Here is a 57,671-nt window from a genome sequence, read left to right as displayed (position 1 = left end):
ACCACCCATTGCAGACCAGTAATCGTAGCATCCATTTCGTGGCTCAGGGTCGGCAGAGCCACATTGACCACCACGGCATCCAGGGTGATAACAAAAAATCCCAGCAGAGCCGCAAGCAAAGTCGCTCTCGCTGTACTTTCCGGCACAGATTGGACGGGCGGGGTGGCAATCAAGAGTATCAGTCTCCCCGGTACTGTTCATCGGTGACCGGCTCCAGCCAGTCTACGTTCTTTCCATCCAGCATTTCGGTCACGGCGATATGGCTCATAGCTGTATCACTGGTGGCACCGTGCCAGTGCTTGTGGCCTGGCGGGCACCAGATAGTGTCACCGGCGCAGACCTCCACTCGCTCACCATGTTCACACTGAGTCCATCCTTTACCTGCAGTTACGATCAGCAACTGCCCCAGTGGATGGGTATGCCAGTTGGTACGAGCACCTGGCTCAAAAGTCACCAGTCCGGCAGTGACCCGTGATGGCTCTTCCGCCTGCAGATGGATAGGGTCAATACGGACACGTCCGGTAAACCATTCTGTTGGTCCTGCTATAGAAGAACGAGAACCGTTCTTGTGATGAATCATGCTAGTTCTCCTTAGTTAAAGGTCATTACAACATTGATGCCAGTAAAGATTTCATACATGAGCCTGGCTGCCACGGCCCTGGTGCGCTTGTCCACGATGGCAGCATTTCGAGTCAATTCAGTTTTTCTCGGCGCGTGCAGTCATAAATACCAGTATTGCGGATACCAGTAGCAGGCAAGCACTGGCGGTAAAGGTCGTTTGATAACCTGATACATCAAACAAAACACCTCCCAGGGTAGAACCTAAGGCAATGGCGAGCTGAATCACCGCCACCATTAATCCTCCACCGGCTTCTGCTTCCATAGGAAAGGTGCGCGGTATCCAGGCCCACCAACCAACAGGCGCGGCAGTAGCAACCAGCCCCCAAAGAGCCAGCAGCACCACTACCGCGGTAACCCAGCTACCAAAAGATATCAGCGCCACAGCGATAATTGCCATCAGCACAGGAATGACAAGCAGGGTCTGGTAGAACCCAAACGCCAATGCTCTGTTAATCAGCAGAGTGCCGATACAGCCCGTCACGCCAATGAGCAACAGTGTCAGTGAAAGGGTGGCTACCTCCACTCGGGTCACGCTTTCCAGAAATGGGCGCACATAGGTATAAAGTGTGAATTGCCCCATGAAGAAGGTCGCAATTGCCAGCATGCCGATCAGCACTACTGGCCTGCGCAAGGGCATGAATACCTTGAAAGCTCGGGCAAAACCGCTATCACTCTTTTCTGTCGACGTTTCTACCGGCAGCGATGGTAAGCTGCCCCATTGCCAGATAAACGTGATGGCAGCCACTGGTACCAGGCAGAAAAAAGCACCACGCCAGCCGATGATAGAGCCCAGATACGCTCCCAGTGGCGCGGCCAGCACCATGGCTAGTGCATTCCCGGCATTCAGGATCGCCAACGCTTTGGGCACTTGTACCAGTGGCACCAGACGCATGGTCACGGCGGCAGACAGTGACCAGAAACCTCCAATTACCACCCCGATCAGTCCACGGCCAATCATGTAGGTGAAGTAATCCTGTGCTAACGCCACTACAGCACCAGAAAGCCCCATCACCACCGTTAGCCCAAGCAGTAAAGTCTTGCGGTTCATATTCCCGGCCAGCACTGAGATGAACAGGCTGGTCAACACCGCAGAAGCCCCGGATATAGCAATACCTTGCCCTGCTATGCCTTCACTCACACGTAAGGCATTGGCTATAGGTGTCAGTAAGCTGACCGGCATGAACTCCGATGCAATCAGCGTGAAGACACACAGGGTCATGGCAAAGACACCACTCCAGTGCTCCTGCTCGCCCTGGGGAAGGACATGATCTGCATGCTCTACTGGCAAGCCAGTGGTTGTGCTTTCACTCATAGGAACTACCGTTTATGGGCTTAATGTCTGTTTCAGAGCCACACGAGTACGTTCAGCTTCTTCCGGGCCGACCTGTTTTTCCAGCACGCTTATGAGTTGTTGCAGGTGCGTAGCGCTAATACCTGTGTTCATAGCGATCCCGATATGGGCTTTTAATTGTGGCTCGGCTCCGGGCAGAGCCGATAGCATGGCCAGAGTAGCAAGTTCCCGGTTTTGCCAGCTGAGATTGTCCCGTGCAAAAATATCGCCGAACAAGTGGGTTTTCAGGTATTCATCTGCTGCTGGAGCGAAGTCAAATAGCGGGCCTTTCACGGGCCTTCCCACCAGTTTTGTCTGGTTGGCGGTTCCTTGCTCCAGTAGTGCTTCGCCTTTGGGGATGGGCGCACTGGGCGTTTTTCCTTCCTTATCCTTAATACCCTGTGCGCGGCGCTCTTCTACCACTGTCATCAGGGTGTTCAGAGCATTAAGGCTGCGAGGAAAGCCTGCATAGGCATAAAGCTGTACCAGTACTTCCTTACCATCATTAATGGTCAAACCGGCATCAAGTCCTTTGTTCAGCGCTGCTTTTAATGCGGTCAGGTCACCGGCAGCCGCCAATGCGGCAATGGGGACGATTGCTTCCTGGCGAAGACTGAGTATCTGTTCCTGATTCACATTACTGGTGACTGGTGTACCCGTTTCAATAGCCTGCCCCCATGCCTGAGACAGGGTGCTACTGAGGGTGAGAGCCAGTAGTGAAGAGACAAGATGTTTTGACTTCATGTTCGTATCCTGTTGTTGGGTTATGTGACTCGATTAGTGGCTGTGATACTGCTCATCGCTCACTTTTTCCATCCAGCTGACATTCTTGCCTTCTTCATCCTGTCCGGTTACCACCAGATGAGTCATTGCCGTTTTTTTGGCGGCACCGTGCCAATGCTTAACGCCTGGCGGACACCAAACCACATCACCGGCTTTGATTTGCTGGATGGGTTTACCCCATTCCTGGGTCAGGCCTACCCCCTGGGTCACGATGATGTGCTGACCTCTGGGATGAGTATGCCAGGCCGAGCGAGCACCCGGCTCAAAGGTGACATAAGCACCCGATGCATTGATGGCATTGGTGCCAGGGAACAAGGGATCAATACGCGCAGCACCAGTAAAGAGCTGTTCCGGACCCGCTATGGAAGCCTGGGAGCCAGCCACAGAAATTCTCTGTTCCGGGGAAGGATTTTCTTCACTGGCAAACGCAAAGGGCGTAATAAAGACTGTCACGGCACACAGCAATGTTTTCAGAGAAGGGACGCTCATTATGTTCTCCTTGTTATCCGTCTATAGCACGATGAACCACTGATGCTTTATTCATCGGTGACGATCTCAGTAGTCGTGCTCTGATGATTCATGGTCACACAATAAGCCTGAGAACCACTATCAACAACCGGTCTGAATTCATTGAGTTCATGAACAAAATTAATGGATAATAAGAGATGAGCAGCCATTAGCTGATATTAACCAGTGATTGATCTTAAAAATTCATTAATCTAATCAGTGAGAGCCTGCTATATTTTTAGCAGCCACGGTATCTGAACACAGAGGGTGAGGATGTTTGAGTATGCGAGAAGAGCTAAGCGATCTGGCCCTGTTTATGACTGTTGCTGAGGAAAAAAGCTTTACCCAGGCAGCGACACAGCTGGGCTTGTCGCAATCTGCTGTCAGCCATGCGATACGACGACTGGAAGCTAGTGTGGGCATCAAATTGCTCAACCGCACATCACGGCGGGTATCCACGACCGATGCAGGAGAAAAATTGCTGGCCGCTTTACGACCGGGGCTGGGGATGATCAACACACGAATTGAAGAGCTGCGCTTATTAGGTGATACGCCGCGGGGTCTGGTCAGAATCGCGACGAGTAAACCCGCGCTGCGTACCATTCTCTGGCCCAAATTGTCCCGGATTATTAGTGACTATCCGGAAATCCAGATCGAGTTGAACCTGGAGAGCAGGCTCACTGATCTGGCAGAAGATCGCTTTGATGCAGGCGTAAGACTCAGGGAATTCGTCAGCCCGGACATGATAGCCGTCAAAATTGGCCCCCCTATTCGTCTGGCTGCAGTGGCCTCTCCCCAATACTTCCAGCAGCACGGTATTCCTGAACATCCCGATGATCTGGACAACCACGCCTGTTTAGCATTACGTTTCCATGCCCATGCCTCTATTTATGACTGGGAGTTTGAAAAAGACGGTGAAGAACTCGTCAAAAAAGTCTCCGGCCCCTTTATTTTCAGTGAAAGTGATATTGCGATTGAAGCGGCTAAAGCAGGCCACGGCATTGCCTTTGTCACTGAAACGGAAGTAATAGATAACATCGAAAACGGCTCCCTGAGACGGGTGTTATCCGATTGGTGTCCACCCTTTGATGGCTACTATCTCTGCTATTCAGGCCGACGAAACCTTAGCTCCGCCTTTAGATTAGTGATTGATCGACTCAGGTACGAGCAGGCATAACAAAATAGTTCTTAAAAGAATACGTACCAGAGACGATGTTCATTATATTGAGCCATAAAAGCCCCCTGACGCAATGGATTAAAAGCTTTCAGGGGGATTGTCAGCGCGTTAAATATTACAGATGTTGACGGAAGAAACCGGTCATCTTATCAAACGGAATGATATCCACCTGATCATACAGATCGGTATGATTGGCTCCTTCAATAATCATCAGCTCTTTCGGCTCACTGGCTTCAGCATAAGCGGTTTCACTGAAGTAACGAGAGTGCGCTTTTTCACCGTGCACCAACAGAATAGGGCGTGGAGCAATATCACTGATATAACTCAGTAACGGCATATTCATAAACGACAGGGGATTGGTTACGGTCCAGGCGCTATTGGAGTTAATTGCCCGAGGGTGGAAACCCCGAGCTTTCGATTTATAGTAATCCGCATACTCAACCACAAACTGAGGTTCCCCACCTTGCAGCTCCAGAGAAACCGGACCTGAAGCGGGTTTGCCTTGCTCTGCATCAAGCCAGCGTTGCTGGTTCAGTTGCTCCAGTCCCTGCTGGCGCTGTTCTTTGGTCGTGCTGTCATTGTAACCTTTCGCCATCACGCGACTCATGTCGTACATGGTGCTGGCAACCACCGCTTTAATACGGGTATCAACTGCGGCAGCATTCAGTGCCATTCCGCCCCAGCCGCAAATACCGATGATACCTATACGGTCACGATCTACCTCCGGCAGCAGCCCCAGGCAATCAACGGCTGCGCTGAAGTCTTCAGTATTGATATCCGGTGAGGATACATGGCGGGGTTCACCACCACTTTCACCTGTATAAGATGGATCAAAGGCCAGTGCTACAAAGCCCTGTTCGGCCATAGTCTGAGCATACAAACCGGAGACCTGTTCCTTAACAGCACCATAAGGGCCGCTCAGAGCGATAGCCGGTGACTTATCAGCCCTGTCTTTTGGCAGATACAGATCCGCGACCAGGGTAATGCCGTAGCGGTTGTTAAAAGTGACTTTTCGATGATCCACTTTATCGCTTTTGGCAAAGGTTTTATCCCACTCATTATTGGGTTGCGACTGGGTTTGGGCTAAAGCGGAAGAGGGTAGACTGGATCCGATACTCATAACGGCGATTCCTGCTCCTGTAATTTTAAGTAGGTTGCGGCGCTCAATATCAGGACTGTCCTGATATTGCTGATCCTGGTTTTGATGATGTGGATTGGCGTGCTGTGTCATAGGGACTCCCGAGGGGATAAGTCAGTAAAAGTCGATGGCGAAAAATACAGGTATGAGCTGTCGGATAACCGATCTGTTATTTAATCTGCTCAATGCGGGCATGTTTGTTACCGGAGAAGCTCAAATGCTCTGCCCCTTGAGTGATTTTTCCCAGGTTGATCAGTCCCCGAGAATAGCTGAAATCCCGGTAGAAAATAGCCAGGTTGCCCCAGGGGGCGTAGTAGGTGATATCACCTGGGCCAGGATCGAATCCGTTTGGAGCACCTGCTGTAGACAGTTTTACAGGTAGATCCGTTACTTTTTCTGTTAAGGCATAGTCGCTTAACTCGATGTCCAAAGGTAACAGTGCAATAAAGTCACGACTGGTCGCATTATTCTCCAGTTGAGCCAGTATGATCTGATCACCCAACGCTATTTGAATGTGGTACATGGAATTAATCTCCTGAGCCTTAATATCTGAAGATGCGGCATATGTAGCCTGTGAATAAACAGAAAGCAGCAGGATCAGCAAGATGCCCTGCAGAGCAGGAAAAGTATTGAAGATTGACAGCAGCATTCTGACTTCCTCTGGAAAGTAACAACCATCCTGAACTGATACAGGGGCTGAATCACATACTGCAAGCATCCCCAGAATCAGGATGAATATTAAGGGCTGGAATTGAGGGCAACAATCAGATCAGGTTCATTGCAACCATGAATCAAATTAATCAATAATCACACAACAAGATTTATAATCACTAAAACATTGATTATTATGAATAATAATTCATTGATAAACTATAACTGGAAGGTTGCTTTACACCACACAGGCTGGGATACATGAAATGGCGAGCGAGAAAACATCGGGTTGCTAACAGGATTCAAGCCAGCTGACGTTGTAGATAGCCTGAATCCAGTATGATCTGAAGTCTGTTATTCAGGCGTATTCTGATACGCCGGTGGCTCATCCTGCAAAAAATCATTCACGGCATCAAGGAATTCAGCCAGCAGAGTCTGACTGACGACAAAAATATGGCCGATATTTTTCTCAATCGTCCGGTTCAATCCTCCCCGGCTCATCTGCTGGTTATCGGCTTTACGCCCCCAGCGCTCACTGCTTTTACACGAACCGACCGGTGCGATAGGATCTCGTTGCCCACGATAGTCAAACAGCGCCAGATCCGCACTGTTTAACACATCCATATTCACTGGCTGTCCATCAAGCTCTGGACAACTGGATGACAAACAGTAACGCCCTCGCCAGATCTCATTATCCAGAAAGACCCGCTGAATCCATTCCTGATGGGCACGAGCAGGGAAACGCGTACCATTATGCAGCCAGTGCAGAAAAGGTGCTGCCTCCTGTACCGCTCCCGGATAATGAGCCCGTCCATAAAAACCTTCCGCCACACTCTGGCTGACACCAGGCTGAATAGCATGCATACCCAGCTCCAGCGTTTGCGGGGGCACATTGGAGTGACCAAAGAAACGTTGCATCACATCGGCATCATACTGCTGTCTGATCACATCACGCATCGGCTTGTGGCCGCTGTCATCATCATCAAACAATACCGGAGTGGTCATCAGCACCACCTGACGAATACGCACATCTCTGCCTGTCAGTCGGGCTTCTTCAATACGACGGGCCAGATAAGGCATAAACAGAGTACCACCCATGCAGTAGGCCATCACATTAATGTCCTGCTCAGGATGACGCTGTAAAATCAGATCCAGGTAAGTGTCGTGCACCTGTTTGCCATAAAAATCCAGCCCCAGCTTACTCTGGTCTGGACCAGGGTTACCATAATCCACCAGATAGAGGTCATATCCCTGCTTCAGCATACCCTCTATCACAGATTTTCCCGGTGCCAGATCAAAGATTTCACAACGGTTAATCATAGGACTGGCCAGGTAAAGCGTTTTACCGTTAGCCGCCACACCATCCGGCCCTGGATAGTATCGTAACCTCACAGAATGCAATTCCGAACCCGGCACGGTTTGCCATTGACAGGCACCCAGTCTGGCATGAGGTGAGGTGAGCGCATAACGAGGCACATCAAAGGCATCATATTCCAGTAAAGTCAGCAGACGATCGGCACAGGCTTGCAGATAATCCTCATCACTTTCCCGCCATTGTCCATCAGGCAGAGCTTTACGATAAGGCAAACGTCTGGTGTCACTGAACGTTTTACCAGCAATCACCTGCAGCAAGGAGCGCAACAGGTTTTTCATCGCGCCTAAGCGAGTCTGCCCCTTACTGTGATACTGCCACTCCAGTTGTTGAAAACCCTGCAACTGTGCCAGCAACCATAACCGACCGGGTAACTGCTCGCAGGCCCAGCGACACATCGCCGGATTAAAAGCCATATTCTGAGAGACTGCGCCCTCTGAAAAGGTTTTATCCAACTCCTGAGCCTGCAAAACACAACTGAAGCGCTCTCCCCCAGGCACAGAGTAACGGGATACCGGGGGCGGCTGAGTTAAACGCGCGACCAGATCCTTCAGCCGCTGGGCATAACGCGTTTCAATTCTCTGATTATCCTGTGCTATCAGGTCAGGATTTCGTCCCTCTGCAACCGCTTGCTCACTCATCTCTGTCAGAGGCTTTAACCAGGCAGTAAACAGCTCATCCGTAACACCAAAGGGACGAAAGAACTGCCCCTGAAGCCGGGACCAGGCAATCGCCTGTTTTAAGCAGAGGCCATTAAAGTCGCTGAGCCAGTTATGGGTATCTCTGCGCTGAGAAGGGTTATCCGCACTGCTTACCCCTGATACCATTTCCAGAAAATCAGCATCAAACTCAGGCCAGGCAAAAACAGCCTGCGAATTAAATGACATCATAGGGTTAAGCGTATTAAAGGGAGTCAACATAGTCCTTCTCCTGACCTCTTATTCTGACAAATAGACGTCGATATCTGATGCCTGTTTTAATGTCCGCTACACCAGCAAAAATCAGTGATCAAAGGCCTTAGCGGCCGCTTCCAGTTTGTCATGGTGCTGTTTGTGGGGCACTTTATCCGTTAACAGCTGCTGGTAGACTTGCTCCAGATGATGTTTTTTGTCGCTGTCATCACCGGACAACGCATTAATCTGATCATTGATGGCCCAGACACGAATTTTCTTCATCAGGAACAGGTGAAAGACAATTCCACTGATCGACACGATAAAGATAATCACCAGTTGTAACCATAAAGGCATAACACTTCTCTCCTGAAAGACTCTATTCCAGAAGCTATTTTATATCAGCTTACTGCTAACAGCATCGGCTAATACTGCGCTACAGCAAACACCGGAGAATGCAGCTGAAAATATTCATACACATATCCAGCATACTGTACGGATGTGACGCTTTGATATTTACACTTTGTCACACAAAGGGTCGCTTTTCGCACCGGGCTGAAATATTAGTGCAAACAGAGTCTCCGATAATTTTTTATTTTGGTATATACCACTGAGGATTTTATCGTGGGGCGTTCAATTAAAACCCGGCTTATTCTCTGGATCGGTGTGCTGATGCTACTGGTACTGGCCGTTCAGCTGATCATTGGCCTGCACTATGCAGATCAGTCCCGTCAGCTGGTGGCTGAGCAGGCCAGTGACCTGATCACTCAGGAAGTCCGGGAAAGCCTTCAGCAGAGGGCAGGCATGGAAGCCGGTAAAATTCATAAAATACTGAATGAAGCCTTGCAGGTCAGTCACGGCCTGGCAACGACAGCCGCCCAGATTAAGCCTGAACGAGCCTGGGAAGATCCTGTACTTGAACTGGACCGCCTTCAGTTTATTGGCATGCTCAGAGGAGCCTTACAGAGCCATTCCGGTTTTCTGTCGGTTTACTCCGGCTGGGAGAGCAATGCATTTGATGATGCAGATGATGACAATCTGCTCAACCGTGTCACAGGCTCTGCAGAAGATGGCCGCTTTGTGCCTTTCTGGAGCCGAAGCGCCAAAGGTCATATGGAGATGACGCCGATGCGCTCTCACACCAGCACCGAACGCTTTGCCGACGGAACCCGAAAAGCAGAGTTTTATCTGTGCCCGAAAGAACAGAAACAAAGCTGTTTGCTGGAACCTCAGACCTTCCAGGTTCAGGGCAGGGATCAACTGCTGTCATCGGTCGTCACGCCGGTAATGCATAAAGATGAGTTTCTGGGCATGACAGGGGTCGATCTGTCTCTGAACTTTATCCAACAGCAGGCAGAAGCCATCAGCCAGAGCCTGTACAACGGCCAGGCTGAAGTCAGAATTTTCAGCCAGAAAGGCATTACTCTTGGCGACAGTCATCGACCAGAGAGTGCAGGAAAAAAACGGACTGCAGACGGTATTCCTGCCAGCTATCTGGCCGTCAGCGTACCTATTCACCTTCAAGGCCTGAGTAACCAGTGGACATTGCAGATACAGGTACCAGAAGCTCTGGTACTGAATGATCTGGTCCGGTTACAGAATAATCTGGCAGACATTCAGGAAGAATCCCGTATCAGCCAGCTGATTATTGGCCCGGTACTGGCCCTGATTACACTACTTATTGCCGCCTGGGTAATTCATCGTCGCCTGATGCCTCTGAATCAGATTCAGAGCATGCTGCAGGAAGTGGCTCAGGGGGGAGGCAATCTGACTCACCGGCTGGATATCGCCAGCCATGATGAAATTGGTCAGGTCGCGGGCTTCTTTAATCAGTTTGTGGAACAACTGCAAACCCTGGTCAGCAGCGTACAGCGTTCCGGGGTACGGGTGCAGGATTCTGCTCAGCAGGGTGCCAGTCTGTCCAGCCAGATGAACCAGCAGCTGGCTGTACAACAGCAGGAAATCAGCCAGATATCCGCCTCAATTGAACAGCTGTCTCAGTCTTCTCATCTGATTGCGGATAATATGAAACAGCTGACCGAAAGTGCAGGTCAAGCGAATACTCAGGTCGCTCAGGCACAGAAGGTGATGCTGCAAGTGGACATCGAATTAAACAGCATGGCCAGCGAAATTGCTCTGGCTTGCGATAAATCGGAACAACTGGCTCAGCATGGTCAGGAGATCCACCAGATTCTGGACACGATACGGGCTATTGCGGAACAGACCAATCTGCTGGCGTTGAATGCTGCCATTGAAGCCGCGCGGGCCGGAGAGCAAGGACGAGGTTTTGCTGTAGTAGCGGATGAAGTCCGGGGGCTGGCACAAAAAACGCAGTCCGCTACCGGAGAGATCGATCAGGTGATTGAACAACTGCTCAGTAGCATCCAGCAGATTGCTACCGCAAATCGCCAGAGCGGAGAACAAACGCAAACCGTCGTGCACAATGCCGAACAGACCCGACAGGCACTGGATCTGGCAGCAGATCAGATCAATCGGATGGATCAGCGCTGTCAGCAGGTATTCCTGGCCGTCGACGAGCAACAGCAGGCATCGGATCACCTGGTGCGTTCGGTAAACAGTGTTAACGAAGTGGCTTCAGAGCTACTGGAAGGGGCTGATATCAGTCAGCAGCAAAGTCAGGATCTGACTGATCTGGCACTGGAGCTGAATCGCAAAACCTGTCGTTTTGTCGTATAAGCCGTACAAAAATGGCTAAATAACAGGGACAGAAACCAAAAGCCTGAACGAAAAATGGCGGCCAAAGCCGCCATTTTCTGCAGTAAAAGCATTTCAGAAATTAACTGAAGATACCTTTCAGCATAAAGAAGAAGAAGATCGACAGTGCCGCACCGGCTGGCAGAGTGATAATCCAGGACATAAAGATTGTTTTCACAATATTCATGTTCAGTGCTGCAATACCACGTGCCAGACCAACACCCAGAACAGCACCCACCAGAGTGTGAGTGGTAGAAATCGGCAGACCTGTTCCTGAAGCAATAACAACCGTTGTCGCTGCAGCCAGAGTCGCGGCAAAACCACGGCTTGGCGTCAGCTCAGTAATGTTAGTACCGACAGTCGCAATCACTTTGTGTCCATACATCACCAGACCAGCAACAATACCACCGGCACCCAGTAGCAACACCCAGCCAGGCATCACAGACTTGCTGGCAATTTCGCCACCAGACTGAACAACCCCCACAACCGCAGCCAGAGGACCTACGGCATTCGCTACATCGTTAGAACCGTGAGCAAACGCCATTGCACAGGCGGTAAACATCATAAGTACGCCGAACACTTTCTCAACACTGGAGAAGTGAAATTCTTTATCGGCCTGCTCATCACGCTTAATGTTCTTCAGCAGCATGACACCAATGGCCATGACCACAGCGCCCAGCACCAGAGACCACAGGGTTGCCTGAACATAGCTCAGGTGCAGCCCCACGTGTTTCAGACCTTTCAGCAGAGTCACCATGGCGATCACAAAGCCCACCATGAACATATAGTAGGGCACATAACGCTTGGCATTGGCAAACGGATCATCTTTCTCAAGGATCAGGCTCTGCACACTGCGGAACAGGATAAAGGCGATGGTGCCAGCTAAGAGAGGGGATACTACCCAACTGGCAGCAATTTTACCCACCTTCCCCCAGGCCACAGCATCAACCGAAATACCTACGGCAGCAAAACCGACAATCGCGCCAACAATCGAATGCGTGGTCGATACCGGCCAGCCAAAATGCGTTGCGACCAACAACCAGATACCCGCTGCCAGCAAAGAAGCCAGCATACCGTACACCAGAAGTTCCGGCGTACCGGACATCAGCGCCGGATCAATAATACCTTTACGGATAGTCGCCGTTACTTCACCACCGGCCAGATAAGCTCCGGCAAATTCAAACAGGATGGCAATAACAATCGCCTGCTTGATGGTAATCGCTTTAGAACCAACCGAGGTTCCCATCGCATTGGCTACGTCGTTTGCACCCACACCCCATGCCATAAAAAAGCCGAAGACACAGGCCAGAATAATAAAGACGTTGGCGTACTCAAGAATAATTTCCATAAATGAACCACTACAGTATTACGTTATATCGCTAGTTATCAGGAAGTTCTTATTTCGCCAGCAGGATCTGCAGACGACTACCCACGCGCTCCGCGCGGTCTGACAGATCACCAATCCAATCGATGATTTTATACATGAACATCACATCTACCGGAGGCAACTCACTCTCCAGTCGGAACAATTTGGCGCGAATCTGAACCTGCAGCTTATCGGCTTCATGCTCAGACTGATCAATCTTCTGAATAAGGCCTTTTACCAGATCAGATTCATGGCGGCCAAACCCGGTCTCAATCAGTTCATCAATTTCACTCATGGCTGTTTTGGCCTGTTCAGACGCAGAGACTGCCTTCTGTACATAAGCCACCATATCTTCAGCCAGCTCAGAGGGAATTTTCATTTGACGCCCCAGCATAATGCCAGCGATATCTTTGGTCTTGTTAGCGATTTTGTCCTGAACGGTCAGAAGTTCCAGCAGATCGGAACGAGGCACCGGCATGAACAGGCTTTCAGGCAAGTTAGCGCGAATTTTGGCTTTAATATCATCCGCTTCATTTTCGAGCCCGGATATTTTCTGTTGCAGTTTTTCGGCTTCCTGCCAATCTTCTGCCAGTACGGCTGAAAAGAAAGGAATCAATTGCTCAGCACAGTCATATGATTTAGACATATGTTCCTGCATCGGGCCGAACGGCGAGCGCCCGAAAAGCTTGGAGAAAGCATTACTCATGGTTTTCACCCTGGGGTCTTAAATATGGTGCGAAAGTATAAAAGCAGAGACTTTCATTGTCATAAAAACTTCCGCGTTTTGTCATATTTTATTGATCTGCATGTCACGAAAAGTTGATAGTGCAGTTTATATGACAGAAAGGTTTCACTTTTATGACAAAAGTGTCTTTTTTATCTGCTTTTTGGAATCTGGCAGGCACAGTAAAATAGCCTGAATCGACTTTTTAACTTACTGACTACTGAGGATGTCATGGCGAAGGAAATAGAACTGAAACTGGCTATTCCAGCTCAGGCCGGAGAACTGCTGAAGCAACACAAAGTACTGCAGCAGGCACATAGCTATGACAGCAAAAATCTGAGGAACATCTATTTTGATACCGATGATCTGGCGCTGAATAAGGCAAAGATCGCACTGCGGGTGCGTAAGGCAGGTGATCGCTATATACAGACACTGAAAACCAGTGGCAGCGGATCAGGCGGCCTGCATCAGAGAGGAGAGTGGGAGTGGCCAGTCAAAGGCCCTCGCCTTGAACTGGACAAAATTGATCCGGCATTATGGCCAGAGCAACTGGACACCCATAATCTGGCTGAGCGCATCAAACCAGTTTTCGAGACGAATTTTACTCGTAAAAAATGGCTGCTGAGTGTCAGCCATGAGCACCTTAGCGCCGAGATTGAACTGGTGCAGGATCTGGGAGCGGCTATCGCAGGCCAGCAGCAGGATCCGATCAGTGAAATCGAACTGGAACTGATCTCCGGCGATACCGATCTGTTATTTAAAGTGGCCCATGATCTGAGCAATGAGCTGCCTCTGGTCATCAGTAATATCAGCAAAGCCGTACGGGGCTTTCGTCTGATACAACCAGAGAAAAACTACACTCGTCAGCCTCCCATCGCCGGTTTCGATGATATAAAAGGTCTGATCAAAGCTGCTCAGCATGAACTGGATCATTTCGTACTGGTACGGGATCAGCTGGCCTTTGATCGTAACTGGGCGCACCTGGAAAGCCTGTATGAATCTCTCAGGCAGCTGCGCTGGTGTTGCTATCATCTGAAAAGACAACGTTTACCACAATCAATGTATCTGCCTTCGGTGCTGACCTATAAGCTCAGAATGCTGAACTATGCTCTGGAGCATATGGTTAACGCCTATCGCCAGTATCAGACCTGGCAACGCCTGGAACAGTGCCCGAATGAAGTCCGTCAGCAGGCTGATTTTGCGGTACTGAATACCAGCTATCACAACCTGATGATGGAGCCATGGGCCGGGCAGACATTACTGGAAATTATGCAGTGGCTCTATATGCTGGACACAGAATTAGCAGAACAAGCCCCACAACTGAATCACTTCTACGATACCGAAGACTTGTTCCAGAATCTGTTATCCAGAGTCAACCTGCCACAGCATCCAACAAATAAAGTTCAGTGGCTGAACCAGTTTGGCCCTCTGTTACATCTGGTTCGCTGGATCAATTATCAGCCGGATATGTCTTCATTAGGCGTGCGCCACCTGGTACATGAATCCAACGATCTGCTGAATACTATTACCGAGCTGGGAGGACTGATGTCTGAAGAATTATCACTAAGATACCTGCATGAAGAAGGGCGTTTGACCCGCCCAGAACTACTAAAACGCAATGAAGAAGATCAGTATATGAAAGTTCTCGATTTAGGGCGTCAGGCATTAAGCTTCAATAGCCTGCAACAGAACCTGCTGACCATCTGAAGATAAAGGGGATTCAGGTACTGAGTTATGGCAACCTCTGATTCTGTTGAACGCTCAGGCCATAAGGCCTGGCTGTATCACATTATTTTTGAAGCTAACACGCCGCTGGCAAAAGCATTCGATATTGCACTGATTCTGAGCATTCTGGCCAGTGTTACTCTGGTCATGCTGGATAGCGTGCAATCGGTACATGAGCAGTGGCATCGAGAGCTCTATATTGCAGAATGGATATTCACTATCTTCTTTACTATTGAATATCTGCTAAGACTTTACTGTATCGGTAAACCTGTGCGCTATGCGACCAGTTTCTTTGGCATTATTGATCTGCTCTGCATCATTCCGACCTACCTGAGTCTGTTTGTAGCGGGGACCCAGGTGATGCTGGTCGTCCGTCTGATACGCGTATTAAGAATCTTCAGAATTCTTAAGTTATTTCACTACGTCGGAGAAGCGACAGCTCTGGCCAGAGCTCTGCAGGCCAGCCGCAGAAAAATTACTGTTTTTCTGATCACGGTACTGACAATGGTTACTGTCTTCGGCTCTCTGATGTATGTCATCGAAGGTCCGGAACATGGCTTTACCAGTATCCCGCGCAGTATCTACTGGGCTGTTGTCACACTGACAACCGTCGGATACGGCGATATCACCCCACAGACCAATATCGGTCAGATGTTATCGGCCATGGTGATGATCATGGGATACGCCGTTATTGCAGTACCTACCGGAATTGTAACGGTTGAATTATCTCAGACCATGAAGCGACATATGACGCTGACCTGTGTCGGCTGTGGGCAAGAAGATCATGATGCCGATGCCGATTACTGCAAATACTGTGGTACTCAATTGTCACGCCGGGATGGTAAAAGGCGCCAGGTGATACCCAGACCTCTGCCAGACTTACAGCACTCAACCGTCCAGAAGGATGAAGAGCCACCATCGGGTAAAAGTGGATAAAGAAGCTATATGAACCTGCTCCGAAGCTGTTTTACCGGATGGGAACAGCTTCGGGCAACGCTTCGTCAAATGTTTATTTGCCTGCCAGTTTCGCAGTACTTTCAATCAATTCCGGCTGCATATCCGGTAACGACTGTGTCTTTATATGCTCTGGAACAGATGCCAGAAAACTGTCCTGCTCTTGTTCCAGTTCCTTATAGCCGTATTCATTGCTTTCCAGATGATATACCTGTAGCAGTCCCTGATAATAAAAGCGCAAAATAATCCAGGCCGTCTCATGCTCTTCTTGAGACAGCTGCTTGATATGATGCATGCGGTTAGTAATACGTGCCAGCATTCTTTTCAGACGAAAGACGTACAACAAATCGGTTAATCTGGGATCATTACGAAAAAAGGAGAAAACCAGGCTGGTAACCAGTATACCGACAATAACACCGGCCAGATTCAGATAAAAATTGCCCCCTTCCGGGTTCCCCATAGTGTGCACCAGCACCTGTCCGCTGATCATAGCACTGGATGCAAAACAGATAATCAGCACAATGCTGACCATACGGCTTAATTTCAGGTACTGATCCTTATTAACGTCTTGTAATTGCATATCCACCTCATTGTTTGCAGAGCATCGTATTTTAGCGACTCAGACAGATAACAGGTACGGAAATTCCCACTTTGTTTTATCTGTCTCAACAGGAAGTTTCTGGCGGATCTATGAGCGTCATTAAGTGTCTGGATATCTGGAATCCAGCTAAAGCCAGACACGAAAATTGTCTTATTTTTCAGACAAACTTGTTTTATCAGTATAACAGACCAAATATAACTCTTTGTTTTACATTGATTAATAACCAATGGCCCGGAATTTGTTTAATGACTGCCATACTGATAAACAGATATATCTGTTAACGATAAGTGATTTTCCGATCCGAATAATAACAGGCAGACATATGACTCTGCCCTGTAATCCGATCAGAATAACAACAATGAGAGTACTGTTATGGATAAACTGATCACTGCAGAGCAGGCGGCCAGTCTGATTGATGATAACTGCACCCTGGCCACAGGAGGGTTTATCGGCATAGGCTTTGCCGAACAGCTGGCATGCGCCATTGAACAACGATTTCTGGATACTGGACATCCTGCAGGGATATCACTGGTCTATGCTGCAGGTCAGGGGGATGCCTGTGAGCGGGGACTGAATCACTTTGCCCACCGGGGCATGATCCGCAAAGTGCTGGGAGGCCACTGGGGACTGGCTCCTCGCCTTGGGCAGATGGCTCTGAATAATGAAATTGAAGGCTACAATCTGCCCCAGGGCATTATCTGTCATCTGTTCAGGGAAATTGCTGCGGGACGTCCGGGTGTACTCTCACAGGTTGGCCTGCACACCTTTGTTGATCCACGACAGGAAGGCGGCCGCATTAACGATATTAGCCAGGAAGATCATGTACGCCTGATGCCTTTCAATGGCGAAGACCATCTGTTTTACAAAAGCTTCCCGATTGATGTTGCGCTGCTGAGAGGCACAACGGCAGACAGAGATGGCAATATATCGATGGAGCGGGAAGCTCTGCCTCTGGAAGTTCTGGCCATTGCCCAGGCAGTCAGAAACAGCGGAGGAAAAGTGCTGGTTCAGGTTGAACGCCTGACCGACCAGCACCAGCTGACTCCTGATCGGGTACGTATTCCGGGTATTCTGGTCGATCATGTGATTCTGGCGGATCAGAGTCAGCACCCACAAACCTTTGCGGAACAATACAACCCGTCCTACACAGGGGAAATCAGGCAACCCAGAGCGCAGGTTCAGAGTAGCGAGCTGAATATCCGCAAAGTGATCGGTCGTCGGGCATTGATGGAACTGAAAAAAAATGGTGTGGTTAATCTGGGTATCGGCATGCCGGAGATGGTCGCTCAGGTAGCAGCTGAAGAAGGCTTACTGGATAGTTTTACTTTGAGCGTTGAACCCGGAGGCATTGGAGGCCAGCCAGCCAGCGGTCTGAGCTTCGGGGCCGTCAGTAATGCCGATGCTATTATAGATCAGCCTTCTCAGTTCGACTTCTATGATGGCGGCGGATTGGATCAGGCTTTCCTGGGACTGGCAGAAACCTGCCCTGAAGGTCATGTCAATGTCAGCCGCTTTGGCACTAAACTGGCCGGAGCAGGTGGTTTTATTAATATCACCCAGAGTACCCGTGAAGTCTTCTTCCTGGGAACCTTTACTTCGGGCAAACAACAACTGAACATCTGTGACGGCATGCTAAAAGTTGAGCAGAATGGCGCACAAAAAAAATTCTGCAATCAGGTTCAGCAAATTACATTTAATGGCCAATATGCCGTTACCAGACAACAGAAAGTAACCTTTATCACTGAACGTGCAGTATTTCGCTTAACAGAGCAAGGCCTCTGCCTGACAGAAATTGCTCCGGGAGTGGACCTGGAACGGGATATTCTACAGCAGATGGACTTCCGGCCAGACATTTCACCGGATCTGTGTGAAATGGATAGCAGAATTTTTCAGAGCGGACCGATGAATATTCGTTATCCGGGCAGTACACCGGTAAAGCAACTGCGCTCGATGCTGAAACAGGTGACCCGGCATCGAGCACCATCAAGTGCGATTGAAGCAGAGACACAAGCCCCTATCGCCAGTTAGATGATCTCTGGCAACAAAGAGAATGACGACTGCCCCTGAATCCGGTTACATGCACCGGGTTCAGACAACAGGATCAGTGGCGGGTATCACTTTTCTCTGGCTGCGTCGTCATCAGCTGTGTTACATATTCGGCACGGCTGCTGCTATTGATTCCTCTTTCCCTTTCGTTGCACCAGATAATCAGAGATTCCACATCTACAGGCACTTTATTAACGACAATACCTTTTTCTGCAAAAGTAATGATCATCTCTTCCGTTTTTTCAGCCCATTCCTGCCAGCTGTTTTCCAGCATATCCGCATCGTCTGCGACATCAATAAAACGCTGCCATTGCTCTTCTTTAATCCAGCAGATACCAGCCTGGTGTTGTAAAGCCATCTTTATCTATCCTGTTATATCATTTATAGCTCATACGAATATAACTCACACTAACATATCGTTACCTGATTTGCAGTCAATCAGAGTATGGTACAGCGTCAGAAATGTGAGCTTGTTCAGGATAACATGCTGAAACAATCTGTTTTTTGCGGATACAATAGTGCCAGCCTTCTGGATGGACCTAATATGAAATTTACTGATTCAGATCAGCAGGAACTGCGACAGCTCCTGCTGCAATGCACAGAAAAAGATGCCCGTGCGCTGAAGAAGCTGTATCAGCGCACGTCGTCGCATCTGTATGCCGTTGTGCTGCGTATCTTAAAAAATGAGAGCCATGCTGAGGATTGCCTTCAGCAGGTATTTATTAAGATATGGAATAATGCGGGACAGTATAATGCTGATATTGCCCGCCCCATGACATGGTTAAGTACTATCGCACGCAATCAGTCTCTGGACTGGTTACGCCGTTACAAGAATGACCAGTTAAATGATGGAGATGAGGTACTGACCGAGATGTCAGATACCCGTCAGGATACCGATAGTATCGCTCAGCAATGGCAGGCATCCGGTGAAGTACATCGCTGTCTGGCCACTCTGAATAAAGATCAGCGCCAGTGTATTGAGCTGGCTTATTTTGACGGATACAGTCATCAGGAATTATCTGACCGGCTGATGGAACCGCTTGGCACGGTAAAAACATGGATTCGTCGTGGGCTTGAGAGGTTAAAGTCATGCATGAATCAATCGATCTGACCGATCCGGAACAGCGCAACCAGGCTGCGGCTGAGTATGTGCTGGGCACGTTATCAACCAGAGATAAAGCGGCTTTTGAGGCCCTGCTGGCTTTTAGTCCTGATTTACAGCAGGAAGTCAGTCAGTGGCGAGAACATCTGCAGACACTCAATGACAGTCTGCCCCCGATCTCGCCCCCCAGGCGAATCTGGCAAGCTATTGAACAGGAGATTCATCCCAGGCGATGGTTCGAAAGCCTGAAACTCTGGCAGCTGACGACCGCAGTATCGTTCTCATTTATGCTGGCTCTGGGCAGTGCTCTGGTTCTGCAGAAGCCGGCAATGGAAAACAGTAGTGCTGATTATGTCTACGTGGTAAACAGCAGTGAGCAAAAACCTGCCTGGCTGGTGAATACCAGTATGGATCGCAGTAATGTGATGGTACAAACCGTTCAACCACCAGAGCTGGATTCAGGCCTGGTGTGTAAACTCTGGCTTAAAGTGAACGGCGAGTACGTTATGTTGGGTACCCTGCCTCACGAAGGGCTGGGTAAATACACGGTACCATCCCGGTATCGCCAGAAACTGGTTCAGGCTGAAGTGCTTGTATCCATTGAACCTATGCGTGGCAAAGATGACCCGGACAACATGGGACCTGTAGTTGACCGGGGTAACTTTATGCCAATGGAAGGTTCAACACGCCGCTTCTGATCTGCTAATGATCTGTCCCCAACATCAAGATGATGACGTCGGGAGGTGTCTGCCACAGACACCTCCTGTCAGAATTGGTTTTACAACGCCCTGCGTTGGCGCATTAACAGAAGCATGAAACCTGATCTCTGTCAGCAGATTGTCATCTCTCCCCGGTAAAACCTGTAACCTGATACCTTAATTACCAGACAGTTCGTGTATTCACTGATACACTATCTCATCTGGCAATGATGGAGTGCCATTATGATATAAGGGATTATCAGACCTTCGAATCTCCCTGTATCCGGCATCAATGTTCTGGTTTATCTTGCTGAGGGAGAGTTATGAATCTGCAGGATTTTACCGTAAAGGCACGCCTTTACTTTCTTATCGCCCTGGCCGTCATAGCGATGGCTATACTCGAAATTTTCTCTTTACAGTCCCATAAAAATGCCCTGTATGAAGACTCCAGAGAAAAAGTCAAAGTGCTGGTTGAAGCCGCACAAACGATGGTTCAGGGAATAGCACAGCAAGTCAGGGATGGCGAATTGACAGAGGCTGAAGGGAAACAACAGGCTATCCGATCTCTGCAGGCAATGCGCTACTCTGATGGCGAATACTTTTTTGTTCTGGATTACAACACCGTCACAATTGCTCATGGCGCTAATCCGGCTCTGGCAGGTAAAGACCTTTCTGATAAAACCACAGAAGATGGTGTACCGGTTTTCCGCCAGATGGCCCAGATGGGCAAGCAGGGTAAATCAGGTGGTTTTTTCACTTACAAATGGCCTAAAGCGGGTTATAAAGACCCCAAAGAAAAAATTTCATACGTTCAGGTCTTTTCTGAATGGGGCTGGGTGATTGGCTCCGGGGACTATGTGTTTGAGATTGAAGAAACCTTCTGGGAAGGCGTAACGACAACCCTGGTAAAACTGGCCGTTGTGCTGATCATTATGGTGCTGGTTGCACTTACCATTGCACGTTCTATCCTGACGCCACTGGAAAAAGTCGCACGAGTCATGGATCAGGCCTCAAACGGTGATCTCAGAGTCAGAGTAGACATGAAAGGCAAGGATGAACTGAGCCAGATGTCCCACTCTGTAGATCATACTCTGCAGGTATTTCAGGATCTGGTTTTCCTGTTAACCAGTTCAGCCAACCAGTTGCAAGGCGCTGCAGAAGAGCTGGCTGCTACAGCCGAGCAAACCAGTAACGGTATTCGAAGGCAGTCAGAGGAAACGGATCTGTTATCAGCCGCCATGAACGAAATGTCAGCAACGGTTCAGGAAGTCGCCAGAAATGCCAGCGCCAGTGCGGAGGCAACCCAGGCTGCAGATGCTGAAGCAGACGAAGGCAACCATGAAGTAGAAGATACGGTCCATAAAATCGCTCAGCTGAGTGATGAAGTGGAAGAGGCTTCCAGAGTTATTCAGACCCTGGAAAAAGATACCGATGAAATTGGCAGTGTGTTAGAAGTCATTCAGGGTATTTCAGAACAGACTAATCTTCTGGCTCTGAATGCTGCGATTGAAGCGGCCAGGGCTGGTGAAAGCGGACGAGGATTTGCAGTCGTCGCAGATGAAGTCCGTCAACTGGCACAACGTACTCAGGACTCCACAATGGAGATCCGCAGTATGAACGAGCGCTTGCAAACCGGCGCCCGTAATGCTGTTGAAGTAATGGAACGCAGTCGCAAACGGGCAGAAGAATCGGTGCAGGCTGCCACTAATGCGGGTCGCGAGCTGAGTATGATTGTACAGCAGATGGATCAGATCCGGGATATGACAGACCAGGTCGCTACAGCCACAGAGGAACAAAGTGCGGTAGCGGAAGAGATGAACCGCAACCTGATTAATATTGTCAATGTATCCGAAGAAACCGCAGCAGGCTCGGATCAGGTCGCAGCCAGCAGTGAAGAGCTCGCTCAGTTGGCCATTCAGTTACAACAGAATATTGCTCGCTTTAAATGCTGATATTCTGATCATTTTCTGTAAATAATGATATCTGACCGATAAAAGAAAACCGCTCCTTAAAGAGCGGTTTTCGGTCAGTAGCAACAGAGGTTTCCGGTCAGATACGGAACTGTCCAACCAGATTATGCAGGCTGTCAGCCTGTCCTGCCAGCTCATCACTGGATTGATTAACCTGCTGGATTGCCTGTGCTGAAGTCTGGGACAGATCCACAATATTCACCACATTGCGGTTAATCTCTTCAGCCACCAGAGACTGCTCTTCTGCTGCACTGGCAATCATATCGTTCATCCCCCGAATAGATTCTACGGCTTGCAGGATAGAGTCCAGAGAAACACCGGCCTGCTGTGCAATCTCAATCGTTTCCTGAGTCGATTTCATACTGGCATCCATAGAACGTACTGCATCCTGCGCAGCACTCTGCAGCTTTTCAATCATCGCCTGAATCTCATCCGTACTTTCCTGAGTACGCTGGGCCAGAGTACGGACTTCGTCAGCAACAACAGCAAATCCTCTGCCCTGCTCACCAGCGCGGGCTGCTTCAATGGCCGCATTCAGAGCCAGCAGATTGGTCTGCTCCGCCACCCCCCGAATCACTTCCAGTACAGAACCAATATTTTCACTATCGGAATGCAGACGCTGGATTACCTGAGCAGAACCGGACACCTGATCACTGAGCTTGTTAATCGCTGTGATAGTTTTTTCAACCTGTGCTTTACCCTGCTTTGCTTCCTGGTCGGCCTGAGTCGCACCCTCCGCTGCTCTTCCAGCGTTCTGTGCCACCTCGTGTACCGTCGCTGACATCTGTTGGACAGCCGTGGCTACCTGATCTGTCTCTTTAGCCTGAAGCTCTGTACTTCTGTGCCCTTCTTCAGTGATGGCTGACAAGCGTTCTGCAGAACCAGATACTGAAGACGATGCCGTGTTAACCTGACCGATCACACCATGCACTTTTTCTACAAAGCCATTGAAATAGCGGGTCAGGCGGGTAATTTCATCTTCTCCTGCGACAGGAAGGCGTTTGGTCAGATCACCATTACCTTCACTGATATCTTTCAGGGCCGAGACTGTTTCTTCCAGAGGACGGGTAATACTACGAGCCAGTACCCAGGCAATGCTCAGCATAACCAGGATGATTACTGCAGCAAATGTCAGATTAGTAATCACTTTGTTCCAGAAGACCATCTCAATATCATCAATATAGAAGCCAGATCCAATCGCCCAGTTCCAGTTTTTATAAGCGATGATCATGCCCATTTTTTCAACGGGAACATCACTACCAGGCCTTGGCCAGTAAAATTCAGCATAGGTTTTACCATGACTACGAAGATCACCGGGCAGATCATCAAAAATCCGATTGCCCAGTTTGTCGTTAAAAACTGAACCGTTTTTACCTGCCAGAGAGGCTTTAATCGGATGCATAAGATAAATACCAGAGGTATCCATCACCCAGAAATAATCCTGATTATCCTGACCATAACGCATATGACGAATAACATTCAGCGCTTGCTGTTTAGCCTGCTCCACCGTCATCCGGCCATCCTGAACTTCCTGATCCAGTCCATCCAGCATCTCAATGACAGTATGAATAATGTTATTCAGCTCATTCTTCTTCTGCTCCCTGAAACTGTCCTTCTCCTGCGTCATCATGATAAACATGAGTACAGCCATACAGATAAAGGCTATTACCTGCATAAACCAGATACGGTACTGTATTCTGAATTGACGAAATAAAGCTTCCATCCGCTAATCACCTGCTATTGTCGTTTCCGGGAAGAAATAAAGCTCAATAAGAATAAGCTTATTACCAGGCTGCGCATAATTCATTAGCATAAACAAATAATCAAGCAAAAACAGCGTCATGACATACCGGGAAAAGTATTTCGAGTTTTTATATTCCTGCACGTTGCTGTGCCTCATCTGTCTATACTGAAAAAACCATGAGCTTTCAGAGACTTCTGATCAAAAAGAAAAACCCATTAAATCGGGAAAACCTTATGCGGATATTCATAGCAGACCTGATCACAGCCACATTACAGTCCGGCAGATTACTGGCTGTATGTATAGCACTCTTATTGCTGAGCGCCTGCGATCAGTCAAAAGAAACATTAAAAGTCGGCTCAAATATCTGGCCAGGTTATGAGTCCCTGTATCTGGCCAGGGAAAGTGGATTTTTGGAGGGCCAGCCGATTGAACTGGTCGAACTGCCCAATGCAACTCGTGTCCTGCAGGCGTTTCAGTCTGGAGACCTGGATGTTGCAGGGTTAACACTGGATGAGTATCTGACTTTACTGGCCAGAGGGTACAAGGCAAGAGTTATCGCTATTATGGATTATTCAGAAGGTGCAGATGTACTCATCGCGAGGCCAGAAATACAATCACTGCAACAGCTTGAAGGCGCTGTTATTGTACTGGAAAAAACCGCTGTCGGAGCGATCCTGCTTCAGGGAGCGCTGGACTCAGCCAATCTGACCGTCAGCCAGGTGACGCTGAAAAATGCACCGGTCAATCAGCATGATCATCGCTGGAAAAACCCGGAAGTGGACGCCATTGTCACATTCGAGCCTGTTCGTTCCAGACTGCTTGAAGCCGGAGGAAAAGTGTTATTTGATAGTCGTCAGATTCCTGGGCGTATTGTCGACGTACTGGTCGCATCAGAAAAGAGTCTGAACAACAAATCCGGGCAAATCCGCCATCTGCTGAATGGGCATTTCCGTGCTCTGACGATGATGATGTCTGCCCCGGATAAAGCAGCAGAGATTATGTCGGTCAGACTGAAGATATCACAGGATAAGGTCTGGCAACTTTTTGACGGCCTGCATATTCCTGGATTACAGGAAAACCGTTACCTGCTTGAAAGTAATTTGCCTGACACTCTCAAGCGTACAGAAGCACTCAAACGGTTGATGCTGGAATCTGATCTGTTGAACAGAAATATTAGCCTTGATGCCAGCCTGTTTGACGCGAACTATCTTCCGGATAAGGGATAATACTTATGACCGGACATATAAAGAGTATTCCTTTATATCCCTGGCTTCCTCTGATTATCAGCCTGTTACTGGTACTGATGGTGCTGACAGATCGCTGGTTATCTTACCAGCAGGTCATGATACCCAGAGAAAAAGAGCGTCAGACCGAAATGCTGCAGCAAACCAGTAACCGCATGTGGTTACAGATCTCATCTCTGATGATGGAAGGTAATCTCGGTGCGACAGAAAACTATCTGACCAGTTTTATCGCTAATCCAGGTTTTAAAACTCTGGCGCTGATCAGTCAGGACACAATCATACAGGCAAACCGTTTTGCCCTGAAAGGCCAGAAAGTGATCAGCCTGAAGTGTTATATGGCAGACCGGATTCTTTCAATGCAGCAAGCCGATAAAGTATCCCTCTATCCTTTGTCTGATACCGAACTCTGTGTATTTATTCCAGTGTACTCATCAGATTCAGACTCGACTATCCGGCCACAGCGGGAAAACAGCTTTCTGCTGATTCGATACAGCATGCAGCCGGCCATTAATCAGCTACGAGAGGAAATCTTTCATATCAGTCACTTCTCTCGCGGTCTGTTATTTGCGCTGATTACCGGTATGCTGCTGACCTTTCTGATCAGCTATATCGTCTTGCGTCCCTTAAAAGCAGTGCGTTTGACAATGCAGCAATTCTGCCAGGGCAAACGCTACAGCCGCATTAAACTGACAGGTCGCGGGGAGTTTTCTGATCTGGGCGACAACTTCAATCAACTGCTTGATCAGCTAAGTACGGCTGAGCAGATGCTGAAAGATAGTGAACAGCGCTGGATTTATGCTTTAGATGCGGCAGGCGATGGGGTATGGGACTGGGATATCCGTACAGATAAGTTTTTTTTCTCCGCTCAGTGGAAAAAGATGCTGGGCTTTGACGACAACGAAATCGGCGATCATCCAGAAGAATGGTCTGAGCGAGTTCATCCTGACGATCTGCCTGCTGCGATGGCCGCTCTGGAAGCTCATTTACAGGGCATAACCCCGGTCTATCGAAACGAACATCGTCTGCGTTGCAAAAATGGTGAGTATAAATGGCTACTGAACAGAGGCATGGTATTTGAACGGGATGCCCAGGGCACAGCTATTCGGGTCATCGGTACTCACTCGGATATTACTGATCAGAAAAAAACTCAGAAGCAGCTACAGGAAAGTCAGCAACGTTTCGAACTGGCTATGCAGGGAGCAACTGACGGTCTGTGGGACTGGCAGATCGATCTTCATCAGGTGTATTTTTCACCTCGCTGGAAACAGATGCTGGGTTATCAGGATCACGAGCTGCAAAACGAGTTTACAACCTGGGAACATCTGGTACACAAAGAAGATATCGCTATTGCACGAAAAGAACTGCAGGACTGTATTACCGGTAAAAAAGATCATTATGAAGTTGAGTTTCGTATGCAGCACAAACAGGGAGAGTGGCTGCATATTCTGTCTCGCGCCATTGTAATCACCGGAAACAATAGCCGGGTTGAGCGTCTGGTTGGTACTCACATGGATATGACAGAAATACGCCGTGTTCAGACCCAGCTGGAACAAAGTCAGGCGCAGCTGGAAAAACTGGCATTTTATGATGCCCTGACCGGACTGCCCAACCGCAGGCTGCTGGAAGACAGATTGCAACAACAGCTGGCTTCAGTCAGAAGAAATGGTGAATTGATGGCCGTTGCCATGATGGATCTGGATGGATTTAAGCAGGTTAATGACACTCAGGGTCATGATACCGGTGATGAATTACTGAAAGAAATTGCAGAACGTCTGAATCTCTGTATCAGAGAAGTCGATACTGTGGCTCGTCTGGGTGGTGATGAATTTGTACTTATTCTGAGTAAACTACAGCACAGAGAAGATGCCGTCCCTATTCTTGAAAGAGTCCTGAACAGCGTGTCCTTACCCTGTATTCTGAAAAAAGGCTCTGCAAAAGTCAGTGCCAGTATAGGTATCAGCTTTTATCCTGCTCATGGAGAAAGCGGCGACCTGTTATTAAGACGGGCGGATATTGCAATGTACGCCTCTAAAAACAGTGGACGCAACCAGTTTAACTTTTACCAGGCATACATGGAGTATTCTGATCCGGGAGGGAAAGACCCGAGCTGATCAGATAAGAAAAATTTGACATCCCCCTCACTAAGCAGAAAAGCCGGATCATACTCCGGCTTTTCTGTCCTGGCTCAGGATAAAATAATCAGCGACGATCTGTTAACAGCGCCTGATATCCTGCATGACGCACTTCATCCAGCAAAACTTCTACTTCATGCTCCCTGTAGTTGATCATCTTCAGTGTTTCGCCCCCCAGATGCAGACTGCTTTCCATCGCTTCAGGGAATGCATGAGTAGCCCCGGCCATCTGCAGCTCATTACAGGCGTCGAGGTCTTTAGCTCTGGAGATAATAGGCACATCCGGATAATCCGTACGAATATGATGGATAGCCCTGAGAGCAGACGGCGTGTGATCAATGGTCATCACGACCAGAGAAGCTTCTCTTAAATGAGCCGCCTCCAGCAGGTGAGCATCCCCTATATCACCATAATACACCGGCATCCCCAGCTCCTGTCCTTTTGCAACATGATTAGGGTTAGTGTCAAACGCAATAAAAGGCACATCTTTCGCTTTTAACAGGGTGGCTACGGTATAGCCTACACGGCCAAAACCACCGATAACTACACGCCCCGACGTATTATCCGTCGGCAGTTCAATTTCATCGGCTTTTTTCGGCTTCACCGGCTGGCGTTTACTGGCAGCAGTATTCACTGTGTCAGCAACTTTAAGCATCAGAGGTGTCAGTGCCATAGATACCGAGATAACCCCCACCGCCAGCACAAACGTTTCATCACTGATCACCTGCAGGGCTTTAGCTGAACCAAATAAAACAAAACCAAATTCACCGCTTTGTGATAACAGCAAGGCGATTCGAACAGCTTTATCCCGATGGAAACCAAAGACCAGGCTCAGGCCGACCAACACCATAAATTTAAGGGTAATAATGACCAGAATATGCTGAACAAACAGTCCGGGCTGCTGCGCCAGTGCATCCAGGTCAATGGACATGCCAACAGCGACGAAAAACAGGCTCATCAACATGCCTTTATAAGGTTCAATCAGTGCCTGTACCTGAATTCTGTAGTTAGAACCGGACAACAGCATCCCCATAATAAAGGCTCCCAGGGCCATAGAGATACCGGCATAGTGCATCGTCCAGGCCGCCAGGAATACGGCCAGCAAAACGACCAGTAAGAACCCCTCTTTATTTCCCCTGCGAGATAACTGATCCAGAGCCACCGGAAGCACAAAGCGACCAAAGACACCAATCAGCGCCAGCATACCCAGAACCGTTGCAATCTGCTGCCATAAAGGTACTTCAGAAGATAGCTGTCCGGTGGTTGAAAGAATGGGCACAATCGCCAGCAGAGGTACAATGGCCAGATCCTGCATTAACAGAATGGCAAATGAAGCTGAACCGTGACGACTGGTAATCTCACCACTCTCCTGCAGCATCTGCAGTACCATAGCGGTTGAAGACAGCGCAAAGGTCATTCCGATCAGTAATGCCGCAGCCCAGTTGCTTTCAAAGAAAGAAAAATAACTGCCAATCACAATGCCTGACACCAGGATCTGTAACAACCCCAGCCCAAAGACCTCTCTTCGCATTGCCCAGAGCTTGGCCGGTTTCATTTCAAGCCCGATCAGAAATAGCAGCAGAACGACACCCAGCTCCGTAAAATGCCGGACATCTTCCACATTTTCTGTGACATAAGGTCCAGCTGAATAAGGACCTACCGCAATGCCGGCAACCAGAAGCCCAAGGATAGACCCGAGGCCAAAATGCTTGAATAAAGCCACAGCCAGCGAGGTGGCTATAAGCACCATCAGGGCTGAGGTAATAAAGGTTTCGAGATGCATTCGCTTGTTTCCGTTATCCTGTCTTCAATCACTCAACCTCTTCCATTGTCAGGAAGGATATGAGCCACGAGAAATCCCACTGAGTTTAAAGGGACATTGTTTTAATCAAATAGTGCAATTTTATCCCGGATAAAACCCACAAAGATATCCGGCATGAGTGTAAGCTCAGTAACTTCTTGTCTCTTTTTAATATCTTTATTTATCCGCACATGATTCCAACATCAGGCTAAAAAACTACTTTTTCGTATTACATACGGCCTAAAAATCACAAAAAAGCCCTCATTCGACATTTTTTTTATATTTTTTTTAAAAATTCAGAGTACTTTTCTGTTGACCTTTGGGTAGAATGGTCGCCGATAACAACATTAATACTTATGTCTTAGATCCTGGGCCCTGGAGATAAGGCATTCACTACCTCTTAATGGGAGGCATTTTACATGCAAGCTTTTGTCGATTTTATGAACGGCATTATCTGGAGTCCGGCACTGATTTATCTCTGCCTGGGCGCTGGCCTTTTTTATTCCATCGTTACCCGCTTTGTGCAGGTCAGATATTTTTCCGAAATGTGGCGTCTGTTGTTTTCCGGAAAAAGTTCTGACAAAGGTATTTCATCCTTCCAGGCTCTGGCTGTTTCTCTGTCCGGCCGTGTTGGTACCGGTAACATTGCCGGTGTTGCGGCAGCAATCGGCTTCGGTGGTCCTGGTGCCGTATTCTGGATGTGGGTTGTAGCCTTCCTGGGTGCTGCAACGGCTTATGCAGAATCTACTCTGGCTCAGATCTATAAAGAAGAGCAGGATGGTCAGTATCGTGGTGGTCCTGCTTACTACATTGAAAAAGCGATGGGACAGAAGTGGTATGCGGTAATCTTTGCAATCGCAACCATTGCTGCCTGTGGTCTGTTCCTGCCGGGTGTTCAGGCAAACAGTATCGGTAATGCTGTTGAAGCCGCATTCGGTCCGGGCACTATGATCGCGACCGGCTTTGGCGAGGTCAGCTCTGCCAAGATTATGACAGGTGTTGCGGTTGTACTGATTCTGGGTTTCATCATCTTCGGTGGTGTTAAGCGTATCGCTCGCTTCACTGAAGTAGTCGTACCCTTTATGGCTCTGGGCTACATCATCATCGCTTGTACCATTGTTCTGCTGAACATTGAACAGCTGCCAGGCATTATTGGCATGATCATCGGTGATGCCTTCACACCTATGGCAGGCCTGGGTGCTGCAATTGGCTGGGGTGTAAAACGTGGTGTTTACTCCAACGAAGCTGGTCAGGGTACTGGCCCTCATGCAGCCGCAGCTGCAGAAGTTCAGCATCCGGCTCAACAGGGCCTGGTTCAGGCATTCTCAGTATACATCGACACTCTGTTCGTATGTTCTGCAACAGCCTTTATGATTCTGATTACAGGCGCCTATAACGTACATGGTGCCGGTGAAGCCTTCCTGGTACAGAACGTTGCTGCAGATGCAGCTGCTAACAGTCCTATCTTCACTCAGATGGCGATTGAAAGCGTGCTGCCAGGTGTAGGTAAACCATTTGTTGCCCTGGCACTGTTCTTCTTCTCCTTCACCACTATTCTGGCTTACTACTACATTGCCGAAACCAATGTGGCTTACCTGAAGCGCTCCATGAAGCTGCCTGGCGTTATTCTGGCGCTGAAGGTTGTAATTATGGGTGCAACTTTCTACGGTGCTATCAAAACAGCTAACCTGGCATGGGCGATGGGTGACGTAGGCGTAGGTATGATGGCCTGGCTGAATATCGTAGGTATTCTGATCATCTTCTTTATGTCTAAGCCAGCGATTAAAGCACTGAAAGATTATGAGGAACAGCATAAAGCTGGTGTTACGGACTACACTTTTGATCCAGAAAAGCTGGGTATCAAAAATGCTGATTTCTGGGCGAATAAAGCACCTTCTTCGAAGCAGAATGATCGCCAGACTGAAAATGCATAATTAACGGATGATATGTTCCTTGTAACATAAGATCTGTTATCCAGAAAACCAGTATCTCTTCAGAGATGCTGGTTTTTTTTTGCCCGATTGCCTGATTGACTTATCAAGAGTCTATGAAAGAAGCCGTTAACTGGTGTACATTGATTTGTATATTTTGTAAATAATCAATAAGTGCACAAAACTTTACTGTAATAAATCTTTAACAAAACCCAGCCAATGTACGTATATGTACTAAATAATATAATCGCAATATCCCCAGAAATCAGGTGCAGTCATTATGAAAATCAAAAACAAAATTGCACTGGCCACAGGCGCTTGTCTTATTTCCTCTTCCGTGATCCTTCTGGCAGCAGTAGCCTGGAAAAATAGTGAAGTAGAACAACAGACTGAGGCTATGGTTAGCCAGGAACTGAAAGAAAAAGCCAGAGCACAGTTATCTGCACTGGCTGAAGCAGAAGCAGGTAAAACAGCTTCTGAATTGAACAGGGCTCTGTATGTCGCTAAAGCCATGAGTGATACCATGAGCAGCTTTATCGGACAAAGTGGTCAGGACACGCCCCGACACCCCTTCTACGAGTACACCAAAACCGTTATTGAGCAAAACACCAATGTTATGGGCACCTATATCGCCTGGCTGAAGAATGCCGTTGACGGTAAGGATCAGGAAAATATCGGCAAGCTTCATACCCACGATAATGGTCAGTTTGCACCCTACTGGTTCAGAAACAGTGATGGCAGCCTGGGTTATCGCGCCCTGAATATGAAAACAGTGGAAGATAATATTGCCAAGGGTAATGAAGCCGCATCAGACTGGTATTTGTGCCCTGTTCGCCAGGCAAAAACTTGCCTGGTAGAGCCCTATTCCTGGGAAGCAGGTGGACGCACGATTGTCGGCACCTCCATCACTCTGCCATTAATTGTTAATGGTAAAGTCATGGGTATGACAGGTATCGATATGGAGCTTAGCTTCCTGATCGCTCTGGCCAAAGAAGCTGATCAGTCGCTGTACAATGGTCAGGGCCAGGTACTGCTACTGAGCAATACCGGCCTGGTAGCAGCCGATTCAGATGACGTTCAGCCTCTGAGCAAAGTGTACCAGGGTTCCCAGAAAGAACAGCTATTATCTGCTATTGCCTCCGGACAGGAAAGTATTTTCCAGGCCGATGGTAAATTCTGGGCTGTACAACCCATTAAACTGCCAGGTGTTGATACCCCATGGGCTGTAGTCGTCAACCTGGATGAGGCACTGGTACTGGCCGGTGCGATTAAAACCCATGAGACCATGAAAGCTGATTTTGCCCAGAGCCTGGCCGCTCTGACTGTCATAGGACTGGTCATTGCCGTGGGCGGCATTGTGATGTTAATGATCATTGCTCATGGTATTGCAGCACCTATTCGTAAAGCGTCTGATATGATAAATCAGCTCGCTTCACAGGATGGAGACCTGACCCAGCGTTTAAATCTGGACAGGGCCGATGAAGTTGGTGACCTGGCCAGAGGTATCGACGCCTTTATCGAAAAAACCCACGGCATTGTTAAAGATATTGCGGCAGAAATGGGCAATGTTGAAGGCTCAGCCAAACGCGCGGCAGAAATATCAGACAACAGTACCCGAGGCATCGAAAAGCAGCGGGCTGAAGTCGACATGATTGCTACAGCCATTAATCAGATGGCAGCATCGGCCGGAGAGGTCGCAGAAATTGCCACAACGACTGCAACCTCATCCAGTGAAGCGAAGAGTTCTGTTGATAACAGCGCACTGAATGTGAATGAAAGTGCCCGCTCTATCAGAGCACTATCAGATCAGATCTCATCCACATCAGAACTGATGAATCAACTGGCAGAGGACAGTGACAACATCAGCCAGATTGTAGAAACAATTCAGGGTATTTCTGAACAGACTAACCTGCTGGCTCTGAATGCGGCCATCGAAGCCGCCAGGGCTGGTGAATCAGGCCGGGGGTTTGCCGTTGTTGCCGATGAAGTCAGAAACCTGGCCTCTAAAACACAGCAATCGACAGAAGAGATTCAGTCTCTGATTGATCAGTTACAGCAAAGAACCCGAACCGCCGTGTCCTCAATGAAAAAAGGCAACGAACAGTCTGATATTTGTCTGGAACTGGCCGATGAAGCATCTCAGCATCTGCAACAGGTCGTCAGTGCTATCTCTGAAATTGATAATATGACCACACAGATGGCCAGTGTCGTTGAAGAACAGAGAGCGGTAACCGAGGATATTACCCGCAATGTTGTCAATATCAGTGATGAAACCAGTCATGTCGCTGATGGAGCCACAGAAGCCAATAAGGAAAGCCAATCCCTGCTGAGTCTGGTCAGAAAGCTGGAAAACCAGCTGGGTCGTTTCCGTTACTAAAGACAGTAATATCAGGATCAATTAAACAATCGGGCTTCTTCTCTCTCACGGGAAGAAGCTCTGATTTTAAGCATCCTATTCTTCTGCAACCTCGCGTCATAAGCTATCATATACGCACGCCCCATTCACAGTTTCAGATAAGATATTATTGATATAAAATCAGTCCCTGAGCATATCGTTTATTGATTCATCTCCCCGATAAACAGAGTCGCTCCTATCGACAGAAAAATACGATTCAGATCATCAAACATCTGTATTTTCTCTATTGTTATACTCCTGATGAATGTTATTCCAGCAGGAATGTTATATGCTCTTTACCTGTTTTACTTTTGAGTAATTACTCATGAGATAAGGATTTTAATGATGCCCTCAGGCCTGTCTCCAACTTCCCGGGAAGTTCCTCTGTCTGACAACGATCTGATTGTTAGTAAGACCTGCACAAAAGGGCGTATTACATACGCAAATCGACGCTTTATGACCATTGCAGGTTATTCAGAACAGGAGCTGCTGGGAGCACCTCATAATATAATCCGACATCCGGATATGCCGAAAGGCGTCTACCGTTTTATGTGGCAAACCCTGAAAGAAGGGCGAGAATTCTTTGGCTTTGTTAAAAACCTGTGCGCTGACGGCTCTTTTTACTGGGTGTTTGCCAACGTCACTCCGGATCTGGACGATTCAGATGTGATACGAGGTTTCTACTCCGTCAGAAGAAAACCTCCGCAGACGGCCATTCGTGCCGTTGAACCCCTCTACCAGCAAATGAGAAAAATTGAAGCCTCTGGCTCCGGCTCTGCCGCTATTGATCAGTCTGTCTCCTTTTTAAAGCAGTGGCTGAAAGAGCAGGGACTGGAGTACAACACCGCTATGGTCCGTTTGTATAAAAATTATCCGCTGGCCGGATAACATCTGACCGGAAAAACCTATGTCCGTAAAAAATATTAATGAAGTCAGTCATGGCATCCCCTTTCTGCGCACCCAGTTTGTCTGGGGGACCACCATCTGTTATCTGGTTATCACTATAACTTTTATTTATTCCACCTGGCGATATGGCCTGGACCCCTGGCATGTGGCCGGAGGTACTATTGTTGCTGCCCTGATGGCATTGCAGATATTTCAGTCACTGCGCATGATTGAAATCCTGAATCGTATTCGCCTTACTCTGAAAATGAGTTCAGGGGGCACTCTGCATCACAGAATTCATAATACCAAAGGGCTTGGTGAGCTGGGTAAAGTAGCCTGGGAACTGAATGACCTTCTGGACCGGGTTGAATGCTACTTTAAAGAGGTTGATACCTGTTTCAGACAAGTTGCACAGGGTAACTTTGATCGCTTTCCTCTGGGAGCCGGATTACCTGGTCGGATGGGAGACTCTCTGGACTCCATTGAAGAATCAATACAGGCAATGAGAGAAAATGAGAAGCTGATAAACCGCAATCACTTATCTTCCCAGCTGCACAGAATGAATACAGAAAACCTGATTGCTAATCTGAAGCAAACACAACAGGACCTGAGTCGTATTGATACCAATGCCCGTCAGGTAGGAGAACAATCTGCAGAAAATGCCCATCATTCCCAACAGAGCCTGAATGCCGTTGAAGAGATTCGAAGCTCAATTAATAACATCTCCGATACTGTGCATCAGGTTGCCGATGTGGTCGCTATTCTGAGCAAAGACAGCTCCAGAGTCGCAGAGTCCTTACTGACGATTAAAGAGATTGCCGATCAGACCAGTCTGCTGGCGCTGAATGCTTCCATTGAAGCGGCCAGGGCCGGAGAGTCCGGGCGAGGCTTTGCTGTCGTGGCCGATGAAGTTAAGGCTCTGTCGCAAAGAACCAAAGAAGCAGCCGAATCAGTTGATAGCATCTTGTCAGGTTTCAGTAAGCGAGTGGCCGATGTCAATACCGTCGTTGGCCAGTCCCGCGAAATCACAGGACAGATGGAGTCGATGGTATCCGAATTTGAAGGCCAGTTTATACAGCTGGCTTCTTCATCTGAACAATCAGCCAGTAAAGTTGAAGGTATGTGTACGGTTATCTACAACTCTCTGGTTAAACTGGACCATGTTATCTTCAAACAGAATGGTTACATCGCATTGAGCGAACAGGATAAAGGGCCTGAATACCAGGCGGCTCAGACTACTCATAAAGAGTGCCGACTGGGTCACTGGTATTATGAAGGCTCAGGCCATGAGGATTTTGGCCATACCCAGGCTTATAAAGCACTGGAAGAACCCCATGCCAGAGTCCACAACTCTGTCCATAAAGCACTACAACTGGTGGATCAGAACTGGCAGGATAATCCTGACATTCGTGATGAAATCGTTGAAACCATGAAACAGGCGGAAAAAGCCAGTGAAGAAGTGATGCACTGGATCGATAATATGACTGAAGAACGCACACGGAATTTGCAACTGTCCTGATCAGCATATAGCTATCCAGGTGTTGAATCGAATTAATCCGGATATTAACGGCAATAAAAAAGGCTCTGAGTGCAGAGCCTTTTTCAGATCATAAACCAGCAGTTCCGATTAATGCCAATCCCGATAAGTTGCTGTAGGTCGGAAAAGCCGTAGGCGCCTTCCGACAATAATCAGGTATCCAGGTCAGTGTCGGATGGCGCTTCGCTTATCCAACCTACCTGAATATCAAAGAATTTATCAGTAATGGTATAAATTAACAGATCTGGTAATCACAGGGTTCCAGGAATTTCACCTCGGTGCCATCAGGGCAGATACATTTGGCACGCCCGCTTTGTTTAGCTTCATACAAGCGGCGGTCTGCACATTCAACCAGCTCTTTCCAACTGGCAGTATCATCTTCCGCCTGCTCTGCCATACCGATACTTGCCGTAACGCGTTTGCCGTTTGGCAAGGTAGCCAGCCCATTTTCCATGATACGCTGCACGACAATTTTAGCGGCATCAGCATCAGTATGCGGCAGTAGAATGACAAACTCTTCACCGCCCCAGCGTATTGCAGCATCGCCACGACGTATACTGTTCCCTAGTGCTTTCGCCGCCTGTTTAAGGATGTCATCCCCCATATCATGACCCAGGGTGTCATTAATGCTCTTAAACTTATCCAGATCAATAAAGAGCACTGAGAAGTTTGAATGCTGTAAACCTGTCGCCCGGAACAGAGACTCCATAATATCCATACCAGCCCGGCGAGTCAGCAGCTTAGTCAGGCCATCATAGCTGGCTTTGACTGTCTGAGAAATCAGATAACGTACCTGCTGTAACGATGAGAACATGGAAACCCCAAGGATCACCATCAACAGCCACATCTGAACCAGCAGCATCGTGATATCGCTGCTATCAGCCCGATACAAACCTACACAGGACAACCCTCCCAGCACCAGTGACAATACAGAGAACTCTTTCAGCGTCAGCGGGAAAAGGGCCAGGGATGCAATCACGACATATGGCAGCAGACCATAAAGATGAATCAGAATATCTGCGATGCCGGTCAGTTCAGACTTTTCAATCAGAGGCGTACTGAACTGATAAAAAAGTGTCGGCACCATCAACATTACGACCAGACAGGTCAGAGCACGTTTGGTGCCTATCTTCAGTTTTTTAGTTACAAATGCCAGGGCCAGGAAGATCCCCCCTGATATCAGGCGCATGACCATAAACTGCATAGACACTTCGGCAGGCAGAAATATCAGATCCAGTATCCCCCATACCGGAACCAGTACAGCAAACACCAGAGCAAATGGATAAATACGGCTGGATATCAGTTCTGATCTGTGTTGCCGGATAATATCCTGGTGCTCTTTAGCACTGATCAGGTCAGCAAACTGTTCCTTAGAGTTAACCCCGAAGAGCTGATAAATAGAAAACATGACTTTCCCCGGTCAATTATTATGTGCAGACATCTGACGGTCAGAAGCTTGCTATTGGGTCATATGCAATGGAATTCAGCCCTCCAATGTATCCGGGTTAAGCTCTGTAACAAAGCGTGGCCTGCCATTGGTTTACTTTCTTTTGTCCTGTATCAACACTTTCTTCCGTATCACGGGTTCCTGCCTACCGGACAGAATACGACATCATAATAGAATTACAGTTCAACAGACGTTGTGAATTTTTCCCGTCGCAATGAAATCAGAGAACGGAATTTTCTCAGGTTCGGATTACTGGATAATTCCCGGCGGGCAAACGCTTCATAGGCTTGCATATCGGGTACCAGCACCACCAGAACAAAATCAACTTCCCCGGTTACCTGATAACACTGAGTCACTTCAGGTGACGCATGCATTTTGCGGGTAAATGCGTCATAAACATCCTGCTGATCCCTGTCCATCTCTATCTCAACCAGTACATTAATTTTATGGCCAACCACATCAGGATTGATAATCGACACATCGGCAGTAATGACGCCGCTTTCCCTGAGCTTTCTGACCCGCTTCAGGCATGCCGGAGGAGATAGTCCTACCCGCTCAGCCAGAGCCTGATTAGTTATACGATTATCCTGCTGCAAAAGATTAAGTATGCGTTTATCCGTACGATCCAACACCATAATTTAATTTTATTTCCTAGGTAATAGTATTTTTTTTCAAAAATTAATTTCTATTAAAAATAAAAAAATTATTCCCATATAAAACATAGTATAAAGAAATCATGTAATCTTAATCAGGAGTACACTTCTTTCTCACCTTATTATATTGACCTCCTCTCAGATGCTGAACAGAGTATCCGGCACCTGAAATGATATTCCGGAAAAACAGAATGTCTTTATCGCTGACACAATTTTATCGCCAGACAATACCTTCGCTTCTGAAAGAGATCTGGTCCGTTTACTGGACACTGGTCAAGCTGATGGTGCCCGTGATTATCCTGGTCAAAGTACTGGAAGAACTGGGGGCTATTCCGGTTATCAGCCAGTTTCTTGAACCTATGATGAGCTGGGTCGGCCTGCCTGAGTCAATGGGACTGGTCTGGACCACTACCCTGCTGACTAATATTTATGCAGGTATGCTGTTGTTTTTCCAGCTGGCTCCGGAGGCTAACCTGACGGTTGCTCAGGTTACAGTACTGGGAGGCATGTTATTAATCGCCCATGGATTACCGGTTGAAGTGCGTATTGTCCAGCAAGCCGGTGTACGCCTGGTAGCTGCTTTTCTGATTCGCTTTATCGGTGCTCTGATCTATGGTGCTGTACTGTTCTGGCTCTATCAGGCATTGGGCTGGCTACAGGAACCTGCTGAACTGGTCTGGCAGCCTGAAGTTCAGAACCCTGATCTGGTTCAGTGGTGCTGGCAGCAGCTGGAAAGCTTTGTCATGATCCTGCTGGTGATTACCGCTCTGATCTGTCTGCTGCGTTTCTTGCGCTGGATCCACGTTGAACGCCTGATGATCTGGTTGTTACAACCGGTACTGAAACTACTGGGCATCAGCCCGGCAGCAACCAGTCTGACCATCGTAGGGGTCACTCTCGGACTGTCTTTTGGCGGCGGTCTGCTAATCCAGGAAGCCAGAGCCGGGCATATCAAACGGAAAGATATCTTTTCCGCCATGTTATTACTGGCTCTGTGTCACAGCATGATTGAAGATACCTTGCTGGTACTGCTGATGGGGGCCGATATATCAGGAGTACTCTGGTTCAGACTGATATTTTCTCTGGTAGCCGTTGCTGTACTGACCCGGTTATTGAACCTGTGCAGTGATCAGTTCTGGGAGAAATACCTGATTTATCCGGTCAGCCCGGATCAGCGTTCCTCCTGCAAAGACACAACACAGACTCAGCACTCAGATCCGGCTCAGGCCTGATTTAAGAGGGAGCAAATAAGATATGATACAGAACACCTCTGAACAGGATATCCGCACAGGTATCTGGTATGCACTGGCAGCTTATGGCTTATGGGGGCTGGCACCGGTTTACTTCAAATGGCTGGATGGTGTCGCAGCAACAGAAATACTGATTCATCGAGTGATCTGGTCTGTTGCAGTGCTGGTTGTATTATTGGCCGTGATGGGCAGCTGGTCAGCGATTCGAACAGTTTTCCGACAGCCAAAGGTGCTGGCAGGTCTGACGCTGAGTGCAGCCATCATCTCTATTAACTGGCTGACGTTTATCTGGGCCGTTGGACAGGGTCGTATTCTGGAAAGTAGTCTGGGTTACTTTATGAATCCTCTGGTCAGTATTTTTCTGGGTATGATCTTCTTATCCGAGCGTTTACGCCCCTGGCAATGGCTCGCCATTTTTCTGGCCGGAGCAGGCGTCGCCTGGCAACTGATACTTCATGGCAGTCTGCCCTGGGTTGCTCTGGTACTGGCCTTCAGCTTTGGTTTTTATGGTCTGCTCAGAAAACAGATTCCGGTGGATGCGATTTCAGGGTTGTTTATCGAAACAGTCATTATGTTTCCGGCAGCAATCATCTGGTTGCTCTGGTTACTGGATAGTCAGCAGTTAAGCTTTGGCCATACGGATCTGGAGACGGATCTGCTGCTAATGGCTGCCGGTCTGGTCACTAGCATACCCTTACTGTTTTTTGCCGGGGCAGCCCGCCGTCTGAGTCTGACGCTGGTAGGCTTCATTCAGTACATGGCACCCAGTATCACTTTTTTACTGGCTGTTCTGGTCTATGGCGAAGACCTGGGGGAAGGTAAACTGGCCACTTTCGTCCTGATCTGGCTGGCTTTGCTGGTATTCACAATGGAAGGGGCTATACAAAAACGCAGGCGCAACCGGTTGGCACAGAGTTCATGCTGACCCTTCAACGCACAACGCAGTCCCGGTAAAACCAGGAAAAAGTAAAAAGGAGGACAAATGTCCTCCTGTTTATCGCGTTATATTGTGCTTATTCAGATTGTCTCAGGAGTCATCAGCATTACCAGGTAATGACTCCCTGGGTTCATTAAGCACCATTTCCAACTGATTTTCGTAACGCTTCTGGGCTTTAGAATATTCTTTACATGCCTTCTGATAATTATTTTCACAGGCTTTTTTATACCACTGCAACGAAGCTGAAAAATTGGGTTTACGCTTAGGATAATGCTCATAAAGCACAGCCAGATTATACTGCGCTACGACATTACCCCGGTCAGCAACCTTCTGCAGCCAGTTCGATGCCTCCTGTAAGTCCGCACTGACACCTAAACCGTAGTAATACATATAAGCCAGCGACAACTCTGCTTTTTCATGGCTCTGCTTAGCTGCAGCTTTATACCATTTAAACGCACGCCTGTAGTTCTGATTCGCTTCCGGGCCATCTTCCAGAATACGGCCTAGCTCATACTGGGCATCAGCATGATTTTTTTCTGCTGCTTTCAGTAACCAGTTACTGGCTTTTCTCAGATTAATGCCATGACCCAGGCCATTTTTATACATATAACCCAGCTGATATTCTGCCTGGGGCAACCCGGCTTCTGCAGCCTTTTTTATCCAGCTAAAAGCCTGAACCCTATTAGACGGTGTCCCTGTGCCATTAAAATAAGCCATGCCAAATTGATACCAGGCCTCCGGCAAATCATAATCCGCTGCTTTCTGATACCAGAAAAAAGCTTTTCTCGGATTAGCTTCGTCACCTTTACCCTCTTTATACAGATTACCAACCATAATCTGAGAGCGAGCATCTCCGGACTCAGCGGATCTGAGGAACTGGTTCAGGGCATGAGTAAAAAATTCCTGTTCATAAAACTCCATCCCCTTATCAAAAGACGCCAGACTAAGAGATGAATGTACGCACAGAGGTATTGCAGAAATCAGAATGAGTGTTTTCACGGAAGGCATTGTCACCCCGGATTTGGCTGACTGTGAATTCATGCACATGCTAACAAAAAGATACAATTCAGACTATGGGTATTCGCCCTGGTATTTTATCAGATTGTATCGTAATTTAGTCTTACATTAAGTAAGCCCACATCCTTGTTACAGTGCGTCTGTGTTCTGTAGTCTGTGTAAAAAAAAGATAAGCCATTGCCTGATTGCATCAGAGAATATCCCCATCTCCACAGATCAATGGCTTAAGTAATAGCAAAAAATTATGAACCTTCAAGCAGATGAGATTCGATATCTTTCACACTTTCCATAACAGCATAGGTACTGGTCTGCTGCACATAGGGTAAGGCAGATATGTGTTCTCCCAGTACCTGTCGATACGCCTCCATACCCGACGTCCTGACCTTAAGCAGATAATCAAAGCCTGCTGCAATCATATGGCATTGCTCTACTTCAGGTATCTGCCTTACCGCCTCATTAAAAGCATCCAGAGCCTTACTTCGGGTATCTGCAAGCTTTACCTGCACAAATGCAATGTGGTTTTCTCCTAGCCGGGTTTGATTGACCAGAGCTACATAGCCCAGAATATAGCCCTGATCTTCCAGTTTTTTCATTCTCAGCTGGCAGGGAGTCTTTGACAGACCGACTCTGGAAGCTAATTCTGTAATAGTCAGCCGGGCATTTTTCTGCAGTTCCCGCAGGATGGCATGATCAATACGGTCCAGCTCTTCTTTTTTAGTCATAAAACAAACAGTTATCCAGGTTAGAATCTGGCCTGAAAACCAGAACAGGGAAATTGGCTACAGCAATATTGATTTTAGCCAAAAATCTCTGAATTTATCAGCAAAAAATAGCCTATAGTTATTTTATTAAATAAAAATCAGAGAAAAAGGCTAAAAGCTCATCGTTAAAATAATCACCAGAGAAGAAGATCAATCAAAGATTAAAGGTGTCGCAATGACGGTAACTAACACTACAACAAACGCCGCGGTAAAACCGACCAGCGAGATTCGCAACCTGATTCAGGCTAACTACCTGGCAGATGAAGAACAGAGCATCCGCACTCTGATTGCTAACGCAGGCCTGTCTGAACAGACTCGTCAGGCTATCGCCAGTGAAGCGGCAGATCTGATTCGTCAGGTACGCTCTGATGCAGAGCCTTCAATGATGGAAAAGTTCCTGGCTGAGTACGGACTGAGTACAAAAGAAGGTATTGCTCTGATGTGTCTGGCCGAGGCTCTTTTGCGTGTACCCGATGCCGACACTATTGATGACCTGATTGAAGACAAAATTGTTCCTGGCAAATGGCAGGAACATCTGGGGCAGTCTGAATCAGCACTAATTAACACCTCGACCTGGGGCCTGATGGTCACCGGTAAACTGATTGCTCCTGCTGATGCAGGGGGCCTGACCAGTACGCTGCGAGGTATGATCAAGCGCCTGGGTGAACCCGTCGTACGTACCGCCGTTAAACAGGCTATGAAAGAGCTGGGCCGTCAGTTTGTACTGGGTCGAACCATTGAAGAAGCAACAAAACGAGCAGAAAAGGAAGAAGCCAGAGGCTACAGCTACTCCTATGATATGCTGGGCGAAGCAGCGCGTACCGATAAAGACGCTCTTTACTATCATGACGCTTATGCTCAGGCGATCAAATCACTGAAACCCGCCTGTACCCATGACGATATCCGCAAGAATCCGGGCATTTCTGTCAAATTGTCCGCCCTGTTTCCTCGTTATGAGTTTGGCCAGCGTGACGCTGTACTGAGCACTATGACCAAACGAACAGTTGAACTGGCAATGATGGCTAAAGAAGCCAATATGGGCTTTAACATTGATGCCGAAGAAGCGGATCGTCTGGATCTGTCGCTGGATGTTATAGAAGCGGTACTATCCAGGCCTGAACTGGCAGGCTGGGATGGTTTTGGTGTAGTAGTACAGGCTTTTGGCCACCGCGCATCATATGTACTGGACTGGTTGTACGCTCTGGCCAGTCAGCTGGATCGAAAGATCATGGTACGTCTGGTGAAAGGCGCTTACTGGGACGCTGAAATTAAACGCGCCCAGGTGATGGGATTGGATGGCTTCCCGGTATTTACTCGTAAAGTGAACACCGATGTATCCTATATCTCCTGTGCCACTAAACTGTTGAAGATGACAGACCGCATCTATCCTCAGTTCGCCACTCACAACGCGCACTCTGTCGCCGCTATTATGAATCTGGCCGATGACCTGGATAAATTTGAATTCCAGCGTCTGCACGGTATGGGCGAATCCCTGCATGATGTTGTGGTTCAGGGTAAGAAAGTCCGTTGTCGTATCTATGCTCCGGTCGGCCCACATAAAGATCTGCTGGCTTACCTGGTACGTCGTCTGCTGGAAAATGGCGCCAACAGTTCTTTTGTGAACCAGATTGTGGATAAGAGCATCGCTCCTGAACAGATTGCTCGTGATCCTTTCACTATCGCACTGGAAAATAGTTCTATTGCGAATCCATCCATTACCCGTGCCGCCGACATATACGGTGAAAAACGCCGCAATGCTAAAGGCTGGGATATTACCGATGTGGTGACCGTTGAACAGCTGGATCAGGCACGTGATCAGTTCCTGAACCATCAGTGGCAAGCCGGTCCTATGATTGCAGGTACCCCTGTCGGTACTGAGAAAAAGACCGTCATCAACCCGGCTAATCATGATGATCAGGTGGGTATCGTGACGGAATCATCACCCGCTGATATTGAAACAGCTATCGCAGCGGCTAAATCAGGTCAACCAGCATGGGCCGCTCTGCCAGTAGATGAACGGGCCGCCCGCATCCGTAAATTTGCTGATCTGATGGAAGATAACGCCGCCGAGCTGTTTGCTCTGGCCACCCGTGAAGCAGGTAAAACTCTGCTGGACGGTATTGCGGAGATCCGCGAAGCGGTAGACTTTGCCCTGTATTATCCCGATGAAGCGGAACTGCATGACCAGGATGGCGAAGCCCGTGGCGTGATCACCTGTATCTCTCCCTGGAACTTCCCACTGGCGATCTTTGCCGGTCAGATCTGTGCAGCACTGGCTGCCGGTAATGCCGTACTGGCTAAACCTGCCGAGCAGACCACACTGATGGCCGCCCGTGCCGTTGAGCTGATGCATCAGGCCGGTATACCGAAAGATGCGATTCAGCTACTGCCAGGCACAGGCGCTATCGTCGGTGCAGCCCTGACTTCTGACAGTCGCATTGATGGCGTCTGCTTTACTGGCTCCACGCCAACCGCTCAGTATATTAACCGCGCTATGGCTGACAATATGGCTCCCGATGCACCACTGATCGCTGAAACCGGTGGTATGAATGCCATGATCGTGGATTCGACGGCCCTGCCTGAGCAGGTCGTTCGCGATATTCTGGCATCAGCCTTCCAGAGCGCTGGCCAGCGTTGTTCTGCTTTGCGGGTACTGTATCTGCAGAAAGATATCGCAGAACACACTCTGGAGATGCTGTATGGTGCGATGGAAGAGCTGACCGTGGGTAACCCCTGGTTGCTGAGTACTGATATCGGCCCTGTGATTGATGAGCTGGCCCGCACTAAGATCATGAATCACGTCAATGCCTTTACTGAAAAGGGGCGCTGCCTGAAAACCTTCGATGTACCAGGTAACGGCACCTTTGTACCACCGACCGTACTGCGTCTGGACAGTATTAAAGAGCTGGAAGAAGAAATCTTTGGCCCGATCCTGCATGTCTGCACCTTCGAAGCCAGCGAACTGGATCAGGTAATTGACGATATAAACAGTCGTGGTTATGGCCTGACATTCGGTCTGCATACCCGTATGGATACCCGTATCGACCATGTCACCAGCCGCATTAAAGTAGGCAACTGTTACGTCAACCGCAACCAGATTGGCGCTATTGTCGGATCTCAGCCCTTTGGTGGTGAAGGCTTATCCGGCACTGGCCCTAAAGCCGGTGGCCCTCTGTACCTGCGCCGCTTTAAACAGATTGCACCGGTATCCGCTGTTGCCACTCAGGAGGGTGAATCCATCAGTCTGAACACACTGCAGAATCTGGTAGACAGCGTTAAAGCACAATCAGTCGCTGATAAACCAGTCATACTGGCCCAGCTGAATCAGCTAATGCCTGAATTCTGTGAACGTCTGGATAATCCGGCTCTGCTGAGTGTTCGTGAAATGCCAGGACCAACCGGTGAACTGAACCGCCTGAGCTGTCATGGCCGGGGGCTTATTCTGTGCCTGGGTCCGGATCTGAATGCTGTCAGCCGCCAGATTGCGATAGCACTGGCTCAGGGTAATAAAGTTGTCGCTGTTGCGCCGGGCGTTAAACTGGTTGTGGATAAACTGGCTGCTGCCGGACTGCCGGTTGTCGGTGCAGAAGGCATCATTGACGCGGAGGTACTGGCTCAGATACAGGGAATAGAAGCGGTATCCAGTGTTGCTCAGGCTGGTGTGCTTAAAGCCTATCGTCAGGCACTGGCCCGTCGTGATGGTCTTCTGATGCCGTTGCTGACTGAACTGAACCTGCCAGAACGTTTTGTGCATGAACGTCATCTGTGTGTGGATACCACCGCAGCCGGAGGTAATGCCAGTCTGATTGCATCAACGAAGTAATCACGCTATCCGGAACAATCCACTGATGCGGGTTGTTCTGTCTGTACCGGAATCAGGCTTGTCCCGCCAGATTCCGGGGTCTGTTTACTGAATACGGATAAGATATTTTGTCCGGATCAGATAGACAGCGCCCTTCATCAGGGCTTTTGCTATGTCTTAGAGAGCGACACGGCCATAAATAAAACAGCCCCCATAGTCAGGGGGCACTGTTTTACAGGTGGTACAGATTACTCCGGCCTGACCTTTTCCGGGTCAGGCTTTTTTTCATCTGCAACATATTACTGGCAATACGTGCCCCTTTTACTTTCAGGTCTTGCTGAAATTCCATCATACAGACCTCCAGCTCAAGCGAGCGGCTGAAATCAGCTTGCCTCATAATATTAAGATTCCTTTTCATCAGCTTGTCCTTTTTATCAGTCCATCGGACCTTACTGCTCATATTCTGTGGGGTAAAAGTGAACAGCAGAGGGAATCATCCAGTACCTGGATAATAAAAAGTAAGCATGATATGTGCCAGACTATAGCGACGAGAACCCGCCGCCATAGCTTATAAAGAGGTATTACTGAGGTGTTTTTTCTGCTGAATCCTGCTTTTTTTCCAGGCTGATTTGTAACTGCTTGATATGCTCCGACAAAAGCTTTCTCCGCCGTTCAATTTTTTGCTGTATCTCGATCATCGTAGCTTCCAGCTCGTCACAACGGGATCTGGCATTATTTAAACGATCAATATGGGACTGAGATATCATAGATCTGCTCTCCATTACCGGAAGTAACACAGTGTAACCGTCTCCGGATATATTCTGGGGCATATTGCCCAGTAAGCCCTGATCCGAACAATTCATTATCTTTTCTGCCTTATTAAGGTAGCTGCAAAATACCTGTTAGACATCACTTAATTAGACAGCTCATATAAAAATAAGGACTTATTTGACCTGCATCAAATAAGTCCTTCTATCCCCTGCAACTACAGGCCTTTTACAGCATGATTTTTTACATTTATTGCTGTATGAAAATAATACGGGTAATCAGACAGGCGATACCGATTGTTGTTACCTGCTCTGGCCTTATAATCTGATCATATGTCAGGATTCAGTCTTTTCAGCTTGTGCCTTACCTGCTTCAACCGATGGGGAAATATCTTGTATGGTAAAACTTCGTGATCTGGAATATCTCGATGCGATTGATCGCTATCGGCATTTCGGTAAAGCAGCGGAAGCCTGCTTTGTCAGCCAGCCGACCCTGAGTGGTCAGATTATGAAGCTGGAAGAACAACTATCCCTGCAACTGGTAGAGCGCCACCGTCGAAATGTCATGCTGACGCCTGCGGGAGAACAACTGGTGCTGAAAGCCAGGGAAGTGCTGGGAGCAGCGCGAGTATTTGAGGATACCGCCCGAGAGCTGCTGGACCCGCTATCGGGGGACTTGCATGTCGGAATGATTCCTACTCTGGCTCCCTACCTGTTGCCACATATCATGGGGGCTCTGCACCAGAAGCTGCCGGATATCCGCTTTTATCTGCATGAAAAGCAGACCCGAATACTGATGCAGGAGTTGAATGAAGGCAGCCTGGATGTGCTTATTTTGCCCTGGCTGGATGATATGAAAGGGGTTGAACGCTACGACCTGTTTGCTGAACCTCTGGATGTGACCGTGGCGGATAATCATCCTCTGGCACAGAAAGAGGCTGTTACATTTGACGATCTTAATAATCAGCCTATCCTGACACTGGAAGATGGCCACTGTCTCAGAGATCAGGCTCTGGGATACTGTTTTACTGCCGGAGCCAGAGAAGATCATCGCTTCCAGGCCACCAGTCTGGAAACCCTGCGTTATATGGTCGCCAGTGGTTCAGGTATGACGCTTTTACCCAGACTGGCTTGCCTGCACAGACATCATGATGGCGCACGTTATCTGCCTTTTGAACAACCTCAGCCTACCCGACAAATTTCTCTGCTGGTACGTCCGGGATATTCCCGTATGGCCTGTGTCCGGGCGGTAGTCGCCTGCGTCAAACAACAAATGCAGGATATCATTTAACGGCTTGATACGAATAAAAGCGCCAATACCTTTTCAGGTATCGGCGTTTTTATTCAGCACAACGGCTATATTCAATCACAGAGTTATACCGGTTCCGCTTCAGCCTCTTCCTCGGTTACCTCGCCCACAACCGGCGTTCTTATCAGATAATCGAAGGCTCCCAGAGCGGCATTAGCCCCATCACCCATAGCGATAATAATTTGCTTATATGGTGAGTCTGTCACATCTCCTGCTGCAAAAACTCCGGGCAGACTGGTCTCACCGCGACGACCCACAACAATTTCGCCCCTTGGTGTGAGTTCAAGTGCATCAGCCTGATCCCCCTGACCTTTCAGGAATTCAGTATTAGGCACCAGACCAATCTGAACAAAGATACCAGCCAGTTCCAGGGTATGGTTTTCACCCGTCGTTCTGTCGGTATAAGCCAGACCATTCACTTTTGAACCATCGCCCAGTACCTCTGTTGTCTGAGCCTGCATGATGATATCAATATTCCCCATAGAGCGGGCTTTCTTCTGCAGGACCTCATCAGCCCGCAGTACATCGCTGAACTCAAGTACAGTCACGTGCTCAGTAATACCGGCCAGATCAATAGCGGCTTCGATACCCGAGTTCCCCCCGCCAATTACAGCGACTTTTTTGCCTTTAAACAAAGGGCCATCACAGTGTGGGCAATAGGCTACACCTTTGCCACGATACTCCTGCTCTCCAGGTACATTCATCTCTCTCCAGCGCGCTCCGGTTGCCAACAATACTGAACGGCTTTTCAGCACCGCACCATTTTCCAGAGTGACTTCAGTCAGGCCACCTGCCTGATCAGTGCCTTTGATCGCCACAACAGACTGATTCTGCATAATATCCACATCGTAGTCACGTACGTGTTCTTCCAGATGCGCTGCCAGTTTTGGTCCTTCGGTCGCTTTTACCGAAATAAAGTTTTCAATCGCCAGCGTATCCTGAACCTGACCACCAAAGCGGCTGGCTACCAGACCGGTATTAATGCCTTTACGCGCAGCATAAATTGCTGCAGAAGCACCCGCAGGGCCTCCACCAACCACCAGCATATCAAAGGTTTCTTTCTGAGCCAGTTTTTCTGCCTGACGAGCAGACGCTCCGGTATCCAGTTTATTCAGGATCTCTTCAATACTGGTCCGCCCCTGAACAAACAGCTCGCCGTTCAGATACACGGAGGGCACAGCCATAATATTGCGCTCGGACACTTCCTCCTGGAATAAGGCTCCATCAATCATGACATTACTGATCTTCGGATTCAGCACAGTCATCATATTCAGAGCCTGAACAACATCCGGGCAGTTCTGACAGCTCAGCGAGACATAAGTCTCAAAACGATATTCACCGTCCAGGTTGCGAATCTGTTCAATCACCTCATCATCCAGTTTCATTGGATGCCCACCTGAGTGGAGCAGAGCCAGCACCAGAGAGGTAAACTCATGCCCCATAGGAATACCGGAGAAACGAATCAGACTGCCGGTTGCAACAGAACGCACAATCAGAGTCGGTTTACGCTCCTGGGAAAACGTATCACCTGCCTCAACCTGACTGACATGATCGGATAGTGATGCAATATCAGCCGCCAGAGCAGATAATTCATTCGCTTTAGCACTGTTGTCGGATACGGTGATCAGTTCAACAGGGCTTTTCAGATTCTGTAAATAGGTCTGTAATTGCTGTTTCAGATTATTGTCTAGCATGGGATTCTCCTGTCTCTGAAGACCGTTCCGCTGTGAAGTAAGAAGAAAGAGCTAAGCGTCAGAGGCGGTGCAGAACGCACAGCCTCTGTGATTGCGGTAACTGAACCGAATCAGATCTTGCCAACCAGATCCAGAGAAGGAGCCAGAGTTTCTTCACCTTCTTTCCACTTAGCCGGACATACTTCACCTGGGTGCGCTGCAACATACTGAGCCGCTTTCACTTTACGCATCAGGTCAGAGGCATCACGACCGATACCTTCTGCGGTCACTTCCATCGCCTGAATAATACCTTCCGGATCAATCAGGAAAGTCGCACGATCTGCCAGACCCAGACCTTCACGCATAACACCGAAGTTATTGGTGATAGTGCCAGTCTGATCACCCACCATGTAGTACTGAATTTTACCAATGGTGTCTGAGCTGTCATGCCATGCTTTGTGTGTAAAGTGAGTATCCGTCGATACAGAGAACACTTCTACACCCAGTTTCTGCAGCTCTTCGTAATGATCCGCCAGATCGCCCAGCTCAGTTGGACATACAAAGGTAAAGTCTGCAGGGTAGAAAAACACAACAGACCATTTACCTTTCAGGTCCGCTTCAGAAATCTCAACAAACTCACCCTGACGGAAAGCAGTGGCATTAAATGGTTTGATTTCAGTGTTAATTGCTTGAGGCATTGTCATACTCCAGATATTGATTCGTTATCCAGGATCGGAGATTCCGTTTCCTGGTGAAGCGCTCTGTGCGCTGAAGACAGGAGTAATAATAAAGGGAGCGATTAAATTAAAAAAATCGATTAAATCTATTTTTATAATTGTCAAAAACTATCATAAAATAAATGTAAAAGCCTGATTTACTCCTCTCCTGTGTACGCAGGCCAGATAATTTACTATCCGGATAAACCTCTTTATGATCTGTTCGATATTTCAGGAACTTATTGTCCAGAGTGAAGTTTTTCCTATCAGGCCAGGTCATCTACCTTCGCTTGCAGTCCCTTTCCAGACCGAGGATATTTATGTATTTACCGGGTTTCCGTCGTTTTCGCTCATTTCTGTCAGGATCTGCCATTGCAGGCTTATGCTTATTTTCTGTCAGCGCATTGGGTACTGCAGATGGAATATCTACGCTCAAAAAAGTACAGCAACGCGGAGACCTGAATTGTGGAGTATTCCCGGATGACCCCGGACGCAGCGCAATTAATAGCGAAGGCCACTGGCAGGGTTTTTATGTCGATTTCTGTAAAGGCGTTGCTGCAGCGGTACTGCATAACCCGGATTATGTGCGTTATATCGAAGTCGGTGCCAAAAGTCGTTTCACCTCATTAATTGAGAATAAAACGGATGTTGTGATGTACAGCTCAACCTGGACTCTGGGTCGGGAGTATAATTATGCAGTGAACTTTCCGGCGATTTACCTGTTTGACGGTCAGGGTTTTATTGTACGTAAAAGCTCCGGTATTCAATCACTGGAAGACCTGGAAGGCAAAACCGTATGCGCTACAGAAAACACCACCAGTTACCAGAACCTGGCTGATATGCTGAAGGGGCGTGATATTAACGCTAAGGTCGTGAGCAGTAACGGGGATAGTTTTTTTCGTGGCAGTTGCGATGCCTATACTGCAGATCGAATGAACCTGGCGACAAACAGAGCTAACCGTGCAACCAATCCGGATGACTACCTGATTCTGCCAGAAAGCATATCCAGAGAACCGATCGGCCCTAAGGTCAGAAATAATGACCCTCAATGGGAAAGAATTGTTCGTGCCGTGGTCCATGCTGTCATTCTGGCTGAAGAGAAAGGGATTACCGCGCAGAATACTGACCAGATCCTCAAACACAGCAGAGATGCAGAAACCCTTAACCTGCTGGGAGTCAGGGGAAATATCGGCAAGCAGCTGGGATTAGATAATCAGTGGGCCTATCGTGTGATACAAGCCATCGGCAATTATGGTGAAATTTATAACCGGCACTTTGGACCTGACACTCCCATTGGTATGGAGCGAGGGTTGAATCAGCTCTGGAGTAAAGGTGGCGTGCTCTTTGCACCACCATTTAAATAGGATTCGGTAATTAGCATCCGATAGGAAAATTTCTGATTCACCCAGAAGCATTTGGTCCAGGACAGTGAAAGATAATAGACAAGGATTCTCCCTGAAAGGGATAGGGGTAAGACTGACACTGATTCTTATTGGTGTCATGGGATTTTATCTGCTGACCACCTGGCATAATATCCGGGCTCTGCAGGAGCAGAGCCGGGGCTTTTCTGTATTAAGTGGCAGTCATTTCGAGCGTACCATGTATGCGGCGGAGCTGAGCCGTGATGCAGAAGTCATTGCCGCCCAGGCACTGGAAAGTCTGATGGGAGCCAGAAGAACGGCCTCAGATATTCCTCCTATTGATCAGGATCTGTTGCGGATCTACCAGAACGTCAGAAATGAGATTGAGCCAGCCAGTGAGCTGGAACGTTTACAACTGGCGGAACTGGATCGCTGGCAGAAACCTTACTTTGATAGCCTGAAAAAACTGGCTGACAAACTAAGTGAAGAACAATCATTTCAACTGCGTCAGCAGGAGAAACTGAATGACCTGCTGGCCCGGTTAAAATCCATGGAACAGGGACTGGCTTCACCAGAGGCGATTGACCCTGCGTTTAATGCCTATGCACTGGCAGCTCTGAGCTATGCCTCTCTGGCACTGAGTTCCGAAAAAGCGGGACAACTGCGTCGTCTGGAACTCAGCGCCCACAAGATTCTGGGGTATCTGAAAAATCTGCCATCATTATCGCCTTTTCAGCAACAGTACCTGAGCCAGCTAACCCCTGTCGTATCAGATGCATTTGAATTCCGGCGCCCGGTTCTGGTCAGTCAGAGAGCCTCTCTGGCTGCGGTCAGACAGGCCCGTTTATACGCCCAGAAGCTGACTACCAGCAGTTATAATTACTTCCTGACGTTAAAGAAAACGGCTATGGATGCTACTGCAACGTATCAGCAACTGGTCAGCGAAACCTTTCGGATGATAGCCATTTTCAGTGTCATTTTCGTGCTGTTGATGGTACTTACTGTACTGTTTATCCGGGAAAAAGTAGTCAGACGCCTGGACGATCTGCAACAGGTTATGCACCTCCATATGGAAGGCAAACATCCAGAAATCCCCGTGGATGGCGAGGATGAAATCTCCGACATGGGCAAAGCCTTTTCTATATTTGTCGAAGCCAGAAGAAAAGCAGAGCAGGAGTTAATAGAAGCCAGACAAGAGGCTGAGGATGCGAATCAACAGCTTAAAACTCTGAACAATCAGCTACAGATGCTCAGTGAAACCGATACCCTGACACAAATTCCAAACCGGCGACGCTTTGAGCAGGAACTTCAGACTTTGTGGCGACACTGTACACGTTACTCCCATCCTCTTTGTCTTATCATTATAGATATTGATAATTTTAAACTGTTTAATGATCGCTATGGGCACCATGCCGGAGACCATTGTCTTTACCATGTAGCACAGCTTCTGCTACAAGAGATGGAGACCTGTCAGGGCATGCTGGCACGTTACGGCGGAGAAGAGTTCGTTGTATTATTGCCAGAGATGGACAGTATTCAGGGGAAAAACGTTGCTGAACAGCTATTATCTGCCGTCAAGGCAGCTGAACTGAAACATCTGGGTAGCCCTGAAGGCATTGTTACCCTGAGCATGGGTATTGCCAGTTGCCTGCCTGAAAGTGGCACTGTGCCTTACCGCCTGCTGCAACGAGCCGACGAGGCCCTGTATCGGGCTAAAAATGCAGGTCGTGCACGGGTTGAAGTTGCCTGAGGAGATATTTTGAAACCTGTCTGTTATATCGGTTTGCCCCAGTGGAGTCACTCCAGCTGGCAGGATGGGCCTCTGGCTGGCAGCAACAGCCGCCACCCACTGGGACGTTATGCCCGCTATTTTTCTTCCGTTGAAGGCAACACTACCTTTTATGGCATCCCGGAACAGAAAACGCTGCACAACTGGTATCAGGAAACACCGGAGCACTTTCGTTTTTGTCTGAAGTTTCCCAAATCTATCACCCACGAGCTGAAACTGCAGCACTGTCAGCCTGAAGTGCAGGACAGCCTGGAACGTCTGTCGCTGTTACAGGACAAGCTGGCCATGATCTGGGTGCAGCTACCGGACAGCTTTGCACCAGAAGATCTGCCGGTACTGGAGCGTTTTTTCAGAGCCCTTCCAGGAGATTTCAGGTACGGACTGGAGTTACGCCATACCGACTTTTTCAGAAAAGACGATACCGAACGCTATCTGAATGCTCTGCTTATGGAACTAGGGGTAAACCGGATTCACTTTGACACCCGGCCACTGTTTAAACATCCGACACCAGATGAAGATACCCGAGAAGCCTTATCTGCCAAACCCAATGTACCTTTACATGTACTCGCTACCGGTCAGATGCCAGTGGTTCGCTTTATCACAGCGAAAGATTGGCAAGGCACCCTGCATTATTTAGCGCCCTGGGTACAGAAAATCTGTCACTGGATGCAGGAGGGACGTACTCCTTTTGTTTTTCTGCACACGCCCAATAACGCTCATGCACCGGATGTGGCCGCATATTTTGCTGAACAGCTGAATCAGGCAGTGCCAGATGCGGCTCTGTTCAATCTATGGCCAGCGCCACAGAAGGATCAGGCCTCCTTATTCTGACATCCTCTCTCCACTAAAATTTTAAAATATTTGTCCTGCGTTCAAACTCCCGGATCACTTGCGTTTGCCCGGTTAACCACTGACGAAATGCCAGAATTGCTTCGCTCTCTGGAATTTCAGCATTCAGAACCAACTGATAACGGCATGGATTTTTAACAGCCTGCACAGCCATCCGGAAAATCAGATATGCTGTTCAATCCATGCCTGAAGCTGAGGTCCTTGTAAGACACCGGCCTGACGGGCAACTTCCTGGCCATTCTTAAAAATAGCCAGAGTCGGGATGCTGCGAATACCATACTGAGCTGCCAGCATCTGTGCCTCTTCGGTATTGACCTTTGCCATGCGTACCCTGGGTTCCAGTGCTTTGGTTACAGCACTGAAAATTGGTGCCATCATCTGACAAGGTCCGCACCAGGATGCCCAGAAGTCCACTACAACCGGCAGATCCGAGTTCACAATAACTCGCTGGAAGTTAGCATCCGTCAGATTCTGAGGTTCTCCGGTAAACAGAGGACTCTTACATTTGCCACAGTTTGGCTGGTCATTCAGACGCTGTGCTGGCAAACGATTCACGGCTTCGCAGGCAGGACAGACAATATGTTTACTTTCACTCATCAGCTTTCTCTTAATATTATTTCAGATACGTCTGATTTGCGGACACCCCATAATATATTCAACCCTTGAAAAATCAGGGTTTTCTATAAAAGGCTACACCAGTTTCACAAGAGCACAACAAGTCATAACGCGCAATTCGCCGGATAACCCTGATTAACAGGGAATACGAATCTCCACTTTTAACCCACCTTCAGGCCGGTTCTGCAACTGTACCTGACCACCATGATGCAAAGCGACACTGCGCACTACACTCAGCCCGAGTCCCATACCTCCGGTACTCCGGTTTCTGGAGCTTTCGATACGATAAAATGGCGTGAACACCTGTTCAAACAGGCTTTCATCAATACCCGGCCCATCATCTGTAACGGTCAGCATAATCCAGTCGGTACCTGATTCTGCATCAGTCTCTGTCTGCAGGATAACATTTGCTGAACCGGCATATTTCACGGCATTTTCCAGTACATTACTGACCATGCGTCTGAATCCTGTCGGCTTGCATTCGCAGACCAGACGCTCTGGTACCTGACACTGGAGTTCCGCCCCCTGATCGATCAGATCGTCACATAAGCTCTGTACCAGACTGGCCATATCAACTGGCCGACTCTCTTCATTCTGCACATCGTCACGGGCAAAATTCATCGTTGCCGTCAGCATCGCTTCCATATCGCTAAGGGTATGCAACATTTTCTGCTGAATATCCTGCTCACTGACAAACTCAGATTGCAACCGGAGTTTAGTGATCGGGGTACGCAGATCGTGAGAGATTGCTGCCAGCATCAGCATGCGATCCTTGATAAAACGCTGCTGCCGCTCCTGCATACTATTAAAGGCCTGAATGGTATTTCGTACTTCACGAGCCCCTTCTTCCGGCAACGGATCAGTATCCATCCCCCTGCCAATCCGGTTTGCTGCATCTGCCAGTTTCTGTAATGGACGGGTATTACTGCGCAACAACCAGAGCATCAGTCCCACAACCAGAAAACCGGTCAATAACAGCCCCAACGCTGAGCGCCAGTTCCATACCGGCAACTCGTCAGTTCGTGCTGCCCGGATATTCAGCCAGCGGTTATCTGGCAAAAGTACCGAGATACTCAGCTCATAAGGGCGAAAATCAGGTCCTTGATAACGGCCGCGCCAGTCACCATGATGATCAGGGCGTCCCTTATCTCCCTCTTTGATCCAGTAACTATGATTACTGCCCTGGAAATAACGCCCACTTTTACCGGCACCTTCATAATCTCCGGCATCGCAGTCAAAGTCATCTGGCAGACGATAGCGCTCATAGGTTACCCGAATCAGTTGTTCAGGCTGCCGGTGGGTTTTGTAATACAATTTTTTCTGCATATATGCGGCTTCGTTATCCATTCTGCCATCGGCCACCAGGGCATCACCAGAGATCAACACAGCCAGTCCGGGAGTTTCTGTCGCTTTCAGAATAGCTTTGTACTGATAAGGTTCAGACTGGTCCACCAGACTGATCAACGCCGCAATACGCTGCACCTGCAGATTAGCACTGGCCTTACTGATCAGCTGATTTCTGTCTTTCATATATGCCATGATGCTGACACACTGAATCAGGATCAGTGTCAGTAACATCAACAGAATCAACCGGGCCCGCAGAGTATCTGGCCGCAGTAACGCCAGCCAGCTGCGCCAGTCCCCCGGATGGGATAGCAGAGTATTAAACTTCTGTCTGAAGTGACGGATGCCGGACTTAAACATATTCAACATCTACGGAGAAACTGTAGCCTCCTCCCCAGATCGTTTTGATCAGCTGGGGGCTTTTGGGATCATGCTCCAGTTTACGACGCAAGCGACTGACCAGCGTATCGATAGAACGGTCAAACAACTGAGCATTTCGTCCACGAGCCAGATCCAGTAACTGATCCCTGGACAGAACCCGTTGCGGATGCTCAATAAAAGCCTGCAGCAGATCAAACTCAGCTGTACTCAGCGATAACGTAATGCCTTCTTCATCCAGCAGTTCCCGTTTATGCAGATCCAGTTGCCAGCGGTCAAAGCGCACCAGGCTTTTGTCCTGATCTGAACTCTGCCGTGGGTTATCCGGCAAACTGTGAGTACGGCGTAAAACCGCCTTGATACGCGCCAGCAGCTCGCGAGGACTGAAAGGCTTGGTCAGATAATCATCAGCCCCCATCTCCAGGCCCACAATACGGTCTGTTTCCTCGCTCATCGCCGTCAGCATAATCACTGGCAAATTAGAGTAACTGCGCAACTTACGGCACAACACCAGACCATCTTCTCCCGGCATCATAATATCCAGCACTACCAGATCAATACCGGAATCAGACAAGGCTTTTTCCATTGTGCGACCATCAGCAGCCATAGAAGTACGACAACCATGTTTTTCCAGAAAGCGGCTGAGCAGTTCGCGTATCTCCTGCTCATCATCAACGATCAGAATGTGGGGATTATCCGGGCTCAAGAGTTCTACCTGACAATAAAGATGTTAAAGCGATACTGCCCCGGCTCTGGCTCAGTACAACCGTTAAAGAGCACTCAGATAACCCGGACAACAGGCGGCAGGCATTGCCGTTTCTTCTACTATAACTGAGGCCGGAAAAAAAACTTTGACAAAATGTGTCAATTTCCGGCTTTGCCATACTTTGCTGCAAAAAAGCCTCTTTCTGACAAAGTTCAGGGATATTTCCGCGTTTAAATAAACTCATCCAAAATGACACGG

48 protein-coding genes and 1 pseudogene (1 of these 49 only partly in view) are annotated in these 57,671 nt (G+C 48.4%); 22 read left to right on the top strand and 27 right to left on the bottom strand.

Going from position 1 to position 57,671, the window contains the following annotated elements:
- The 6 genes from H4O21_RS10080 to H4O21_RS10055 form a co-directional block, all read right to left on the bottom strand.
- Positions 1-173, bottom strand: partial view of an MFS transporter gene (locus tag H4O21_RS10080; RefSeq protein ID WP_220495603.1) — the 5' portion only. It extends 1,186 nt beyond the left edge of the window; only the first 173 of its 1,359 coding nucleotides appear in the window; its start codon is at positions 171-173; the stop codon falls past the left edge of the window.
- A gap of 5 nt (positions 174-178) precedes the next feature.
- The gene (locus H4O21_RS10075; protein WP_182808739.1) at positions 179-580 is read right to left on the bottom strand and encodes a (R)-mandelonitrile lyase; all 402 of its coding nucleotides are present in this window, start codon (positions 578-580) and stop codon (positions 179-181) included.
- Between the two features lie 117 nt (positions 581-697).
- Positions 698-1,933 (bottom strand): MFS transporter, encoded by a 1,236-nt coding sequence (locus H4O21_RS10070; protein ID WP_220495602.1) that lies wholly within the window; start codon positions 1,931-1,933, stop codon positions 698-700.
- Positions 1,934-1,945: 12 nt separating this feature from the next.
- On the bottom strand, positions 1,946-2,695 hold the full coding sequence (locus H4O21_RS10065; protein WP_182808738.1) for a carboxymuconolactone decarboxylase family protein: 750 nt from the start codon (positions 2,693-2,695) through the stop codon (positions 1,946-1,948).
- Between the two features lie 33 nt (positions 2,696-2,728).
- Positions 2,729-3,223, bottom strand: coding sequence for a (R)-mandelonitrile lyase (locus H4O21_RS10060; protein ID WP_182808737.1), 495 nt, complete (start codon positions 3,221-3,223; stop codon positions 2,729-2,731).
- Positions 3,224-3,270: 47 nt separating this feature from the next.
- The gene (locus tag H4O21_RS10055) at positions 3,271-3,411 is read right to left on the bottom strand and encodes a hypothetical protein (RefSeq protein ID WP_182808736.1); all 141 of its coding nucleotides are present in this window, start codon (positions 3,409-3,411) and stop codon (positions 3,271-3,273) included.
- A 113-nt stretch (positions 3,412-3,524) separates the two neighbouring features.
- Here H4O21_RS10055 and H4O21_RS10050 point away from each other — a divergent pair, with 113 nt between their 5' ends.
- On the top strand, positions 3,525-4,418 hold the full coding sequence (locus H4O21_RS10050; RefSeq protein ID WP_182808735.1) for a LysR family transcriptional regulator: 894 nt from the start codon (positions 3,525-3,527) through the stop codon (positions 4,416-4,418).
- Positions 4,419-4,533: 115 nt separating this feature from the next.
- Here H4O21_RS10050 and H4O21_RS10045 read toward each other — a convergent pair whose 3' ends face one another.
- The 4 genes from H4O21_RS10045 to H4O21_RS10030 all read right to left on the bottom strand — a co-directional run bounded on the left by H4O21_RS10045 (position 4,534) and on the right by H4O21_RS10030 (position 8,826).
- Complete coding sequence (locus tag H4O21_RS10045) at positions 4,534-5,538, bottom strand: alpha/beta hydrolase (RefSeq protein WP_255487240.1); 1,005 nt, start codon at positions 5,536-5,538, stop codon at positions 4,534-4,536.
- A 187-nt stretch (positions 5,539-5,725) separates the two neighbouring features.
- The gene (locus H4O21_RS10040; RefSeq protein ID WP_220495601.1) at positions 5,726-6,205 is read right to left on the bottom strand and encodes a cyclophilin-like fold protein; all 480 of its coding nucleotides are present in this window, start codon (positions 6,203-6,205) and stop codon (positions 5,726-5,728) included.
- 356 nt (positions 6,206-6,561) lie between these two features.
- Complete coding sequence (locus H4O21_RS10035; protein ID WP_182808733.1) at positions 6,562-8,499, bottom strand: alpha/beta fold hydrolase; 1,938 nt, start codon at positions 8,497-8,499, stop codon at positions 6,562-6,564.
- 81 nt (positions 8,500-8,580) lie between these two features.
- A complete protein-coding gene (locus tag H4O21_RS10030; RefSeq protein ID WP_182808732.1) occupies positions 8,581-8,826 on the bottom strand; it encodes a hypothetical protein in 246 nt (81 codons plus the stop codon).
- Between the two features lie 267 nt (positions 8,827-9,093).
- Here H4O21_RS10030 and H4O21_RS26190 point away from each other — a divergent pair, with 267 nt between their 5' ends.
- Positions 9,094-11,166 (top strand): methyl-accepting chemotaxis protein, encoded by a 2,073-nt coding sequence (locus H4O21_RS26190; protein ID WP_182808731.1) that lies wholly within the window; start codon positions 9,094-9,096, stop codon positions 11,164-11,166.
- A gap of 100 nt (positions 11,167-11,266) precedes the next feature.
- Here the strand turns inward: H4O21_RS26190 and H4O21_RS10020 are convergent, their stop codons facing one another.
- Both H4O21_RS10020 and H4O21_RS10015 read right to left on the bottom strand, forming a co-directional pair.
- Positions 11,267-12,532 (bottom strand): inorganic phosphate transporter, encoded by a 1,266-nt coding sequence (locus tag H4O21_RS10020; RefSeq protein WP_182808730.1) that lies wholly within the window; start codon positions 12,530-12,532, stop codon positions 11,267-11,269.
- Positions 12,533-12,581: 49 nt separating this feature from the next.
- The gene (locus H4O21_RS10015) at positions 12,582-13,256 is read right to left on the bottom strand and encodes a TIGR00153 family protein (RefSeq protein WP_182808729.1); all 675 of its coding nucleotides are present in this window, start codon (positions 13,254-13,256) and stop codon (positions 12,582-12,584) included.
- Positions 13,257-13,505: 249 nt separating this feature from the next.
- On the opposite strand from H4O21_RS10015, the gene H4O21_RS10010 reads away from it, so the two are divergent.
- Both H4O21_RS10010 and H4O21_RS10005 read left to right on the top strand, forming a co-directional pair.
- On the top strand, positions 13,506-14,981 hold the full coding sequence (locus tag H4O21_RS10010) for a CYTH domain-containing protein (protein ID WP_182808728.1): 1,476 nt from the start codon (positions 13,506-13,508) through the stop codon (positions 14,979-14,981).
- A 27-nt stretch (positions 14,982-15,008) separates the two neighbouring features.
- Complete coding sequence (locus H4O21_RS10005) at positions 15,009-15,935, top strand: ion transporter (protein ID WP_182808727.1); 927 nt, start codon at positions 15,009-15,011, stop codon at positions 15,933-15,935.
- Positions 15,936-16,008: 73 nt separating this feature from the next.
- Here the strand turns inward: H4O21_RS10005 and H4O21_RS10000 are convergent, their stop codons facing one another.
- Entirely contained in the window at positions 16,009-16,533 is a 525-nt protein-coding gene (locus H4O21_RS10000; protein WP_182808726.1) for a DUF3087 family protein, read from the bottom strand.
- A gap of 393 nt (positions 16,534-16,926) precedes the next feature.
- On the opposite strand from H4O21_RS10000, the gene H4O21_RS09995 reads away from it, so the two are divergent.
- On the top strand, positions 16,927-18,582 hold the full coding sequence (locus H4O21_RS09995; protein WP_182808725.1) for an acyl CoA:acetate/3-ketoacid CoA transferase: 1,656 nt from the start codon (positions 16,927-16,929) through the stop codon (positions 18,580-18,582).
- Positions 18,583-18,655: 73 nt separating this feature from the next.
- Here H4O21_RS09995 and H4O21_RS09990 read toward each other — a convergent pair whose 3' ends face one another.
- Positions 18,656-18,958 carry a hypothetical protein gene (locus H4O21_RS09990; RefSeq protein ID WP_182808724.1) on the bottom strand — a complete coding sequence of 101 codons (303 nt, stop codon included), beginning with the start codon at positions 18,956-18,958 and terminating at the stop codon, positions 18,656-18,658.
- A 186-nt stretch (positions 18,959-19,144) separates the two neighbouring features.
- Between H4O21_RS09990 and H4O21_RS09985 the strand changes: the two genes are divergently transcribed.
- The 3 genes from H4O21_RS09985 (at position 19,145) to H4O21_RS09975 (ending at position 22,352) form a co-directional block, all read left to right on the top strand.
- Entirely contained in the window at positions 19,145-19,711 is a 567-nt protein-coding gene (locus tag H4O21_RS09985; protein WP_182808723.1) for an RNA polymerase sigma factor, read from the top strand.
- Positions 19,690-20,400 (top strand): anti-sigma factor, encoded by a 711-nt coding sequence (locus H4O21_RS09980; RefSeq protein ID WP_182808722.1) that lies wholly within the window; start codon positions 19,690-19,692, stop codon positions 20,398-20,400. Before H4O21_RS09985 ends, H4O21_RS09980 begins: the two co-directional genes overlap by 22 nt.
- 323 nt (positions 20,401-20,723) lie before the next feature.
- Positions 20,724-22,352 (top strand): methyl-accepting chemotaxis protein, encoded by a 1,629-nt coding sequence (locus H4O21_RS09975; RefSeq protein WP_182808721.1) that lies wholly within the window; start codon positions 20,724-20,726, stop codon positions 22,350-22,352.
- 97 nt (positions 22,353-22,449) lie between these two features.
- On the opposite strand, the gene H4O21_RS09970 is transcribed toward H4O21_RS09975, so the two are convergent.
- Positions 22,450-24,093 (bottom strand): methyl-accepting chemotaxis protein, encoded by a 1,644-nt coding sequence (locus H4O21_RS09970; protein WP_182808720.1) that lies wholly within the window; start codon positions 24,091-24,093, stop codon positions 22,450-22,452.
- Between the two features lie 254 nt (positions 24,094-24,347).
- On the opposite strand from H4O21_RS09970, the gene H4O21_RS09965 reads away from it, so the two are divergent.
- Positions 24,348-25,340 carry an ABC transporter substrate-binding protein gene (locus H4O21_RS09965; protein ID WP_182808719.1) on the top strand — a complete coding sequence of 331 codons (993 nt, stop codon included), beginning with the start codon at positions 24,348-24,350 and terminating at the stop codon, positions 25,338-25,340.
- 5 nt (positions 25,341-25,345) lie between these two features.
- Positions 25,346-27,469 carry a diguanylate cyclase domain-containing protein gene (locus H4O21_RS09960; RefSeq protein ID WP_182808718.1) on the top strand — a complete coding sequence of 708 codons (2,124 nt, stop codon included), beginning with the start codon at positions 25,346-25,348 and terminating at the stop codon, positions 27,467-27,469.
- 88 nt (positions 27,470-27,557) lie between these two features.
- On the opposite strand, the gene H4O21_RS09955 is transcribed toward H4O21_RS09960, so the two are convergent.
- A complete protein-coding gene (locus H4O21_RS09955) occupies positions 27,558-29,273 on the bottom strand; it encodes a cation:proton antiporter domain-containing protein (protein WP_182808717.1) in 1,716 nt (571 codons plus the stop codon).
- 437 nt (positions 29,274-29,710) lie between these two features.
- On the opposite strand from H4O21_RS09955, the gene H4O21_RS09950 reads away from it, so the two are divergent.
- From H4O21_RS09950 to H4O21_RS27800, 5 genes and pseudogenes are all read left to right on the top strand, one after another.
- Positions 29,711-31,225, top strand: a complete 1,515-nt coding sequence (locus tag H4O21_RS09950) for an alanine/glycine:cation symporter family protein (RefSeq protein WP_182808716.1) — start codon at positions 29,711-29,713, stop codon at positions 31,223-31,225.
- Positions 31,226-31,502: 277 nt separating this feature from the next.
- Complete coding sequence (locus tag H4O21_RS09945; protein WP_182808715.1) at positions 31,503-33,599, top strand: methyl-accepting chemotaxis protein; 2,097 nt, start codon at positions 31,503-31,505, stop codon at positions 33,597-33,599.
- Positions 33,600-33,959: 360 nt separating this feature from the next.
- Positions 33,960-34,505 carry a PAS domain-containing protein gene (locus H4O21_RS09940; protein WP_255487239.1) on the top strand — a complete coding sequence of 182 codons (546 nt, stop codon included), beginning with the start codon at positions 33,960-33,962 and terminating at the stop codon, positions 34,503-34,505.
- Between the two features lie 19 nt (positions 34,506-34,524).
- Positions 34,525-35,565: pseudogene (locus H4O21_RS26110) on the top strand (methyl-accepting chemotaxis protein); the annotation flags it as partial.
- Positions 35,539-36,021 (top strand): CZB domain-containing protein, encoded by a 483-nt coding sequence (locus H4O21_RS27800; RefSeq protein ID WP_440590222.1) that lies wholly within the window; start codon positions 35,539-35,541, stop codon positions 36,019-36,021. The pseudogene H4O21_RS26110 and the gene H4O21_RS27800, both read left to right, overlap by 27 nt.
- Positions 36,022-36,274: 253 nt before the next feature.
- Here the strand turns inward: H4O21_RS27800 and H4O21_RS09930 are convergent, their stop codons facing one another.
- Positions 36,275-37,447 (bottom strand): GGDEF domain-containing protein, encoded by a 1,173-nt coding sequence (locus H4O21_RS09930; protein WP_182808713.1) that lies wholly within the window; start codon positions 37,445-37,447, stop codon positions 36,275-36,277.
- A gap of 215 nt (positions 37,448-37,662) precedes the next feature.
- Entirely contained in the window at positions 37,663-38,121 is a 459-nt protein-coding gene (locus H4O21_RS09925) for an Lrp/AsnC family transcriptional regulator (RefSeq protein WP_182808712.1), read from the bottom strand.
- A 209-nt stretch (positions 38,122-38,330) separates the two neighbouring features.
- Here H4O21_RS09925 and H4O21_RS09920 point away from each other — a divergent pair, with 209 nt between their 5' ends.
- Positions 38,331-39,371: a hypothetical protein gene (locus H4O21_RS09920; protein ID WP_182808711.1), complete on the top strand. Its 1,041-nt coding sequence runs from the start codon at positions 38,331-38,333 to the stop codon at positions 39,369-39,371.
- A 22-nt stretch (positions 39,372-39,393) separates the two neighbouring features.
- Positions 39,394-40,314, top strand: coding sequence for an EamA family transporter RarD (gene rarD, locus H4O21_RS09915; RefSeq protein WP_182808710.1), 921 nt, complete (start codon positions 39,394-39,396; stop codon positions 40,312-40,314).
- 102 nt (positions 40,315-40,416) lie between these two features.
- Here rarD and H4O21_RS09910 read toward each other — a convergent pair whose 3' ends face one another.
- Positions 40,417-41,334: a tetratricopeptide repeat protein gene (locus tag H4O21_RS09910; RefSeq protein ID WP_182808709.1), complete on the bottom strand. Its 918-nt coding sequence runs from the start codon at positions 41,332-41,334 to the stop codon at positions 40,417-40,419.
- Positions 41,335-41,585: 251 nt separating this feature from the next.
- Entirely contained in the window at positions 41,586-42,065 is a 480-nt protein-coding gene (locus H4O21_RS09905) for an Lrp/AsnC family transcriptional regulator (protein WP_182808708.1), read from the bottom strand.
- A gap of 214 nt (positions 42,066-42,279) precedes the next feature.
- On the opposite strand from H4O21_RS09905, the gene putA reads away from it, so the two are divergent.
- Positions 42,280-45,927 carry a bifunctional proline dehydrogenase/L-glutamate gamma-semialdehyde dehydrogenase PutA gene (gene putA / locus H4O21_RS09900; RefSeq protein ID WP_182808707.1) on the top strand — a complete coding sequence of 1,216 codons (3,648 nt, stop codon included), beginning with the start codon at positions 42,280-42,282 and terminating at the stop codon, positions 45,925-45,927.
- 211 nt (positions 45,928-46,138) lie between these two features.
- Here putA and H4O21_RS09895 read toward each other — a convergent pair whose 3' ends face one another.
- Together H4O21_RS09895 and H4O21_RS09890 are read right to left on the bottom strand one after the other, a co-directional pair.
- Complete coding sequence (locus tag H4O21_RS09895) at positions 46,139-46,324, bottom strand: hypothetical protein (protein WP_182808706.1); 186 nt, start codon at positions 46,322-46,324, stop codon at positions 46,139-46,141.
- A gap of 163 nt (positions 46,325-46,487) precedes the next feature.
- The gene (locus H4O21_RS09890) at positions 46,488-46,769 is read right to left on the bottom strand and encodes a hypothetical protein (protein ID WP_182808705.1); all 282 of its coding nucleotides are present in this window, start codon (positions 46,767-46,769) and stop codon (positions 46,488-46,490) included.
- A 301-nt stretch (positions 46,770-47,070) separates the two neighbouring features.
- On the opposite strand from H4O21_RS09890, the gene oxyR reads away from it, so the two are divergent.
- On the top strand, positions 47,071-47,964 hold the full coding sequence (gene oxyR, locus H4O21_RS09885) for a DNA-binding transcriptional regulator OxyR (protein WP_182808704.1): 894 nt from the start codon (positions 47,071-47,073) through the stop codon (positions 47,962-47,964).
- An 83-nt stretch (positions 47,965-48,047) separates the two neighbouring features.
- On the opposite strand, the gene ahpF is transcribed toward oxyR, so the two are convergent.
- Together ahpF and ahpC are read right to left on the bottom strand one after the other, a co-directional pair.
- Complete coding sequence (ahpF, locus tag H4O21_RS09880) at positions 48,048-49,676, bottom strand: alkyl hydroperoxide reductase subunit F (RefSeq protein WP_182808703.1); 1,629 nt, start codon at positions 49,674-49,676, stop codon at positions 48,048-48,050.
- 110 nt (positions 49,677-49,786) lie between these two features.
- Positions 49,787-50,353 (bottom strand): alkyl hydroperoxide reductase subunit C, encoded by a 567-nt coding sequence (gene ahpC, locus H4O21_RS09875; RefSeq protein WP_182808702.1) that lies wholly within the window; start codon positions 50,351-50,353, stop codon positions 49,787-49,789.
- 338 nt (positions 50,354-50,691) lie between these two features.
- On the opposite strand from ahpC, the gene H4O21_RS09870 reads away from it, so the two are divergent.
- The 3 genes from H4O21_RS09870 to H4O21_RS09860 all read left to right on the top strand — a co-directional run bounded on the left by H4O21_RS09870 (position 50,692) and on the right by H4O21_RS09860 (position 54,352).
- Positions 50,692-51,735 (top strand): amino acid ABC transporter substrate-binding protein, encoded by a 1,044-nt coding sequence (locus tag H4O21_RS09870; protein WP_182808701.1) that lies wholly within the window; start codon positions 50,692-50,694, stop codon positions 51,733-51,735.
- 64 nt (positions 51,736-51,799) lie between these two features.
- Entirely contained in the window at positions 51,800-53,482 is a 1,683-nt protein-coding gene (locus H4O21_RS26185) for a diguanylate cyclase domain-containing protein (RefSeq protein ID WP_182808700.1), read from the top strand.
- A 9-nt stretch (positions 53,483-53,491) separates the two neighbouring features.
- On the top strand, positions 53,492-54,352 hold the full coding sequence (locus tag H4O21_RS09860; RefSeq protein WP_182808699.1) for a DUF72 domain-containing protein: 861 nt from the start codon (positions 53,492-53,494) through the stop codon (positions 54,350-54,352).
- A 180-nt stretch (positions 54,353-54,532) separates the two neighbouring features.
- Here H4O21_RS09860 and trxC read toward each other — a convergent pair whose 3' ends face one another.
- The 3 genes from trxC to H4O21_RS09845 form a co-directional block, all read right to left on the bottom strand.
- On the bottom strand, positions 54,533-54,967 hold the full coding sequence (gene trxC, locus H4O21_RS09855; RefSeq protein ID WP_182808698.1) for a thioredoxin TrxC: 435 nt from the start codon (positions 54,965-54,967) through the stop codon (positions 54,533-54,535).
- 153 nt (positions 54,968-55,120) lie between these two features.
- Positions 55,121-56,689 (bottom strand): ATP-binding protein, encoded by a 1,569-nt coding sequence (locus tag H4O21_RS09850; RefSeq protein ID WP_182808697.1) that lies wholly within the window; start codon positions 56,687-56,689, stop codon positions 55,121-55,123.
- On the bottom strand, positions 56,682-57,413 hold the full coding sequence (locus H4O21_RS09845) for a response regulator (protein WP_182808696.1): 732 nt from the start codon (positions 57,411-57,413) through the stop codon (positions 56,682-56,684). The genes H4O21_RS09850 and H4O21_RS09845 overlap by 8 nt, the downstream gene beginning before the upstream one ends.
- Positions 57,414-57,671: the final 258 nt, after the last annotated feature.

It is taken from the genome of Oceanospirillum sediminis (assembly GCF_014164585.1).
Classification (GTDB): Bacteria; Pseudomonadota; Gammaproteobacteria; order Pseudomonadales; family Halomonadaceae; genus Oceanospirillum; species Oceanospirillum sediminis.
Note: the sequence above shows the minus strand (reverse complement) of the source record. Positions and strands in the feature narration are given on the sequence as shown.

Excerpts from the sequence above, each read along its gene's own strand:
- H4O21_RS10075 (WP_182808739.1), bottom strand. The coding sequence starts at position 580 with ATGATTCATCACAAGAACGGTTCTCGTTCTTCTATAGCAGGACCAACA.
- H4O21_RS10070 (WP_220495602.1), bottom strand. The coding sequence starts at position 1,933 with ATGAGTGAAAGCACAACCACTGGCTTGCCAGTAGAGCATGCAGATCAT.
- H4O21_RS10065 (WP_182808738.1), bottom strand. The coding sequence starts at position 2,695 with ATGAAGTCAAAACATCTTGTCTCTTCACTACTGGCTCTCACCCTCAGT.
- H4O21_RS10060 (WP_182808737.1), bottom strand. The coding sequence starts at position 3,223 with ATGAGCGTCCCTTCTCTGAAAACATTGCTGTGTGCCGTGACAGTCTTT.
- H4O21_RS10055 (WP_182808736.1), bottom strand. The coding sequence starts at position 3,411 with ATGGCTGCTCATCTCTTATTATCCATTAATTTTGTTCATGAACTCAAT.
- H4O21_RS10050 (WP_182808735.1), top strand. The coding sequence starts at position 3,525 with ATGCGAGAAGAGCTAAGCGATCTGGCCCTGTTTATGACTGTTGCTGAG.
- H4O21_RS10045 (WP_255487240.1), bottom strand. The coding sequence starts at position 5,538 with ATGAGTATCGGATCCAGTCTACCCTCTTCCGCTTTAGCCCAAACCCAG.
- H4O21_RS10040 (WP_220495601.1), bottom strand. The coding sequence starts at position 6,205 with ATGCTGCTGTCAATCTTCAATACTTTTCCTGCTCTGCAGGGCATCTTG.
- H4O21_RS10035 (WP_182808733.1), bottom strand. The coding sequence starts at position 8,499 with ATGTTGACTCCCTTTAATACGCTTAACCCTATGATGTCATTTAATTCG.
- H4O21_RS10030 (WP_182808732.1), bottom strand. The coding sequence starts at position 8,826 with ATGCCTTTATGGTTACAACTGGTGATTATCTTTATCGTGTCGATCAGT.
- H4O21_RS10020 (WP_182808730.1), bottom strand. The coding sequence starts at position 12,532 with ATGGAAATTATTCTTGAGTACGCCAACGTCTTTATTATTCTGGCCTGT.
- H4O21_RS10015 (WP_182808729.1), bottom strand. The coding sequence starts at position 13,256 with ATGAGTAATGCTTTCTCCAAGCTTTTCGGGCGCTCGCCGTTCGGCCCG.
- H4O21_RS10010 (WP_182808728.1), top strand. The coding sequence starts at position 13,506 with ATGGCGAAGGAAATAGAACTGAAACTGGCTATTCCAGCTCAGGCCGGA.
- H4O21_RS10005 (WP_182808727.1), top strand. The coding sequence starts at position 15,009 with ATGGCAACCTCTGATTCTGTTGAACGCTCAGGCCATAAGGCCTGGCTG.
- H4O21_RS10000 (WP_182808726.1), bottom strand. The coding sequence starts at position 16,533 with ATGCAATTACAAGACGTTAATAAGGATCAGTACCTGAAATTAAGCCGT.
- H4O21_RS09995 (WP_182808725.1), top strand. The coding sequence starts at position 16,927 with ATGGATAAACTGATCACTGCAGAGCAGGCGGCCAGTCTGATTGATGAT.
- H4O21_RS09990 (WP_182808724.1), bottom strand. The coding sequence starts at position 18,958 with ATGGCTTTACAACACCAGGCTGGTATCTGCTGGATTAAAGAAGAGCAA.
- H4O21_RS09985 (WP_182808723.1), top strand. The coding sequence starts at position 19,145 with ATGAAATTTACTGATTCAGATCAGCAGGAACTGCGACAGCTCCTGCTG.
- H4O21_RS09980 (WP_182808722.1), top strand. The coding sequence starts at position 19,690 with ATGCATGAATCAATCGATCTGACCGATCCGGAACAGCGCAACCAGGCT.
- H4O21_RS09975 (WP_182808721.1), top strand. The coding sequence starts at position 20,724 with ATGAATCTGCAGGATTTTACCGTAAAGGCACGCCTTTACTTTCTTATC.
- H4O21_RS09970 (WP_182808720.1), bottom strand. The coding sequence starts at position 24,093 with ATGGAAGCTTTATTTCGTCAATTCAGAATACAGTACCGTATCTGGTTT.
- H4O21_RS09965 (WP_182808719.1), top strand. The coding sequence starts at position 24,348 with ATGCGGATATTCATAGCAGACCTGATCACAGCCACATTACAGTCCGGC.
- H4O21_RS09960 (WP_182808718.1), top strand. The coding sequence starts at position 25,346 with ATGACCGGACATATAAAGAGTATTCCTTTATATCCCTGGCTTCCTCTG.
- H4O21_RS09955 (WP_182808717.1), bottom strand. The coding sequence starts at position 29,273 with ATGCATCTCGAAACCTTTATTACCTCAGCCCTGATGGTGCTTATAGCC.
- H4O21_RS09950 (WP_182808716.1), top strand. The coding sequence starts at position 29,711 with ATGCAAGCTTTTGTCGATTTTATGAACGGCATTATCTGGAGTCCGGCA.
- H4O21_RS09945 (WP_182808715.1), top strand. The coding sequence starts at position 31,503 with ATGAAAATCAAAAACAAAATTGCACTGGCCACAGGCGCTTGTCTTATT.
- H4O21_RS09940 (WP_255487239.1), top strand. The coding sequence starts at position 33,960 with ATGATGCCCTCAGGCCTGTCTCCAACTTCCCGGGAAGTTCCTCTGTCT.
- H4O21_RS27800 (WP_440590222.1), top strand. The coding sequence starts at position 35,539 with ATGGAGTCGATGGTATCCGAATTTGAAGGCCAGTTTATACAGCTGGCT.
- H4O21_RS09930 (WP_182808713.1), bottom strand. The coding sequence starts at position 37,447 with ATGTTTTCTATTTATCAGCTCTTCGGGGTTAACTCTAAGGAACAGTTT.
- H4O21_RS09925 (WP_182808712.1), bottom strand. The coding sequence starts at position 38,121 with ATGGTGTTGGATCGTACGGATAAACGCATACTTAATCTTTTGCAGCAG.
- H4O21_RS09920 (WP_182808711.1), top strand. The coding sequence starts at position 38,331 with ATGTCTTTATCGCTGACACAATTTTATCGCCAGACAATACCTTCGCTT.
- rarD (WP_182808710.1), top strand. The coding sequence starts at position 39,394 with ATGATACAGAACACCTCTGAACAGGATATCCGCACAGGTATCTGGTAT.
- H4O21_RS09910 (WP_182808709.1), bottom strand. The coding sequence starts at position 41,334 with ATGCCTTCCGTGAAAACACTCATTCTGATTTCTGCAATACCTCTGTGC.
- H4O21_RS09905 (WP_182808708.1), bottom strand. The coding sequence starts at position 42,065 with ATGACTAAAAAAGAAGAGCTGGACCGTATTGATCATGCCATCCTGCGG.
- putA (WP_182808707.1), top strand. The coding sequence starts at position 42,280 with ATGACGGTAACTAACACTACAACAAACGCCGCGGTAAAACCGACCAGC.
- H4O21_RS09895 (WP_182808706.1), bottom strand. The coding sequence starts at position 46,324 with ATGAAAAGGAATCTTAATATTATGAGGCAAGCTGATTTCAGCCGCTCG.
- H4O21_RS09890 (WP_182808705.1), bottom strand. The coding sequence starts at position 46,769 with ATGAATTGTTCGGATCAGGGCTTACTGGGCAATATGCCCCAGAATATA.
- oxyR (WP_182808704.1), top strand. The coding sequence starts at position 47,071 with ATGGTAAAACTTCGTGATCTGGAATATCTCGATGCGATTGATCGCTAT.
- ahpF (WP_182808703.1), bottom strand. The coding sequence starts at position 49,676 with ATGCTAGACAATAATCTGAAACAGCAATTACAGACCTATTTACAGAAT.
- ahpC (WP_182808702.1), bottom strand. The coding sequence starts at position 50,353 with ATGCCTCAAGCAATTAACACTGAAATCAAACCATTTAATGCCACTGCT.
- H4O21_RS09870 (WP_182808701.1), top strand. The coding sequence starts at position 50,692 with ATGTATTTACCGGGTTTCCGTCGTTTTCGCTCATTTCTGTCAGGATCT.
- trxC (WP_182808698.1), bottom strand. The coding sequence starts at position 54,967 with ATGAGTGAAAGTAAACATATTGTCTGTCCTGCCTGCGAAGCCGTGAAT.
- H4O21_RS09850 (WP_182808697.1), bottom strand. The coding sequence starts at position 56,689 with ATGTTTAAGTCCGGCATCCGTCACTTCAGACAGAAGTTTAATACTCTG.